Source organism: Actinoplanes sp. NPDC023714 (genome assembly GCF_040639855.1).
In the GTDB taxonomy this organism is placed as follows: domain Bacteria; phylum Actinomycetota; class Actinomycetes; order Mycobacteriales; family Micromonosporaceae; genus Actinoplanes.
Genome location: NZ_JBFAAR010000004.1, coordinates 578,071 through 633,484, shown reverse-complemented (window position 1 = coordinate 633,484; position 55,414 = coordinate 578,071). Strand labels below are relative to the sequence as shown.

The window sequence follows — 55,414 nt, the reverse complement described above, 5'->3', positions numbered from 1 at the left end:
CCGCGGCATTGCGTTCGCCTGGCGGTTGAGGGCTGTTTCCGCAGCCCTCGTCTTCCGCCCATAGCGTTCCGCAGCATGTCGACCGAGCTGGATGTCAGCGTCGTCATCCCGACGTGCAACCGCCCGCAACTCGCCGCCCGAGCCGTCGCCTCGGCGCTGGCCCAGACCCACCACGCGCTCGAGGTGATCGTGGTGGTGGACGGGCCCGACCCGGCCACGTCGTCGGCGCTGGCCGGCATCGGCGATCCCCGGCTGCGGGTCGTGGTGCTCCCCGAGCGGGGCCGCGCGCCGCGCGCCCGCAACGCCGGCGCGCGGGAGGCCCGGGGACGGTACGTCGCGTTCCTCGACGACGACGACGAATGGCTGCCCGAGAAGGTCGCCACCCAGCTGAAGCTCGCCGACGCGTCGGACGCCGCCCTCCCGGTCGTCGCGAGCCGGCTGATCAACCGGACGCCGCGGGCCGACTCGATCATGCCGCGGCGGCTGCCGGCCTCCGGTGAGCCGCTGAGCGAGTACTTCACCGTCCGGCGCGGACTGTTCTACGGCGACGGGTTCATCCAGACCTCCACGATCATGGCGCCGGCCGCGCTGCTGCGGGCCGTGCCGTTCACCGAGGACCTGCGCCGCCAGCAGGAGCTCGACTGGACCCTGCGGGCGGTCCGGCACGAGGGCGTCGAGCTGATCTACGCGTCCGAGCCGCTCGTGCTCTGGCACCAGGACGAGGACCGGCACCGGATCAGCCTCGAGATGCCGTACGACCAGCAGCTCGCCTGGCTCCGCGCGAACCGGGACCTGTTCACGCCCCGCGCCTACGCGGCCTTCACCCTCAGCGTGCTCAGCTCGATGGCGGCGCCGAGCCGGGACGGCCGCCGGTTCCGGGAACTGCTCGCCGAGGCCCGGGACAACGGGACGCCGGGCGCCCTCGACTACCTCACCCACATGCAGATCTGGGCGCTGCCGCCGGCGCTGCGGCACCGGATCCGCGACATGGTCGTGAGCCGGCGTGCGTCCTGACCCCCGGGTTGTCATCTTCCGCAGCGCCCTGATCGCCGGGTCCGAGACGTTCGTCCGCGGGCAGGGTGACGCGCTGACCCGGTGGCGGCCCGTCTACGTCGGCGCCACGGCGGTGCCGTCGCCGCTGTCCCGCCCCGACGACGTCATCACGTTCGGCGACGATCGGCGCGCGTTCCTGCGCCTGCGGCTCACCGGCAGCTCGCCGCGGCTCGACCGGGTGCTCGCCGCGCAACGGCCGGACCTGGTCCACGCCCACTTCGGCGGCGACGGCTGGCTGGTGAGCCGGGCGGCGGCCCGCCTCGGCGTCCCCCTCGTCGTCACGACCCACGGTCACGACGTCACCCGCCAGCCGGCCAGCCCGGGACTGCACGGCCTGCGCTACCGCCGCAACCTGCGCGCCGTCTTCCGCCGCGCCGCCCTGATCATCGCGGTCTCCGAGGTCATCCGCTCCCGCGCGGTGGCCCGGGGCGCGGACCCCTCCCGCGTCCGCGTGCACTACACCGGCGTGCCCGTCCCCCCGGCCCCGCCCGTCGCCGCCAAACGCTGGGACGTGGTCTTCGTCGGCCGCTTCGTCGCCAAGAAGGGCGTCGACGACCTGCTCACCGCGCTGGCCGGCCTGCATTCACCGCGCCCGCGCGCCCTGTTCATCGGCGACGGCCCCCTGGAACCGGCGATGCGGGCCCGCGCCGGGGAACTGCGCCTCGACGCCACGTTCCTGGGCAGCCAGCCGCCCGCCGTCGTGCAGCGCCACCTCACCGAGTCGCGCATGCTGGTCGCCCCGTCGAAGACCGCCCCGGACGGCGACACCGAGGGCCTGCCCACCACGATCCTGGAGGCGGCCGCCCTCGGCCTCCCGGTCGTGGCGACCCGGCACAGCGGCATCCCGGAGGCCGTGGTCGACTCCTCCACCGGCCTGCTGTGCCCCGAATCCGACCCGCCGGCCCTGGCCGCCGCGATCCAGCGCCTCCTGCACGACGCGCCCCTCCGCCACCGGCTGGGAGCACAGGGCCACCGCCACACCCTCGCCGAGTTCAACCTGCACACCCAGACGAAGAAGCTCGAGTCCCTCTACGACGAGGTCGCCCACCGCTGACCGAACCCGAGCCGGCTGCAGCCCATCGCTCCCCCACCCGGCGTGTCGCGACAACACACTGCAGCCGGGCGCGCTTCTGCGGAGCGAGCGCAAAAGTGCGCGCGCGAGTCGCCCGAAATGTACCTTTGGGGCCGGGGCGATCGAATGGAACAGGTCATGCTCGCGCCGGCCGCAGGGCTGACCGAGGCGGAGGCCGAGGCGCGTCGGCGGCGGGGCGAGGGCAACGTCGCGGTCAAGGGCGGGTCGCGGAGCTACGGCGAGATCCTGCGGACCAACGTCTTCTCGTTCTTCAACCTCATCCTGTTCGTGATCGGCGCGGCGCTGCTGACGCTGGAGCGGTACAGCGACGCCCTGATCAGCGTCGGGCTGGGGCTGATCAACGCGGTGATCAGCGCGGCTCAGGAGATCCGGGCGAAGCGCAAGCTGGACCGGCTGCAGCTGCTGGACCGCGCGGGCGTCGTGGTCGTCCGGGACGGGGAGGAGCGGGAGGTCGCGCCCGATCAGGTCGTGCGCGGGGACGTGCTGCGGGTGCGGCCCGGCGATCAGATCGTGGTGGACGGGCCGCTGCTCGACGGCGGGCGGCTGGAGGCGGACGAGTCGCTGCTGACCGGGGAGAGCGATCCGGTCGTCAAGCATCCGGGCGACGAGCTGCGGTCCGGGAGCCTGTGCGTGTCCGGGGACGGGCATCAGCAGGCGCGGGCGGTCGGCGCGCACAGCTACGCGGGCCGGCTCACCGCCGAGGCCCGGCGCTCGACCACGGACAAGACGCCGTTGCAGCGGCGGATCGAGTTCATCGTGCGGCTCGTCATGGCGCTGACGGCGCTGATGAGCGGGGCGATCATCGCGCAGGCCGCGATCGAGGGGTTCAGCGTGCTGCGGGTCGTCCAGATCACCGCGGTGCTGTCCGGCCTCGTACCCTATGGCCTGTTCTTCCTGATCGCGCTCGCCTACACGGCCGGGGCGGTCCGGATCGCCCGGCACGGCGCGCTGGTGCAGCAGGTGAACGCCGTCGAGTCGGTCAGCAACGTGGACGTCGTCTGCACCGACAAGACCGGCACGCTGACCACCGGGCAGCTCACCCTCGAGGAGATCGTCCCGCTGGGCCGGCACGAGTACGCCGCCGCCGCGTCGGCCCTCGGCAGTCTCGCCCACAACGCGACCACCCCGAACCTGACCGCCCTGGCGCTGGTCGCGGCCCTGCCGGGAGAGGCCTGGACGGTACGCGACGAGGTGCCGTTCTCGTCGGCGCTGCGCTGGTCCGGGCTCGTGGCGGACGAGGGGACCTGGGTGCTCGGCGCCCCGGACGCCCTCGCCCACCGGCTGCGCACCCCGCTGCCCCAGGCCGAGATCGCCGAGCGGACCGGGATGGGCCTGCGGGTGCTGCTGCTGGCCCGGGCCCAGGAGGAGCGGCTGCGCCCCGACCTGCCGATGCTCACGCCGGTGGCGCTCGTGGCGCTCGCCGACGAACTCCGCGACGAGGTGGTCGAGACGGTCCGGCGATTCGAGGCGGAGGGCGTCGCGCTGAAGGTGCTGTCCGGCGACGACCCGCGCACCGTCGCCGCGATCGCCCGCCGCGCCGGGATCGAGGCCGGGGAGCCGGTGCCCGGGGCGGCCCTCGACGACCTCGACGACGCCGCCCTGGACGCCGTCGTGGCGCGGACCGCCGTGTTCGGCCGGGTGGCGCCGGAGCACAAGGAGCGGATCGTCCGGTCGCTGCGCCGGCAGGGCCGGTACGTCGCGATGATCGGCGACGGGGTGAACGACGCCCGCGCCCTCAAACAGGCGCACATCGGGGTGGCGATGCGCAGCGGCAGCGCGGTGACCCGGGACGTCGCCGACATCGTGCTGGTCGAGGACTCGTTCGCGGCCCTGCCGCCGGCCCAGCTCGAGGGCCGCCGGATCATCAACGGCATCGGGATCTCGCTCTACGTCTTCCTCGCCCGCGTGGTCAGCCAGGGTCTCGTGATCCTGACCGTCACGATGCTGGGGATCGGATTCCCGTACTCGCCCACGCAGGTCGGCCTGACGATGTTCACGGTCGGCGTGCCCACGGTGTTCCTGACGTTCTGGGCGAAACCGACGCGCCCCGACCCGGACATGCTCCGGAATCTCGTCCGCTTCGTCCTGCCCGCCTCGATCGTCACCGCCACGTTCGGCGCCGTCGTCTACACCGTGCTCTACGAGGTGGTCGTCAAGGGGCTGAGCTCCGGCCACCGGACGCCCCACGAGATCATCGACGACTTCGAGCGCTACACCGGCCTCACCTACGGCATCGACGCCGACTTCACCACGGCCTCGGGCACGATCCTGGCGCAGACCGGCCTCTCCACGTTCTTCTGCTTCGCGTCCTTCGGCCTGATCCTCTTCCTGGCCCCGCGGTCGAAGGTCTTCGCGGCGTGGACGGCGCCGACCGGGGACAAGCGGCCCGCCCTGCTGGTCCTGGGCCTGTGCCTGGTGTTCAGCGCGGTGCTGTGCGTGCCGGTCTTCTGGCAGTACTTCGGCCTGATGGGACCGTCCGTGCCGGTCTTCGTCATCGTGCTGCCGGCGCTGCTGCTCTGGTACGCGACACTCACGGTCGTGCTGAAGTACCAGCTGTTCGACCGCCTGCTGGGGCTTTCCTCAGACTCCCGGCCCCGCTGACGATGGTGCGGGTCATGATCAAGGCCCTCACCGCCGCGACCGCGGCCGTCGCCATCCTGATCCCGGGGGCCGCCGTCGCCGCCACCGGGCCGGCGACCAGAGCCCGCGCCTACACCGCGTCGGCGGAGGAGATCGCCAACCCGGGGCGGGGCTTCTTCACCTACAGCGAGACCCATCTGTACGCCGGCGGCGACGGATACCTGCCGCTGATCAAGGACGACCTCGTCGCCGCCCGGACCGGGGAGGCCCGCACCCTCGTCTTCCGCATCTTCTACCTGGAGAGGTACCGGGGCACCGACACCATCGCGGCGGCCGACCTGAACCTGATCCGCGCCGACTTCGCGACCGCCCGCGCCGCCGGGGTGAAGATGGTGGTCCGGTTCGCCTACACCGCCACGGACGACGCCGACGCGCCGGTGGCCCGGGTGCTGAAGCACATCGGGCAGCTCGGCCCGATCCTCGCCGCGAACGCCGACGTGATCACCGCGGTTCAGGCGGGGCTGATCGGCCGGTGGGGCGAGTGGTACTACACGCAGAACTTCGCCCGGGCCGAGGACCGCCGGAAGGTGCTGAACGCGCTGCTCGCGGCGACCCCGGCGAGCGTACCGGTGCAGGTGCGGACCCCGGGGTACAAGCGGACGCTGGCGCCGTCGAACGCCCGGGTCGGCATCCACAACGACTGCTTCCTGGCCGGCGACGACGACTACGGCACCTACACCGGCGACGACCGGGACTGGCTCGCCCGGCAGGGGGCGGCCACCCTGGTCGGCGGCGAGACCTGCGACGTCTCGGCGCGATCCGGCTGGCCGACCGCGAGGGCCGAGATGGCGGCCTACCACTGGACCTATCTGAACCCCTCGTTCAACACCGACGTGCTCGGCTCCTGGGGCGACGAGGGTCTCGCCGAGGCGGCCCGCGACCTCGGCTACCGCATCCGGCTGACCTCGGCGGTCCTGCCCGCCACAACCAGGCCTTCGGTCCGGGTCACCGCGAAACTCACGCTCATCAACGAGGGGTACGCCGCACCGTACGCGAATCGGCCCGTCCGGCTGACCCTGACCGCCGCCGGTTCGGCCCGCCAGACCGTTACCGTCCCGGCCGACCTGCGCACCTGGGCCCCGGGCCGGCCGGTCACGCTGACCGTGTCGTTCACGGCGCCGAGGCAGGCCGGGGCGTACCGGCTCGCGCTGGCGCTGCCCGACCCGTCGGCCCGGCTCGCCTCCACCCCGGCCTACGCGATCAGGCTCGCCAACACCGGCCTCTGGGACGCGGCCACCGGCGCCAACGCCCTGAACGCGACGCTGACCGTCACCCGGTGAGCCCGGTCAGTGGCGCAGCACCCAGATCGGCAGCGGGTCGCTGATCTCGGCGATCACGTCCCAGCCGGCCTTGCGGTACATCGCCACGTTGCCGGCCGTGCTCGTCTCGAGGATCGCGGGCAGCCCCTCCTCGGCGGCCCGGCGCAGGCCCTCCGCCATCACGGCGTGACCCCACCGGCGGCCGGTCCAGTCCGGGTGGGTGCCGAGGACGCCGAGGTACCAGTAGGGCTCGTCGGGCAGCGCCGCGCGCACCGCGTCGTCGTACGCCCGCATCCGCGCCGCCTCGACCGGCGGCAGCGAGATCTCCACGGCATTGGAGCCGCCGGGCGGCTCCCAGATGGCGACCGACCGGCCGCCGCCCGCCGTCAGGATCGAGTTCCGGTGGACCCGCTTGTCGAAGAGGTGCCCGAAGAACGCGGCGGCGTGCGCCGGGTACGTCGTGTCGTCCGGGAACAGGTGCCGCAGCACCGGGTCGGCGGTGAACGCGGCGACCAGCGTCTCGACGATCCGGTCGCGGTCGTCCGGGGTGGCTACGGAGATCTCGATGTCCAGCACGCTGACACCGTACGTCGCCTCCGGCAACGCCCGTCACCGACCGGGATAGTCTTGCGGGTACTGCCGCGCCGACCCCGGCTGTGGTGGACCGGGATCGGCGCGGCGGCTCCGTCTACTCCGTGGGGATGGTCTCGGCGTTCCGGGCCAGCCACTGGTCGAAGTTCTGCAGCTCCGGGTTGAGCCGGCGGACCTCGCCGAGGTCACGGACGCCGGTGAAGTAGTCCTCGAACTCGGTGTAGTACTGCAGCATGTTGCCCGCCTCGTCGGCGCCCGGGAAGCCGAGTCCGCGGTAGGCGTCGTGGGTCAGCGGGCGATAGACGACCGGCTCGCCCACGGCCCGGCTCAGGCCCGCCGCGATCTCCTCGCCGGTCAGGTGCTCGCCGGCGATGTGCACGGTCCGGCCGGCATAGCCGGCGCCGGCCTTGAAGATCCCGTACGCGGTCTTGCCGATGTCCTCGACCGCGATGCCGGCCAGCCTGCTCTCCCCCATCGGCAGGCTCAGCGTCAGCACGCCCTCGGCGTCCCGGGTGGCGCCCCAGCCGGTCGCGAGGTTCTCCCAGTAGAAGGTGGTCCGCAGGAACGTGGTGGGCACGCCCGCGGCCCGGAACAGCTCGTCCGCCTCGGCCTTCGCGTCGAAGTGCGGGACCTTGTACTTCTCCTGCAGCGTCGGCATCCGGTCGTCGGTCACCGGGATGTGGTCCCGGGTGTCCTCGAGGGTGGACCAGACCACGTGCCGCAGGCCGGCCCGGCGGGCGGCGTTCGCGAGGTTGGTCGCCTCCTCGAGCTCCTTCTCGGCCGACATGTGCGCCCAGAAGTTCGTGACGAGGTACGCGCCGTACGCCCCGGCGAACGCCCGGACCAGGCTCTCCTCGTCGTAGTTGTCGGCCTGCACCACCTCGGCGCCGAGCTTGACCAGCTCCTGCGCGCGGGGCGAGGTGGTATCCCGGGTCAGCGCCCGCACCGCGTAGCCGCCGTCCGGGTCGGCCAGGATCGCCCGGACCAGACCACTGCCCTGCGCACCGGTGGCGCCGACGACCGCGATGACCTTCTTCTCGTCCATGTCCCGCACCCTTCGTGATCGTTCCTGTGGCCGCTGCAACCGGGACATGACATCGATAATTCCCGATGTAATGAGACGCCGGTCACGGTGGCCGGAACCGGCGGACCGACATCGAATCGTCACGAAATGTCTTGCGCGGGACACTCGGGCCCGGCGTTTTCCGCATTCCGGAACAGCGGCGCGGACCGCTCTATAGGTTTGTCGGTGAGTCCGTTTCTGAAGAGGGTGCCGGGAGGACCGATGTGGCAGCCGACGGAACGAACCGGTCCGGTCGTCCTCCTGGTCGAGGACGACGAGGACCTGCGGGAGGTGACCACCCAGATGCTGGAGTTACGCGGCTTCTCGGTGATCTCCGCGCAGGACCCGGTGAGCGCGCTGATGAAGTGCCGGGTGCACGACGGCCCGATCGACGTGCTGCTGACCGACCTCGGCCTGCCCGGCGTGTCCGGCGGTGAGCTGTCGCGCTCGGCCGCGGCGGTGCGGCCCACCATGAAGGTGGTCTACGTGTCCGGGCTCCCGGAGGCGACCGCCGTGAAGAAGGGCCTGATCAAGGCGGGTTCGCCGTTCATCACGAAGCCGTACACCGCGGACATCCTGGCCGCGATGCTGCGCAACGTGCTGGCGCAGGGCTCCGCGACGTCGAATCGATAGCCGATCTGCAACCGCGCGCAACCGAACGGGACTCCAGAGCCCCGCCGCGCCGCCCGATAAGTCTCGCGTAAGGCCGCCAAGCCGGGCGGCCGCCGGAACTTAGGGGTTTGACTGTGGAGTTCTTCAACGTTCTCGTCTCGTACCTGCGCGCCTCCTTCAAGTCCGACGAGGGCGCCACCGCGGTCGAGTACTCGCTCCTCGCGGCCCTCATCGCCGGCGGCCTGATCCTGGCGGTCACCAACCTCCGCAAGGACATCGAGGCCCTGATCACCACCCTGATGGCCGCCATCTGACGAAAGGCGACGGCGAACACCGATGTTCGCGCACGATCGCAGGACGACCCGCCCCGGGCCGGCTCGCCACCGCGGGCGACCGGCCCGGAGGGATCAGGGTGCCGTCGCGATCGAGTTCGCCATCATCCTGCCCGTCCTGCTGCTGGTGCTCTTCGCGATCATCGACATGGGCCGGATGCTCCAGCAGCAGATCCAGATGACCGAGGCGGCCCGGGAAGGCGCCCGCCTCGGCGCGCTGAACGGCACCGCCGCCGACGTGAAGAACAAGGTGCAGAGCATCGTGGGGTCCGGGGTCACGCTGACCTACCCCACCGGTCCGACCCTCTGCACCGCCGGCTCGGTCGCCGGCAGCGACGCCGTGGTGACCGTCAACCGCGCCTTCCAGCCCGTCACCCCGATCACCAGCATGATCAAGCGGTTGAGCGGCAAGACCATCGCCCCGGTCACGCTCAAGGCCACCGGCGTGATGGCCTGCGTGGGATGAATCGTCTGCGGTATCCGAGGCGGTTTCGTGATCTCCCGCGACGAATGACCTCCACCTGAGAAGGTGGAGATATGCGACGGCGCATCCTCATCCTGCTCGCCGCACTGCTGCTGGCCGGAATCAGCGGGACCGCGATCCTGTCGTACGCGCGCTCGGCCGACCGTCGCGCGCTCAGCGGCAACCAGGGGATCTGGGTTCTCGTCGCGAAGCAGCGCATCCCCGTGGACACGCTCGGCTCGGCCATCCGGGAACGGGGCCTCACCGAGCGCATGCTGGTGCCCGCGAAGACCGTGCCGGACGGCGCCCTCACCGTCTGGGACCCCGATCTCGACGAGCTCCGCCTCGCCGCCCCGCTCGAGCCGAGTCAGCTGCTGATGCGCCCGCTGTTCCAGCCGGTGCCGAAGGCCGGTCCGTCGCCGTCGCGCCGGATGACGGTGCCGAAGGGCCGGCTCGCCGTGAGCGTCGCCCTCACCGTCGCGCCGCAGGTCGCCGGCGACGTCGAGCCAGGCGACCGGGTCGCCGTCTACGCCTCCTGCACGCTCGAGATCTCGGGTGGCGAGCTCGACGGCACGCAGGACGAGCTGACCCGCCTGCTGCTGCCGAACGCCCAGGTGATCGCGATCGGCGAGGCGCCGTCCCCGACCACCCCGGCGCCCGCCCCGTCGGTGACCGTCCCGGCCGACGCCGGCGCCTCGGCGGCCGCCTCGCCCTCCCCGTCGCCGAGCAGCAGGTACGACACCGCGCCGGCCTCCGCGTCGCTGCAGCGCTACGTCGCCACGCTGTCGGTCGACGCCGAGGACGCCCAGCGGCTGGTCCACGCCACCCAGCAGTGCCGGCTCTACCTGGCGATCCTGGGGCCGAAGGCGACCCCGACGATCGGCGAGGCGATCAGCTCGCGGGAGCTGTTCCAGTGAGCCTCTACGTCTACGTCGAGCCGGACGCGGACCGCCGCGAGGTCATCGGGCCGCAGTTCCGCGAGGTCGGCTGCACGGTGCTGACCAGCATGGCCGAGCTCGAGGTGCACCTGCCGCGCTACCCGGAGACGATCCTGGTCATCCTCGGCGCGACCGTCGACCTCGGCGAGGCGCTGATGTTCACGGCGTACCAGCGCCTGCAGCGCCCGCTCATCGGCGTGGTGCTGATCCGGCACACGGTGGAGCCGGACATCGTCATGCAGTGCCTGCGCTCCGGGGTCCGCGAGATCGTCGAGGAGCGGGACCAGCAGGGCCTGCGGGACGCCACGGTCCGCTCGATCGACCTGTCCAAGGCGCTGAGCACCACGATGCGCAGCGCGAGCGACGCGGCCCCGTACGCCCGGGTCATCACGGTCTTCGCGGGCAAGGGCGGATGTGGCCGGAGCGTGGTGGCGGTCAACCTGGCCGTGGCCCTCGCGGGCGGCGGGCGCCGCGTACTCATCATGGATCTTGATCTTCAGTTCGGCGACGTCGCGATCATGATGAAGCTGGCCCCGGACCGCAGCATCGCGGACGGGGTCACGATGGCCGGCCGCCTCGACGAGCAGGGCCTGCGCTCGATCGTCACGAGCGCCCGCCCCGGCCTCGACGCGCTGCTCGCGCCGGCCAGTCCCGCCGAGGGCGAGCAGGTGCGCCGCGAGCTCATCGTCGAGCTGCTGGACGTGGCCCGGCCGCTCTACGACTTCATCGTGGTCGACACCCCGGCCGTCGTGACCGACCAGGTGCTGGCCGCCCTCGACATGTCCGACTGGTACGTCCCGATCGTCACGCCCGAGCTGCCGACCCTCAAGTCGGTCCGGCTCACCGGCGAGATGTTCGACCTGCTGAACTACCCGAAGGACCGCCGGCTGCTGGTCTTCAACCGGGCCAACACGCTCGTCGGCCTCACCCCGGCCGACGTCGAGGAGGCGGTCGGCATGGGGTTCGCGGTGCAGGTGCCGTCCAGCCGGGACGTGCCGCTCTCGGTCAACCAGGGCGAGCCGCTCACCGCGACCGACGCGGTGCACCCGGTCAGCCGGGCCATCCGGGAGCTCGCCGACCGGATCGCCGGCGTGGAGACCGCGCCGGCCCGGCAGCGCCGATTCTTCGGCAGGAGGAAGGCAGGCCGATGAGTCTCTCCGCACGCCTCGCCGCCGCACAGGGCCGGGCCACCGCACCGAGCAGGGACGCGCCCGCCGGGACGGCCGAGGCCCGGGCGCCGCGCCCCACCGACCAGGTGAACGAGGTCCGGCTGCGGTTGCAGCGCAGGCTCGCCGACGAGCTCGGGCCCACCCTCTACGGCAGCGACGGGGGCGACGACCTGGACGCCCGGGTGCGCGAGGCCCTCAACGACATGCTGGCCCGCGAGGAGACCCCACTCTCCGGCAACGACCGGGCCCGGATCATCCGCGAGGTGGTCGACGAGGTCCTCGGGCACGGGCCGATCGAGTCGCTGCTGCGCGACCAGTCGGTCACCGAGGTCATGGTGAACGGCCCGCAGCTGATCTACGTGGAGCGGTTCGGCCGGCTCGAGCGCGCCCCGGCCGAGTTCGACGACGAGGGCCACCTGCGCCGGATCATCGACCGGATCTGCTCCCGGGTCGGCCGGCGGGTCGACGAGGCGAGCCCGATGGTCGACGCCCGCCTGCCCGACGGCAGCCGGGTCAACGCCATCGTGCCGCCGATCGCCCTGGACGGCTCGTCGCTGACCATCCGCAAGTTCTCCGCGGTGCCGCTGACCGTGGGCGACCTGCTGCAGTACGGCACGCTGACCCGGCAGGCCGCCGAGTTCCTGGACGCCGCCGTGCGCGGGCGCCGCAACATCGTGGTGAGCGGCGGCACCGGCTCCGGCAAGACCACGATCCTCAACATCCTCTCCGGCTTCGTGCCGTCCGACGAGCGCATCGTCACCATCGAGGACGCCGCCGAGCTGCAGCTCGACCAGGAGCACGTGGTGCGCCTGGAGTCCCGCCCGCCGAACTCCGAGGGCCGCGGCACGATCACCACCCGCGACCTGGTCCGCAACGCGCTGCGGATGCGCCCCGACCGGATCGTGGTCGGCGAGGTCCGGGACAGCGCCGCCCTCGACATGCTCCAGGCCATGAACACCGGCCACGACGGCTCGCTCACGACGCTGCACGCCAACACGCCGCGGGACGCGCTCTCCCGCCTCGAGACCATGGTGCTGATGGCCGGCATGGAGCTGCCGAGCCGCGCGATCCGCGACCAGATCGCGTCCGCGGTCGACATGATTTTGCAGGTCAGCCGGTTCAAGGACGGCACCCGCAAGATCACTCACATCACCGAGGTGGTGGGCATGGAGGGCGAGGTGGTCACCCTTCAGGACATTTTTCTGTACGACCCCAACGCCGGCGCCGACACGCCGGGGAGCACCGGCGGCCTGCGGCCCACGGGCGTCCGGCCGCACTTCACCGACACGCTCGCCATGTACGGCGTGACGCTGCCGCCCACCATGTTCGCGGGTCGCCGGCGGTGAACCCGATCGTCGTCGGGATCCTGGGCGCGGTCACCGCCGCGTTCGTGGTGGCGTACCTGCTCATCGACGTCTTCTTCGGCCGCACGCCGATGCAGCGGCGCCTCGCCGCGCTGAAGACCTTCACGGTGCACCGCGAGCAGGAGCAGGTCCCGCTGCTGCGCCGGACGCTCACGGCGGCCGGGAAGTACCTGCTGCGCTACCCGGCGATGACCCGGTTCGCCGAGCGGGACGCCCCGCTGCTGGACCGGATCGGCGGCGCGCTCAAGCCCACCGAGTGGATGGCGATCCGGCTCGCGGCCGGCGCGCTCCTCGGCGTCCTCGCCCTCGTCCTGACCGGGTCGACGCTGGTCCTGCTGATCGCCGTGGCGCTCGGCTTCTTCGGCGCGAACGGCGCGCTGCTCTTCTGGATCAAGCGGCGCGAGAAGACGTTCGCCGACGAGCTGCCCGGCGCGCTGAGCCTCATGATCAGCTCGCTGCGCTCCGGTTTCACCCTGCACCAGTCGGTCGAGGCGGCGGTCCGCGACGACGAGGGGCCGGTCGCCGTCGAGCTGCGCCGGGCCCTCGCCGAGACCCGGATCAGCGGCGAGTTCGAGGACGCCCTCGAACGCATCGGCGAGCGGATGAACAGCTCCGAGATGGTCTGGCTGGTCATGGCGCTGCGCCTGCAGAAGGAGGTGGGCGGCAGCCTCGTCGACGTCATGCAGACCACCTCCGACACCATGCGCGAACGGGCGTACCTGCAGCGCCACGTGCGGGCGCTCTCCGGCGAGGGGCGGGTGTCGGCGTACGTGCTGACCGCCATGCCGGTCGTCTCCGCGGCCGCCATCTACTTCACCGAGCCGGACTACCTGAAGCCGCTGGTCACCGAGACAGCCGGGATCGTCATGCTGGGCGTCGCCGTGACCGGCGTGGTGCTCGGCGCGCTCTGGCTCCGCGTGGTCGTCCGGGTGGAGGTCTGAGCCGTGGCCGCCCTGATCATCGCGCTGGCGGCCCTGCTCGCCGCGATCGCGCTGGCCGCCACCGCGGTGCTGCTGCCGGCGCCGCGCCGCGAGCGGATGATGCGGGTCCTCGCCGCGTACGGCGGCGGGCGCACGCAGGAGAAGGACGAGCAGGAGGTACGGACCGAGTCGGCGGCCGGCCGGATCCTGTTCCGGATCGGCTCGCTGCTCGGCCCGCCCGGCGACCGGGACCGCCTGACCCGGGGCCTGGACCGGGCCGGCAACCCGCCGGACTGGCCGATCGCCAAGGTGATCCGGATGCGGCCGCTCACCGCCGCCGGCCTCACCTGGTTCCTGTGGGCGCTCGGCGACACCTGGAAGGGCGACCCGGGCGCGATCGCCGGCGCGATCGCCGGGTTCGTCCTCGGCTGCCTGCTGCCGCAGATCCTGGTGGACAACGCCGGGGTGAAGCGGCAGGAGGTGATGCAGCGCAACCTGCCGGACGTGATGGACGCCCTGGTCATCGGCGTCGAGGCGGGCCTCGGCCTGGACTCGGCGATGGATCAGGTGGCGCGCACCATGCGCGGGCCGATGGCCGACGAGATGCGCCGGGTGCTCCAGGAGATGCGGCTCGGCGTCTCCCGGGCCGAGGCGCTGCGCTCGCTCTCCGGCCGGACCACGGTACGGGACCTGAAACGCCTCGTGACCGCCCTGGTGCAGGCCGGTGACCTGGGCATCTCGGTCGCGCCGATCCTCCGCGAGCACGCCGCGGACCAGCGGGTACGCCGCCGTCAGCGGGCCGAGGAGCAGGCGCAGAAGATCCCGGTGAAGCTGCTGTTCCCGGTGCTGTTCTGCATGTTCCCGGCGATCTTCGTGATCATCATCGGGCCGGCCGTGCTGGAGCTGGCCGGCGCCTTCGGCTGAGGTTCTTCCTCAACACCGCCACGGCCCGGCCGATAGCCGGGGCATGCCGCTGATGCTGGACCGCGAACAGGCGCGTCTTGCTGCCCTCCACGAATACGGGCTGCTCGACAACCCCGCCGACGAGGAGCTCACCGCCGTCGTACGGATCGCCGCGACCATCGCCGACGTGCCGACCGCGACCCTCAACCTGATCGATGAGACACGCCAGTGCCAGCTCACCACCGTCGGCTTCGACGGCTGTGACAGCCTGCGCTCCGACTCGATGTGCGCGATCACGTTCCGGGACGGCCGGATGGTGCACGTCCCGGACGCGAGCCTGGACCCGGTCTACGCCGGCAACCCGTGGGTCGACGGGCGGATGGCCGACGTCCGGTTCTACGCCTCCACGCCGCTGGTCACCCCGTCCGGGTACGCGCTCGGCACGCTCTGCGTCTTCGACACCGTCGCCAAGGAGCTCGACGACCGGCAGCTCCGCCGGCTCGAGGACCTCGCCCGGGTGCTGATCGGCCTCTTCGAGCGCCGCCGGCAGGCCCGGCTCGCCGCCGAGCTGTCCGCCGAGGCCGAGCGCAGCCGCAAGTTCATCCACACCCTGATGGACACCATCGACGTCGGCATCGTCGCGTCGAACGCCGACGGGAAGATGACCGTGCTGAACCGGGCCGCCCGCCGCTGGGGTGGCGCGGCCGACGACCTCGACACGCCGCCGTGGCTGCTCGCCGACCGCATCGAGGTGCTCGACATGGACGGCGTCACGCCGATGGCGCTCGGCGCGCAGCCGCTGCAGCGGGCGCTGACCGAGGACGTCGTCACCAACGCCGAGCTGCTCCTGCGCACGGCCGACGGCGAGCTGATCACGCTGGTCGCCAACGGCCGCAGCATGATCAGCGACGGCGGCGAGCGGATCGGCGCCGTCGTGGCGCTGACCGACGTGACCGACGACCGGGCCTACCGCCGGCTGCTGGAGGCGGCGCACGCCGAGCTCCAGCGCTCCAACGACGAGCTGGAGGCGTTCGCCGCGGCGGTCAGCCACGACCTGGTCCGGCCGCTGGCCAGCGCCATCGGATACCTCGAACTGCTCGGCGAGTACTCCGGGGACCGGCTGGACGCCCGCGGCGCCAAGTGGCTCACCGGCGCCGCCGACTCGCTGACCCGGATGCAGCAGCTGACCCGGGCGCTGCTCACCTACGCGCACGCCGGCCAGGCGCCCTGCTCCCGGTCGGCCGTGCGGCTCTCCGAGGTGGCCGGGGTGATCGCCGACGACCTGCGCAGCCTGATCGACACGCAGAGCGCCGCCGTGATGCTGCGCGGTGACCTGACCCTCACGGCCGACCCGACCCTGCTCCGCCAGCTGCTGCAGAACCTGGTCGACAACGCGATCAAGTACCGCCACCCGGACCGGCTCCCCCGCGTCGAGATCTCCGGCGCCGAGACCGCGGACGGCTGGGAGATCACCGTCTCGGACAACGGCATCGGCATCCCGGCCGAGCAGCGCGACCGCGTCTTCGACATGTTCGCGCAGGTGGACCCGGCCTCGCGCAAGGGGCACGGCGTCGGGCTCGCCACCTGCCTGCGCATCGTCGAACGCCACGGCGGCGCCATCCGGATCGCCGAGTCCCCGGCCGGCGGCACGACGATGACCCTGCACCTGCCCCGGGCGGCCTGACCCGTCACATCGCGGCGTGGCCGTGCCGCCAGTAGCCGATGAAGTCGACGTTCTGCTTCGGGATCCGGCGCTCACCCACCAGGTGGCGGCGGGCGCCGGTCGCGAGCGCGGACTCGCCGACCAGGTAGGCGTAGACCGGCCCGGACGGCAGCTCGGCCGCCCGCAGCGTCTCCAGGGCCAGCGCCCCCGGCACCCCGGCCGCGCCGTCCCGCGCCACCCAGACGAGGGAGACGCCGGGCGGCGTACGGAAGTCCTGCTTGTCCTCGCCGGACGGCAGCTCCACGACGGCGATGCCGCGAGCGTCCTCCGGCAGCGACTCGCAGATGCCGGCCACCGCGGGCAGGCCGGTCTCGTCGGCGACCATCAGCGTCCACTCGTGATCGCCGCGAGGGTTGTAGCCGCACCCCTGATCGAGCAGCCCGACCTGCTCGCCCGGCGTGGCGTTGAGCGCGAACGTGCTGGCCGGCCCGCCGTGCCCGGCGGCGTCGGCGTGCACCACGAAGTCGACGTCGAGGGCGCCCGGCCGGTGCGCGCGGACCGTGTAGTTGCGGACGAACGGGCGCTTCGGCTTCGCGGTGGCGAGGTACTGCGCGTACCAGAGGCCGGACGTGCGGGTCGGCAGCTTCAGGGTGTCCTGTCCGGGCCGGGCCAGGAAGAGCCGGAACCACTGGTCGTAGCCGAGCGGCGTGAACCTCTCCAGCCCTTCGCCGCCGAAGGTCACCCGCACCACGTTCGGCGAGATCCGTTCCGAGCCGGTCACCTCGACCATCACCACATGCGGGTCGACCGGCTTACGGATCTTGTAGTTGGACATCGAGCGGCCTCCACGGTCCGGCGGGAGGAGTAAGGGTAGCCTAACCTCGCCGTGGAGATCCATCGTGTCCGGCGGAGAATGGCAGGATGGCCCTCGTAGCGCGCGGCTTCCTCGCCGTACTCATGGTCCTGATCTTGATCGTGCTCTTGATCTGGTCCCTGCAGCGGCGGCTGATCTATTTCCCGGACCGGTCCACGCCCGCGCTCGCGTCCGGCGCAAGCGCCGTGACGCTCCGGACCGACGATGGGCTGCGGCTGAGTGCATGGCTGATTCCGCCCATGGGTACGGAGGACCGCCGGCTCTCCGTCCTGGTGGCCCATGGCAACGCGGGCGACCGGGAGGGCCGGATGCCGCTCGGCCGCGCGCTGGCGTCGCTCGGGCTCACCGTGCTGCTGCTGGACTACCGCGGCTACGGCGGGAACCCGGGCGGCCCGAGCGAGCGGGGCCTGGCCCTCGACGCGGACGCGGCGCGGGACCATCTCGACACGCTCGGGCAGCCCGTCGTGTACTTCGGCGAGAGCCTCGGAGCCGCCGTCGTGACCGCCCTCGCCGTGCGCCGCCCGCCGGCCGCGCTGGTGCTGCGGTCGCCGTTCCGCTCGCTCGCCGCGGCCGGGAAGGTCCACTATCCGCTGCTGCCGGTCGGCCCGCTGCTGCGCGACCGCTATCCGGTCGAGACGCAGATCGCCCAGGTCAGGGTGCCGACGCTGATCGTCTGGGGCACGGCCGACACGGTGGTGCCGGGCGAGCAGAGCGCCGCGGTGGCCGCGGCGGCCGGCGGTCCGGTGCGCACCCTGGCGATCGCCGGCGCCGGCCACAACGACCGGGCCATGCTCGACGGCCCCGAACTGATCGCCGCGGTCCGCGCCCTCCTCGACGACCTCCCTTGACCGGCGGGTCCGCGCCCTGCTCCACGAGCTCCCCTGACCGGCGGGTCCGCGCCCTGCTCGACGAGCTCCCCTGACCGGCGGGTCCGCGCCCTGCTCGACGAGCTGCCCTGACCGGGCTGTACACCAGTGCTGTCCGGCCGCCCGAATTGCCGCTCTCCGGTACAGCCGGCTGCAGCGCATCGCTCCCGAGCCACCTCGCGAGGGCCGGCTGCAGCGCGTTGTCGCGACACGCCGCACGCGACAGCAACGTGCTGCAGCCCGGCGGGCCGGCGGGTTCGCACGTGACGGGAGCGGGTCCGGCGCCCCCACGCCGGACCCGCTCCGCGCTGCCCGTCCCCTACGTGCGATAGCGCTGGAGGAACCGGGCTTCGGCGAGCGCCAGACGGGCGATCTCGCCGGGATCGACGCTTTCGTTCGGGGCGTGGATGAGCGCCAGCGGCTCCTCCACACCCATCAGGATGATCTCCGCGTCCGGATAGGTGGCGGCGAACACGTTGCACAGCGGGATCGAGCCGCCCTGTCCGAGAGTGGTCATCTCCCGGCCGAACGCTTCCAGCATCGCCGCGGAGAGTGCCCGGTATGCCGGACCGCCGGTGCGAGCCTCGAAAGGCTGACCGATCGCCTCGGTCTCGACCCTCACCCGGACCCCCCACGGCGCGGCCGCCTGCAGGTGCGCGATCAGCGCGTCCTGCGCCTTCACGGCGTCCGTGCCGGGCGGCACCCGCAGGTTGAGCCGGGCCCGGGCGCGCGGCTGGATCGCCGCGGCCGAGCCGACCACCGGCGGGCAGTCGATGCCGAGCACGGTGATCGCCGGGCGGGCCCAGAGCATGTCGGATACCGTGCCGTCACCGAGCAGCCCGGCCCCGTCGACCAGGCTCGCGTCGGAGCGGAACTGGTCCGGCGGGTACGGCGCCCCGTGCCACGTCTGATCGTGCTCGAGACCGGTGATCGTGGTGTTGCCGGCCGCGTCCCGCAGCGTGGAGAGCACCTGGATGAGCGCCGCGAGGCCGTCCGGGGCGGGGCCGCCGAACATGCCCGAGTGCAGTTCGCCGGTGAGCGCCTCGGCCGTCACCACGACGTTCACCATGCCGCGCAGCGTGATCGTCGCGGCCGGCACCCCGACCGCGGCGTTGCCGGTGTCGCAGACCAGGATGGCGTCGGCCCTCAGCAGCTCCGGGTTCTTCTCGACGAAGTCCTCGAGCCCCCCGGTGCCCTGCTCCTCGGACCCCTCGACGATCAGCTTCAGGTTGACCGCCAGGTCGTCACCGAGGGCCCGCAGTGCCGTGAGGTGCATGACGATGTTGCCCTTGCAGTCGGCGGCGCCCCGGCCGTACCACCGCCCGTTCACCTCGGTGAGCTGGAACGGCGGGGTGTGCCAGGCCTTGTCGTCGAGCGGCGGCTGCACGTCGTAGTGGGCGTAGAGCAGCACGGTCGGCGCGTCCGGGCCGGCGGTGAGCCGCTCACCGTAGACCGCCTTGCTGCCGTCGATCGTCTCGTGCAGGCCGATGTTCGTGAAGCCGACCTGGGCGAAGCGGTCGACCACCCAGTTCGCCGCCTTGAGGCACTCCTCCGGCGGGTACTGCCGCGGGTCGGCGACCGACGGGATCGCCACCAGCTCGGAGAGGTCGGCGTGCGCCTGGTTCATCAACCCCTGCACCCGCTCCACCAGGCTCACGACGCCACCTCCGCGGTCTTGAGATCGTCGACGACCTGCTGGAACCGGTCGATGTACTGCGGGCAGTAGATCTCGATGATCAGCAGCTGGCCCTTGACCACCCGGTTGTCCACGATGACCGGGCGGATGCCGGGACCGGCGGCGCCGTTGGTGAGCTGGCCGTAGAGCACGCCCCGGCGCAGCGCGCTGTCCGGGTCGAGGCAGACCGCGCCGCCGTCGTCGCCGAGCGTCCGGACGATCTGGTCGGTGGTCGGCACCCGGGCGCCGGCGGTGGCGAGGGCGGTCTGCAGCTTCTCGGCCTTCTCGACGGCCTCCTGCGACTCCTTCTTCGCGTGGTAGCTGAAGATCGCGACGCCGCCGAGGAGCAGCACGAGCAGCCCGGCACAGACGTACAGAACGGTGTGGTTCTTCATGCCACGACCTCCTCGGCATCGCTGGGCTCGGTGCGCCAGGACGGCTTGCGGAAGCGCAGGAACAGGTACGGGACGAGCAGGCCGAGCCCGAGCGCGCCGCCGGCGACGACCGCGAGGTAGACGCCCACGCTGCCGGAGCCGAACTGGGACGGCGGGATGAACCCGATGAGCAGGGCCGCGAGGGACGCCGCGAAGCCGACGCCGCAGAGCCCGGTGAGCATCGGGGCGCGGTAGCCGCGCGGGTGGTCGGGGTGCTTGCGGCGCAGCCGCACGGCGGCCACGAACATCAGCAGGTACATGATCAGGTAGACCTGGGTGGTGATCACCGAGAAGATCCAGTACGCGCTGGAGACGTCCGGGATGAACGCGTAGGCCAGGGCGATGACGGTGGTGACCAGACCCTGGGTGACCAGGATGTTCTGCTGCACGCCGTGCTTGTTGAGCTTCTGCAGGAACGGCGGGAGGTAGCCCTCCTGGCGGGAGATCAGCAGCAGGCCCTTGGACGGGCCGGCCAGCCAGGTGAGCATGCCGCCGAGCGACGCCGCGACCAGCATGATGCCGAGGATCGGGGTGAGCCACTGCGAGCCGAACGCGGCGAACACCGCGTCGAACGCCTGCATCACGCCGGCGGTGAGCGAGAGCTGCTCGGCCGGCACCACCCAGCTGATCGCCAGGGCGGGCAGGATGAAGATCAGCAGCACCAGGCCCATCGCCAGGAACATGGCCCGCGGGAACTCGCTGCCCGGCTTGCGCAGCGAGCCGACGTGCACGGCGTTCATCTCCATGCCGGAGTACGACAGGAAGTTGTTGACGATCAGCACGAGGCTGGACAGGCCCGCCCAGGCCGGCAGCAGGTTGCTCGCGGTCATCGGGGCGGCCGACTCGTTGCCCTGGCCGAGGAACGCGACGCCGAGGATCACCAGCAGGGTGCCCGGGATCAGCGTGCCGATGATGAGCCCGCCGCTGGCGAGGCCGGCCACGCCGCTGGTGCCGCGGGACGACACCCAGACGCCGGTCCAGTAGCAGACCATGATCACGATGGCGGTCCAGACGCCGCTGGACGCCAGCTCGGGGTTGATCACGTACGCCAAAGTGCTCGCCACGAAGCCGAGCAGGCTCGGGTAGTAGAAGATCGTCATCGCGAACTGGCACCAGACCGCGAAGAACCCGGCAGGCTTCGAGATGCCCTCGCTCACCCACTTGAAGACACCGCCCTCCCAGCCGGACGCCAGCTCCGCCGAGACGAGCGCGGTCGGCAGCAGGAAGACGATGGCCGGGACGATGTAGAGGAAGATGCTGGCCAGCCCGTAGACCGCCATGGTCGGGGCCGGCCGGAGGCTGGCCACCGAGCTCGTGGTCATCAGCGCGAGCGCCACCCACGAGATGTATGCCACCGTCCTGGTGGACTTGGCTCTGCTCGCCGCCGCAGGAGCCGGGGTCGAAGACGCCGGTCGTTTAGCGGGCACGTCCATTGCGCTCACGCTGCCCTCCGTTCACACGGTTCGAGATCGTGTCCCGGCGGCATCATCGGCTGATCTGAATGTCGTTCGCCTCATCCGCTGCGAGCGGTTCGGTCCGATGATTCGGCCGCCGTACCACGCGCCGAACCCGGCGGCGGCCAGTCCGAGCAGCTCCAGGAGCAGCAGCCCGAATCCGGCGAGACGGTCGTGGCTGCGTACGCGCATGAGGGTGAGCACGGCGAACCAGATCAGCACGCCGACGTCGAGCAGCAGGCTCAGGAAGGCGGCCCGGGCCTCGTCCGGGCCGCGGGCGGCGAACGCGTCGAACCCGCTCGCCAGCACGGCGAGCATGCCCCCGGCCAGGCCGGCGACCAGGTTCCAGAAGGCGAGCGTGCCGACCATGGCGGGTGCCCCGAGCAGGCTCGCGAGGTCGAAGAGCAGCGCCATCACGAAGAGGCCCAGCGGGAACATCAGCAGCAACGGCTGGACCGGGTGACCTCCGAGGCGGAGTCGGCTCTGCACGTCCTCCAGCCTCGGCGTCCCGGGACGATCAGGCCTCACCCCGGGCGGGTGATAGGCGGTCGCCAACGGGTGAAACCGCTGCTCCCACGAGCATCCCGACGGCCACGGCGATCAACAGCCCCACCATGTCGGCGAGGCCGCCGACCCCGGTGATCGGGTTGCCGCCGATCCAGCTCTCCAGCCCGCGCAGCCCGTGCGAGCCGGGGGTCAGCACGTAGAACGCGCCGAGATAGAGCACGTAGGCCGGCGGGAACGCGGGCCTACGCCCGAGGCGCAGGGCCGCCACGGTCATCACGACGGCGCCCGCGAACGTGCCGAACGGGTCGCCGAACGCCCGGACCGCCACCTCGGTGACCGCCGCGGTGAGCAGGATCAGCGCCAGCGCCCAGGGGAAGTCCCGGGGCGCCATCGAGAACGTCAGCATCACCCCGGCGGCGAAGAGCACCCAGCCGCCCCAGACCAGGGCCGGGCCGAGGTTGCCGTCCACCGGCACGTCGAACAGCGCGCTCGCCGGCACCCGCAGCAGCACCGTCGCCACCAGCGCGCCGAACGCGAGCACCAGCAGCACGGCGAGGCTGTAGATCAGGCGGGCCGCCCCGGCCGTCATCCGGTTCGACGCCAGCTCCAGCGCGGCCGCCGTGATCGCGTCACCGGGGATGAAGTAGAAGAGCGCCGGGACGATCAGCTGGATCGGCCCGCCGTCGATCAGCCCCCGCTCGGACAGCGTCACCACGATCGCGGTGACCAGCACCGACGCCACGAACGGCGAGACCAGCACGAGCCGGCGCCGGCCGGCCGAGACGACCACGATCAGCCCCGCGAGCAGGCCGGTCAGCGCCGATACGCCGACCTGCTGCCAGGTCGCCTGCACCGAGATGCCGAAGCCGACCGTGAACGCGATCAGGCCGAGCACCTGGGCCGGCCGGCGCCAGCGCGGCGGCATCGCGCGGATCTCGGCGAGCCGGGCCGCGGCCCGGTCGGCCGGCAGTCCGGCGTGGATCGCGGCGATCAGCCTCTTGCGCTCGGAGACCTCGTCGAGCGGGGGCACGCCCGGCTCCCGGGCGAATGACAGGGTGCGGTCGCCGACGGTGAGCAGCGCCGCGTCGGCCAGGAAGACCACCTCGACGTCGTGGCCGTAGCGGGCGGCCACGTCGCGTACCGTCGCCTCGCAGGTCATCGTGCCCTCGAAGCTGGTCGCCAGCAGCCACTCGGTGAGCGGCCCGAGCAGGGCCAGGAGCTCCTTCTCGGTGGTCACCGCAGCCTCCGGACGGTGCGGGCCAGCCCGCGGTAGAGCGGATGCCCGCAGAGCACGCCGAGGGCGACCGCGAGCATCGAGCCGACCGCGCCGACCAGGTCCTCGGAGCCGCGCACCGAGTCCTGCCCGAGGTACTCGGTCATCCCGATCAGGGTGAGCGCACCCGGCACCAGCAGCCAGAACCCGGGCAGGAACGAGACGAGCGCCGGCGGGCCGGAGGGCAAGCGCTCCACGACGTACGCCACGACGGTGAGCGCCACCGCGCCGACGAAGCCGCTCAGGTAGCCGCCGAGCGCCAGGTTGCCGAGGTATTGACCCGTCCAGCCGGCGTAGAGCACCACGCAGAGCCAGCCGAACGTGCGCGGCGGCCCGGCCAGCATCAGGAAGTTGCCGAGCCCGACGACGAGCGGCCCGATCCACGGTCCCCACCAGCCGAGGGCGCTCGCCGGCACGTCCGCCGCGGCGGTCGGTGGCGGCACCCCGACCAGCTGGGACGCGCCGAGGATGCCGAACGCGAGCAGGAGCAGCTGCATGATGCCCGCCACGAGCCGGCTGGCCCCGGTGATCATCTCGTACGCGGAGAGCTCCACCACCGCCATGGTCAGCATCGCGCCGGGCAGGAACGTGACGAGCGGGGCCACCATGGCGCGCAGGTCGGCGTGGATCCAGCCGGAGTCGGCGATCAGGAAGGTGAGCGAGGCGACGGTGAGGGCGGCGACCACCGGCATCACCATCTGCGCGGCCGGCCAGCGGACGCCGGCCAGCTTGAAGACGCCGACCAGCACCCCGAAGAGCGCCGAGAGGATCAGGTCGTTCCAGGTCGGCAGCAGGATCAGGCAGATGCCGGTGGTGAGCACGGCGTGGCCGGTCACCCGGACCGCCGGGCCGAAGCGGGGCGGCGCCTTGACCAGGTCGAGGATCCGGCGGCTGCCCTCGGCCGGCGCGACCTCGCCGTGCTCGGCGGCCCACAGGATCCGGTAGAGCTCGGCCGTCTGGTCCAGCCGCAGGCCGCCGTAGAGCTGCTTGGTCGGCTCCTGGGTGGCCGGCCGGCCCGGCTCCAGCGACACCACCATCAGGGTCGGGAAGACGCTGATCCGGGCCTGCGGAGCGCCGTACGCCGCACCGACCTGCTGCAGGCGGTCCTGGATCTGGGTGACCGCCTCGCCGGCGGCGGTGAGCGCGCTGCCCAGGTAGAGCAGGAACTCGAGCAGCTCCTTCTCCGAGGTCGTCGGCTTCGTCATCGTCACCTCCGCGAATGCACGGTAGGCGGATCACTGCCGGATGAAATCACCCGGCGCGAAGGATGCTCATGGTCACCGGCGGCGGCGACGCTGAGGCACATGTCCACGACCGGAACGGACCGCGCGGCGGGGCTCGGGGTGCTTCTGGCGGCCTGCGTCTCCGCACTCGTGGTCAACGCGAACACGTCCGCCGTCACCATCCTGCTGCCCGCGATCAGCGACGACCTCAGTGTTCCGGTCGACACCCTGCAGTGGGCGGTCACCGGCTACATGCTGGTGGGCGCCGCGGTGATCGTCACGTCCGGCGCCCTCGGCGACGTCTTCGGCCGCCGCCGGATCTTCCTGGGCGGCCTGGTCCTCTTCGTGGCGTCCTGCGCGCTGATCGCTCTCGCCGACGGCGCGGCCGGGGTGATCGGCGGCCGGATGATCCAGGGCGCGGCCGGCTCCACGATCCTCGCCTGCGGGATGAGCCTGCTCTCGGTCGCCTCCTCGGGCGCCGCGCAGATGAAGGCGATCACCCTCTGGGGCGCCGCGTCGGCGATCGGCGCGGCGGCCGGCCCGCTGATCGGCGGCGCGCTCGTCGACGCGACCGGCTGGCAGGGGCTGTTCTGGCTGGACGCGGTGATCGCGGCGGTCTGCATCCCGCTCACGCTCATGACGGTCAAGGAGTCCCGCGACCCGAACCGGCCGCGGTCGATCGACTGGCTCGGCACCGTGCTGGTCGCCGTCTTCCTGGTCCCGCTCGTGCTCGCGCTGAGCGAGAGCGGCGACTGGGGCTGGCTCTCCGTGCCGACCATCTCCTGCCTCGTCGTCGCGGCGGCCGGCGGGTACGCCTTCGTGGTCGCCGAGCGCCGCGCCGCCGCGCCCCTGGTCGACCTCCAGCTGCTGCGCAACCGGGTGCTGGTCGGCTCGACCATCGCGATCCTGCTGGTGGCGGGCGTCCTGAACGCGCTGATGTACCTGTTCAGCCTCTACTTCCAGGACCCGTCCACCTTCGGCATGTCGCCGCTCGACGCGGGCGTCGCGACGCTGCCGGCCGCCGCCGCGATGATCGCCGTGACGCCGCTGATCACCCCGTTCGCCATGAGGATCGGACCGGCCCGGGCGGTGGCCCTCGGCTTCGCCCTGGCCGCCGCCGGAGCCGCCGCGATGATCTTCGTGACGTCCTCCTGGTCGTACGCGGCCTTCGTGCTGCCGATGATCGCGATCGCGGTCGGGCTCGGCTTCGCGAACGGCCCGGCGTCCTCGGCGTCCACCTCGGCGGTCCCGGCCGACCAGGTCGGCCAGGCGTCCGGCATCTCGAACATGGCCCGGTACGTCGGCGGCTCGCTCGCCGTCGCGGCGGCCGCCACCGTCTCCACCGGCGTGACGGCCGGGCAGACCGCGGACGGCGCCTCCCCGGCGGACGCCCTCGCCGCCGGCATGGCCGGGGCGTCGGTGCTGCTGGCCGTGCTGTCGGCGGCCGGGGTAGCGCTGATCGTGCTGATGAAGCGGCACCACGAGGGCAAGCCGTCCGCCGTGCACCTCGCGGCGGCCGCGGCCGGAACCAGCCACACCATCCCCACCCGACCGACGGAGGCGGCATCCCGATGACCTTCACGACCAAGGACTTCCAGCGCCGGATGGAGAGGGCGCTCACCCAGGCGGCCGACGCCGGGCTCACCGGCGTGCTGGTCACCCCGGGGCCCGACCTCGTCTACTTCCTCGGATACCAGCCGACCGCGATCACCGAGCGGATCACCATGCTGGTCCTGGACGCCGACCACGACCCGCACCTGATCGTCCCGCTGCTGGAGCGGCCGGACGCCGAGGCCGCCCCCGGCGCGTCCGCCGTGACGATCACCGACTGGGCGGACGGCACCGATCCGTACGCCGCCACGGCCCGGCTGCTCGACCCGCAGGGCCGCTACGCGCTCTCCGACTCGGCCTGGGCCATGCACCTGCTCGGCCTGCAGAACGCGCTCCGGGAGACCCGCTACACGTCGATCACCGGTTCGCTGCCGATGCTCCGGGCGGTCAAGGACGCCGACGAGGTGGAGCGCCTGGCCGCGGCGGGGGCCGCGGCCTATGAGCAGATCATCGGGGTACGGTTCGCCGGCCGCACCGAGACCGAGATCGGCACCGAGCTGGCCCGGCTGCTCCGCGAGCACGGCCACTCCCAGGTCGACTTCACCGTCGTCGGGTCCGGCCCGAACGGCGCGAACCCGCACCACGAGATGGGCGACCGGGTGATCGCCGAGGGCGACATGGTGGTGCTCGACTTCGGCGGGCTCAAGGACGGGTACGGGTCGGACACCACCCGGACCGTGCACGTGGGCGAGCCGACGGCCAAGGAGCGCGAGGTCTTCGAGATCGTGAAGCGGGCGCAGCAGGCCGGGTTCGAGGCGGTCCGGCCCGGGGTGGCCTGCCAGGAGATCGACCGGGCCGCCCGCCGGGTGATCGAGGAGGCCGGGTACGGGAAGGACTTCATCCACCGGACCGGGCACGGGATCGGGCTCACCACGCACGAGCCGCCGTACATGGTCGAGGGCGAGCAGCGGCCGCTCGTGCCGGGCATGTGCTTCTCGATCGAGCCGGGGATCTACCTGCCCGGCCGGTTCGGGGTGCGGATCGAGGACATCGTGACGGTGACCGAGAACGCCGGCCGCCGGCTCAACAACACGAGCCACGAGCTGCGGATCGTCGCATGAGGAGGGCGCTCGCGCTGGTTCTCGCGGCCGGGCTCGCGCTCGGCGGGGCGGGATGCGGTGGCGAGGGCGGGGACGGCGGGGTGGCGCTGCCGTCGGCGCTGCCCTCGCTCGACCGGCCGGACCGGACCGCCACCACCCGCCCGGAGGCGACACGGACCGAGGAGACCCGAACCGAGGAGACACAGACCGAGGAGACGCCGGCCGAGGAGACCGAGGAGCCGGAGCGGACCACCGAGCCCACCCGGACGCGGGAGACGGCCGATCCGGAGCCGACCACCGAACCGGCCCGCACCACCGATCCGCCGCGGCAGGAGGAGCCTGAGCCGGAGGAGACGCGGCAGGAGGAGACGGAGCCGGAGGAGACGGGACAGGCGGCGCCGCCGGCGGCGACCCGTACCCCAGAGGAGACCGCGACCGGGACGCCCGCCGCGACCACCACCGCGCCGGCCTCCGCGGAGGCCGTGCCCGTCGCGGAGAACGACGACAGCGGAGGCTTCCTGCCGTGGCTGCTGCTCTTCCTGGCGATCGGCGCGGTCATCGCGATCGTCCTGATCAACCGGTCGCGGCGGGAGTCGCAGTGGGACGGCGAGGGCGGTGCGCTGGCCGCCGAGACACGCAGCGTGGTCGGAGTGCGACTACCGCCCGTGCTGACCGCGACGACGGCGGGTGAGCGAGGGCTGGCCTGGCCGCCGGTCCGCGACGACCTGCGTGATCTCTCGGCGCGGTGGGGCCTGCTGTCGCAGAACGCGCCGGACGGCTCGCGGCACGCGAGCGCGAGCCAGATCGCCGTGCTGCTGCGGGATCTCGTTCCCGCGATCGACGCCGAGAACGAGGCGCTCGCGACCGGCCGGGACTGGCGGATGCTCCGCCCGCAAGTGGAACAGATTCTCGACGCATTGACGGCCGTCATGCAGCCGCAGACGGCGGACCCGCGGCGGACCCCTCCCCCACCACCCGCCGAACCGTATTACGCTTGACCGGAATTGATCACCGTAAATGATCTTGTGTCGCTTTGCTGACGGCAGTGGAGCCTGCACGATGCGACGATGACGCACTGTGCCGTTGGCGTGACGGCCGGGCCCCTCGCCGGTTCATTGCAGTCGCGCCCCGAAATGAACGGGGTGAAGAGATGAATTCCACGGAGCCGCCCGCTATAGCCGAGCCACATCTGGTCCGGCCGCGCCTGCACCGCCTGCTCGACGAGGGGGTGCAGCGCGCCGTCACGACCGTCCAGGCCGGACCGGGCTGGGGCAAGACCACCCTGGCGGCCGGGTGGGCCGGCAGCCGGTCCCAGCCGGTCGCCTGGCTCACCCTCCAGCGCCGGCATGCGACGGTCCCGGCCTTCTGCGCGGACGTCGCGGCGGCGCTGCACGGCGCGTTCCCGCCGGCCGCGGCGCCGGGCCGGTCCCGGCAGGTGCGCGCCCCGCGGATCGATCCCGGCCCCGTCACCGACGAGGCCGGCCTGCGCAGGCTCGCCGCCGGCCTGGGCCGCCCGGTGCCGCTGATCCTGGACGACCTCCAGGCCGTCCAGGGGTCGCCGGCGCTGCGGGTGCTGGCCGGGCTGATCCGCCGGCAGCCGCCCTCGCTCCGGCTCGTCCTGATCGGCCGGACCGAGCCCGGCCTGCCGCTGCAGGTTCCGCGGTCGTCCGGCGCGCTCTTCCCGATCAGCACGGCCGACCTGCGCTTCGACGAGCGGGAGGCGGCCGCGCTGATCGCCCGGCTCCGCCCCGAGGTGAAGTTCTCGGACGGCCCCTCCGACCCCGCCTCGACGATCATGAAGCTGGCCGAGGGGTGGCCGCTCGGCATCCGGCTCGCCGCCGCGTCGACCGGGACCGACCCGGGCGAGGTGATCGGCGACTACCTGTCCCGGGAGGTGATCGCCGGGCAGAGCGCCGCGATCCGCCGGTTCCTGCTCCGGACCAGCATCGTCGACGAGGTCTCCCCCGAGCTCGCCGACGCGCTGACCGGCACCCCCGGCAGCCGCCGCATCCTCACCGCGCTGGAGCGCGCCACCGGGCTGGTCAGCGGGTACCGGTACCACGGTCAGCTCCGCGCCGAGCTGCGCCGCGGCCTCGACCGGGAGGCGCCGGACGAGGTGGCCGATCTGCACCGCCGGGCCGCCCGCTGGTACGCCGAGGCCCGGATGATGCCGCAGGCGATCCGGCACGCCGCCGACGCCGGCGACTGGGACTACCTGAGCCGGCTCGCCGTCGGCCTGGCTCCCGGCCTGAGCGTCTCCCCGTACCGGCTGGACTTCCTCCGCGCGCTCCACCGGATCCCGGCCAGGCTGCTGCCGACCACGCCCGAGTTCCTGGTCTGCGCGGCCATGCTCGCGGTCGACACCGGGGACTTCCGCGCCATGCCCGGCCTGATCGCCCGGGCCCGGGCCATGCTGGCCGGACGACCACCGGCCGACCGGCTCGCCGCCGACACCGTCCTGGACATCCTCGAGGCGAGCGTGGTGCTGCGGATGTCCGGCGACATCCCGGCCATGCTCGCCGCCTCCGAGGGCATCGTCGACCGGATGCGCGACGCCGACCCCCGGGTCCTGCCGATCGCCCCGCACGTGCGCGTCGTTGCGACGATCATGCGAGGACTCGCGCTGATCTGGATGATCCGCATCGACGAGGCCCGGCAGTGCCTCGGCGACGGGCTGGCCGAGGCCCGGGCCATGGGCATGCCGCTCACGGCGGTCAGCGCGATGGGACATCTGGCGCTGCTGGCCTACTTCGACGGCACCCTGGGCGAGGCCGAACGGCAGGCGTGCGCGGCGTACGAGCAGGCGGAGAAGCTGGGCGCCACCGGGATGGTGCAGGCGACCGCGTCGTACCTGGCCCTCGCCCTGGTCGAGGTCGAGCGCGACCGGCTCGCCGAGGCCCAGGCCATGCTCCGCAACGCCCAGCACGCCTCGGCCGACCCGCCGGAGGCCCCGCTCTTCGTGGTGGCCGCGCTGGTCCGGGCCCACCTGGCTCTGGCCGGCGGCGACCACGGGGCCGCCGCGGCGGTGCTCCGGCAGGCCCGGGAGGAACGCGGGCCGGCCCTGCGGGCGCCCCTGCTGGAACGCTGGATGGACCTGGTCGAGTACGAGATCGACCTCGCCGCCGGGCGACCCGGCCGGGTCGTCGAGCTGCTGGGCCGGGTGGCGCACCCGTCCCCGGCCGAGATGATGGTGCTGGGCCGCGCCCTGCTCGCGACCGGCGATCGGGCCGGCGGAGAGGAGCTGCTGCGCCGGGTCACGGCCGCCGCCGACCCGCTCTCCGCCTGCTCGGCGTGGATCGTCATCGCGCTGGAGGCCGGCGCCCGGGGCGACACGGCCCGCGGCGCGGCGGCCGCGGCCCGGGCCGTCGCGCTCGCCGAGCCGGAGGGCATCCGGCGGCCGTTCCGGGTGCTCGGGGCCGAGCACCTGCTCCGCGCGGACGTGGTGCTCGACCCGCTGAGCGAGCGGGAGCTGGAGGTGCTGCGGTATCTGCCGTCGGTGCTCACCGCCAACGAGATCGCCGAGGAGCTGGGCATCTCGGTCAACACGATCAAGGCGCATCTGCGGTCGATCTACCGGAAGCTGGGCGCGGCCCGGCGGCGCGAGGCGGTGGACCGGGCCGCCCAGGCGGGTCTCCTCTAGCCGGGCTTCCACGCTCGCCACAGCTCGGCGTAGCGCCCTCCGGCCCCGAGCAGCTCGTCGTGGCCGCCCTCCTCGACCACCCGGCCCTCGTCCATCACCAGGATGCGGTCGGCCGTGGCGGCCTGGGTCAGGCGGTGGGCGACGATCAGTGTGGTCCGGCCCTCGGTCGCCGCGACGGCGGCCCTCTCCAGGTCGCGGGCGCCGGAGCTGCCGGCCTCGGCGGTCGCCTCGTCGAGGATCGCCACGTCCGGGTCGGCGAGGATGAGCCGGGCCAGGGCCAGCTGCTGGGCCTGCGCCGCGGTGAGCCGGTGGCCGCCCTCGCCCACGTGGGTGGCGAGGCCGTCCGGGAGGGTCGGCATCCAGCTCTCCGCGCCGGCGCGTTTCAGGGCCTCGGTCAGCTCGGCGTCGGTGGCGTCCGGGTCCGCCAGGCGGAGGTCGTCGGCGAGCGGGCCGGCGAAGACGTGGACCTCCTGGCTGACCAGGGCGATCCGCCGGCGGGTCGCGTGCTCGCCCAGGTCCTCGAGGTCCACGCCGCCGAGCGTCACCGTGCCGTCCGAGGGGCGGATGATGCCCGCCGCGATCGCCGCCAGGGTGGTCTTGCCGGCCCCGCTGGCGCCGACCAGCGCGACCCGCCGGCCGGGTTCGACCCGGAGGGTCACGTCGGTCAGCACGGTGGGGCCGTCGTCGTAGCGATGCTCTTTCACGCGGACGGTGAGCGCCGCCTCTTTGGGCGACATTTCCGATTTTTCGTTATTTTGTGGCAGGTTGGCCACTCCCACCAGGCGCGCCAGGCTCGCCCCGGCCTGCAGCACCACGTCCGCCTCCATGAGCAGCAGGCCGATCGGGTTGAACAGCCGGTGGAAGTAGAGCGCCGCCGACGTGGCCGCGCCGACCGTCGCCATGTCCGCGCGAACCAGCAGGAACCCGGCCACCAGCACGGCCGACAGCCCGATCAGCTCGGCCGTGTTGATCCGGGAGCTGAATCGCGTGTAGATGGTGAACACGTCCAGGGCCAGGTCGCGGGTGACCCGCGAGCGCCGGTCGATCAGCGCGATCTGCTCCCGCTCCCGGCGGTACGCCCGTACCGTCGCGGCGCCCTGCAGCGCCCCTGCCATCGCCTGCGCCCGCTCCGACGAGGCGACCCGTTCCTTCGTGTAGAACGGCATCGACCTCGGCAGGTACCAGCGGAGCGCGAGGGCGTAGCCGGGCGCCGCCGCGAGACCGGCCAGGCCGAGCCGCCAGTCCAGGGCGAACAGGCCCGCCGCGGTCAGCACGATGGAGAGCAGCGCGCCGACGAACAGCGGCCCGCCTCCGGTGATCGCGTTGGCGACCACCGCGACGTCGTCGCCGGTCCGGGCCACCAGATCGCCGGTGCCGGTACGCTCCAGCGTCGCCGACGGCAGGTGCAGCGCCCGGTCGACGACCCGCTCCCGCAGCCGGGCCAGCACGGTCTCGCCGAGCCGGGCGAAGACCGCCGCGCCCGCCGCGGTCAGCACGCCGCCGACCACGGCCGCCGCCGCGATCACGGCGGCCCAGGAGAGCACCCGGTCGGCGCCGGCGCCGGCCATCACGTCGTCCACGAGCCGGCCCAGCACCCAGGGCGCGACCAGGCCGGTCGCCGACGCGGCCACCAGCAGCACCGCGGCGCCGGCGGTGTGCCCGGGCAGCCGGGCGAACTCGGCCCGGGTCGCGGCCCAGGTCTCGCCGGGAGTGGCGGTGGGCAGCAGAACACGGCTCATCGGAGCACCATCTCCCGGTAGCGCGGCCGGCTCGCGACGAGCTCGTCGTGGGTTCCCTCGGCGACCACCGTGCCGCCGTCCACGACGGCCACCCGGTGCGCGGCCCGCAGCAGCGCCGGGCTGCTGGTGATCACGAGGGTGCCGCGGTCGTCGCGGCCCCGGGCCGCGGCGAGACGGTCCGCGATGAGGGCCTCGGTGACCGCGTCCACGGCCGTGGTCGGATCGTGCAGGACCAGCACCGGCGGGTCGGCGGCGAGCGCGCGGGCCAGGGCCACCCGCTGGCGCTGCCCGCCGGACAGGTTGGCGCCGCGCTCCACCAGGTCGTGGTCGAGGCCACCGGTCAGGACGTCCTCGGCGGCCGCCGCGTGCACGGCCGCGAGCAACTCGGGTTCGGGCCGGTCGCCGAGGTTGGCGCGCAGCGAGCCCTCGAAGAGCGTGACGTGGTGGTGCTCGACCAGCACGACACCGCGGACCCCGGCGATGTCCAGGGTCTCGGCGGCCGCCCCGTCGACGGCGACGGTGCCGCGGTAGTCCTCGCGTGCCACGTTGCCGGCCAGCAGGGCGAGCAGCGACTCGGCGTCCCGCGCGTCGTAGGCGAGCAGTCCCAGCACCTCCCCGGCACCCACTCGTAGTCCGAGATCGTTCAAACCTTCGTACGAAATGCCGGAGAGAACGAGCCGCTCCGAAGCCGGCGGCGGAACGCTCGCGTCGCCCGGCCGGATGGCCGGCGGCGCCTCGAGAACCCTGGTCACCCGGGCGGCCGACGCCCGCGCCGTCGCGAAGAGCTGCACGCACCAGCCGAGCGTCTGCACCGGCTCCGCGATGAACTGGGCCAGACCCACCACCGCGACGAGCTCACCGATCGTGATCTCCCCGCGCAGCGCGAGCCAGCCGGCCACCCCGGTGATCGCCGCGAGGAGCAGGCCGTTCACCGCCGTGGTGAGCCCCAGGTGCACACCCTTCGTGTTCGCGGTCCGCAGCGTCTGTGACAGCGTGTGACCACTGGCCTTCGCGTAGCGCTCGGCCGCGTGATGCTGCGCCCCGATCCCGCGCAACACCCGCAGCCCCGTCACCAGATCGACAGCCGTCGCCGTCGTCGCCGCGAGAGCCGCCTGCTGAGCGTCACTCCGGCGGGTCAGCAGCGGCGCGAGGCGCTGCAGACCGAGCAGAGCCATGGGTACGAGGACCAGCACGCCGACGCCGAGCGGGACGTTCACCACGACCAGGGCGATCGCCGACACGAGGAGGGCCGTGCACGCCGCCATGGTCAACCCGACCGCCCGGACCGCCTCGACCGCCTGCTCGGTGTCCCCGGCGGCGACGCTGAGCAGCTCACCGTCCCGGAGCCCGGACCGCTGACCGCGCGGATCCAGCGCCTTCTCGGCGATCTCCACCCGCAGCAGATGAGCCTCCCGCTCGGCGGCCCCGTAGCCCAGCCGCGAGCCGAACCGCCACGCACACGCCAGCACGGCGAACAGCGCCGCCAGCCCGGCCAGCGAGATCAGCAGAGCGGGCACATCCCCGGTCGCCACCGCCCGATCGATCACGATGCCGATCGCCACCGGCACCAGCGCCTCGGTCGCCTGATGAAGGCAGAGCAGCGCCACACCGGCGGAGAGGCGGGCGCGGTGGCGCTTCACCGCGCGCATCAACAAGCTGTCCGTCATAGTTAGGCCACCCTAACGAACCGGGGTGTCCACAGGCCGCGAGCTTTGACACTCCCCACACCTCCGGCTCCGCCACCCTGGCCGGATGCTTCCCCCTCCGCAGGTCCCTTTCCGCGGCTCCGTCGCCGTCGAGGCCGGGCTCCTCACCCGAGGCCGGCTGCGCGGCCGCGACTGGCGCCGCCTCCTGCCCGACGTCTACATCCACCACGACACGCCGGTCGACCATCGGATCTGGTGCGCCGCGGTCGCCCTGATCCTGCCACCCGGCGCCGCCATCGGCGGGCTCAGCGCCGCGTACCTCTGGGGCGCCGGACTGTCGCGCACCCGGGCGCAGGTCTCCATCGTGACGCCGCGGGATCAGCGGATTCGCCCCCATCAGCGGATCGCACCGCACTACACGATCTTGGGGCCGGACGACCTGACACTCCTGGACTCCCTGCCCGTGACGACCGCCGAGCGAACCGCCTTCGACCTCGGACGGCGACTGCGCCGCGCGGACGCGCTCGCCTCCGTCGACGCCCTGCTCCGAACCGGTCATGTGGACCTCGGACGGGTCGCCGCCCTCGCCCGCGAACGCAGCCGCTGGCCTCGGACAGCGCAACTCTCCGAGGTGCTGCGACTCGCCGACCCGCGGTCCGAGTCGCCGATGGAGACCCGCATGCGCCTGCTGTTCCACGATGCCGGCCTGCCGCCACCGCGACCACAGCTCGAGGTGCGCGACCGGGACGGCCGCCTGGTCGGCCGGGTCGACCTGGGATGGGAGACGTCGAGGGTGGCCGCCGAGTACGAGGGGGACCACCACCGCGGCGTCGATCAGTGCCGCCAGGACGTGGCCCGGGTCAGCGCCCTGCAACTGGCCGGCTGGACGGTGCTCCGCTTCACCGCCGACGACATCCTGCGCCGCCCACGCCGATCGACGGCCCTCGTGGCCACAGCCCTCGCCCGCAGCCGATGACCCCCACCGCCCGCCGAGGCGGGATTGACGCCCGATTTGTCGCCCCTTCGTGCAGCCACGCGCAGTGGCTGCACGGGAAGGCGGGGTTCACGCCCGATTTGTCGCTCTCCTGCACAGCCACGCTCGGTGGCTGCACGGGAGGGCTGGGTTCGCGCCCGATTTGTCGCCCTCTCGTGCAGCCGCACCCCAGCTGCACAGGAGGGCTCGGTCAGCGCCCGATTTGTCGCCCTCCTGCACAGCCACGCCCGGTGGCTGCACGGGAGGGCCGGGTTCGCGCCCGAATTGTCGCCCTCCCGTACAGCCGGCAGCCGCAGCCGGCCGCAGGTCAGGCGGCGACGGGACGGGGCGACCGCAACCCCGTGATCCCGGCGATCACCAGCAACAACCCGATGAAGACCACCGTCGTGGCGCCGATCAGCAGGAACGCCGTCAACCCCAGACTCGGCCACACCAGGATCGCCACGCCCGCGAGCAGCGCCACGATCCCGAGCGCGATCCGCCAACCGCCGCCGTCACGACCGGAACCGATCGCCACGAAGATCTCCGCGAGGCCGTCGAGCATCCAGCCGATCGCGACGACGACCAGCAGGAGCGCAAGCGAGCCGGTGATGTTGCGGAGGCAGAGGATGCCGACGATCGCGACCAGGACGCTGAAGATGATCCCGAGCACGCGATACATGACCGGGTGGTTCGGCGCATAGAAGAGCAGGAGCACCGTACGCGTGACGCCCATCAGCAGCAGGTTCAGTCCGAACAGGAACCCGACGACTTTGAGCGTGGCGGAGGGCCAGGCCAGCGCGACGATGCCGAGGATCACGGCGAGGACGCCGAGGACGAGCCGCGCCCAGGCCCACGAACGGGAGTGGTCCATCACCGCACCTCCCGGCCGTGCACGGCGAGGCTGTAGATGACCAGCACGCAGGTGGCGATGATGATCGTGCACCAGACCGGGTAGGCCGGCAGGAAGAGCAGGTTGCCGAGGGCGCTCACGCTCGCCACGATGATGCCGATCACCCGCGCCCAGGTCTTGCCGAAGAAGACGCCGAAGCCGGCCGCGATCGTGATCAGGCCGAGGGTCAGGTGGGTCCAGCCCCAGACCGTGTAGTCGACGGGGACCGCGAGGCCGTCGCTGGTGGTCAGGAAGTATTCGTCACGGCCGATCGCGACGAGCCCCTCGATGGCCTGGAACCCACCGAGGATCAGCAGCATCATGCCGCTGAAGACGACCAGGCCGGGCCAGAGGGTGGGTTCGGCCTCGGGGTATGTCCGGGTGCCCGACATCCGGTGCTCCTTTCGGTTCAGATATCGCTCCGCGGGACGGGTGCCCGCGGCAGATCACTGATGGCCGCGGCCAGGTACGGCCCGACCAGCTCGGCGCGTTGGGACCGGTCCGCGGTCACCTCGAGGAGCGCGCCGTCCGGCAGCCGCAGCCGGACCGCGATGGCGCGCGTGCCGGACGTGCGCCGGGACTCCGACCGGGGAACCACGTAGACGCCGGTCGCGGTGACCTCCGCGGCGAGCCGCAGGGTCCGGTCGAGGACCAGGCCCCGGCGGATCGTCAGCACGTCGCCGGTCCAGCGCGCCTGCATCGGACGCGACCAGTTGCGGCGCAGCCACCGCCAGCCGGCCGGCGGCGGCCCGCAGGCGCGGACCCGGCAGCGGAAGGAGACGAAGGCGAGCCGGGCCCGCCGCTCCCGGCCGATCGCGGCCGCCAGCAGGATCAGGATCAGGAAGATGACGGCGAACATCACGCTTGAGATGGTCACCGGGGTTCGGCGCCGGGCGCGTCATCCACGGTGGGTGAATGCCATGCCCGGGGCCGCCAGGCATCGACCACCTTGGCCACCGCGGTGACCAGGAAGAGCGATCCGGTGAGGGCTTCCAGCACGGCGATGCTCTGTGCCGGGTTGCCGGCCGGCACCAGGTCGCCGTACCCCGTCGTGGTCATCGTGACGAAGCTGAAGAACAGCGAATCCGCGAGCGTCGGGTCCCCGTTGTCGCCGAAGAGCGGGCCTGGTTGGAGGGCGGCCAGACATTGGTACGCGAACCCGAACGACATCCCGATCAGCAGGTAGGCCGCCAGCGCCCCGAGCAGGGTCTGCCGGTCCACCCCCTTCAGGCGGCCGAGATGCCGGACGATGGGGATCGGCGCCAGCAGGTAGAGCGCGCTCGCCGCCGAGAACGTCCAGCCGATCAGCGGCGACTCCTGGGCGAGGACGTTGAACCCCGCCGCCACCAGGGCGAGCAGGAACACGACCGAGGCGATGAACCGGACGCCCGGCCGGGCCCCGGCGACCCGCAGCACGTGCCAGACCGTGAAGGTCTGCACGAACAGCAGCAACGCCACCATCGTGCGGCTCTCGGCGGACAGCGCCAGCACGTACGTCACCACGATCATGACGAGCACGACGCCGTAGCCGCCCCGGGGAGGCCGGGACCTCAGGAAGTGGGGACGAGGCTTCAACGGACGATGCCCGGTGGCGCTCCCGGGTCCTCGTCGGCGGGCAGCCGGCGCACCTCGATGAGCCGCAACCCCAGCCCATGGATGCGGGAGATCAGGCCCACCACCGCCGACTGATCCGGCAGCGAGCCGTGTAGCACCGTCTCGGGCGGCTCCACGCTCACCGTGAGGTCCTGTAACTCCTTGAGAACCTCGGCGGGGATGACCCCGGAGACCCGTACCTGATATGTCGCATCGGGCATGGAACTGCCCCTCCTCCCGCCGGACCTATCCGGTGAACTTGCCGCTCTTCCTGCGTTCGGCCTCCATCAGGGCGATCTCCGTCGTGCCGGGCACCACGATCTCCGGGTCCGGGGTGAAGTCCAGGACCCGATCGCGTCCCTTGTAGTCGATCGCGTTGAGGATGACCTTCATGGTGTTGAGCCGGGCCCGCACCTTGTCGTTCGAGCGGACGATCAGCCACGGTGCGGGCCGGGTGTCGGTCCGCTGGAGCATCTCGTACTTGTAGTCGGTGAAGTCGTCCCAGCGATCCTGCGCCTGGAGGTCGATCTCGCTGAGCTTCCACTGCCGCAGCGGATCGGTACGCCGGCGCTCGAAGCGGCTGGCCTGCTCCTCCCTGGTGACGCTGAAGTACAGCTTCACCAGGATCGTGCCCTGCCGGACCAGGTCCTTCTCGAACCCGGTCACGCCGCGCAGGAAGTCGTGGTGCTCCTTCGGCGAGCAGAAGCCGAAGACCCGCTCGACCATCGCGCGGTTGTACCAGCTCCGGTCGAACAGGACCATCTCGCCGCCGGCCGGGAACTGCGCCACGTAGCGCTGGAAGTACCACTGCGAGCGCTGTTCCTCGGTCGGCCGGCCGAGCGCGACGACCCGGTAGTGCTTCTCGTTCATGAATCGGGTGACCCGGCGGATGCAGCCGCCCTTGCCGGCCGCGTCCCGCCCCTCGAAGAGCACGATCATGCGGAGCTTCTCGGCCTCGAGATGCGCCTGCAACTTCAGCAGCTCGACCTGCCAGGGACGCAGTCCCCGCTCTGCCTTCTGCCCCATCCGCCACTCCTCACCTCGACACCGTGCCCAGCCTCGCCCGGAACGCGTTATCCCGCGTCACCCTGCAAGGATGAGGCCGTGTCGCCGCGGACCCGGGCGTGCAGCAGACCCAGCCGGAACAGGCGCTCCAGCCGCCGGACCGTGAACGGGTGGGACTGCGGCAGCTGCGCCAGCTCCACCCAGAAACCGCGCAGGCGCTGCCCCTGCCTGACCAGTTCCTCGATGTCGGTGGTGTGCTCGGTGTGCCGGCCGGAGGCGAGGATGACCAGGCCGGTCGCGCCGGACGGGCAGAGGTGCGCGCCGTGCCTGTCGCAGGAGTACTCCCGCAGCCGGGACAGCGCCGGGCCGAGCAGGGGAATGCGTTCCGAGTACGCGACCGAGAGCTGGTACCAGAGCGAGACGTGGTGCAGCTTCACGTGCCCCATCTCGTGGCCGAGGATGAACCGCAGCCCCTCCCGGTTGCTCTGGTAGAGGTTCACGAACAGCTCGTTGGCGAGCACGATGTAGTCGTGGCCGGTGGCCTGGGCCGCGAACGCGTTGAGCGTGCCGTTGCCGTTGGCCAGGAAGATGTTGGGGCGCCGCGGCAGGCCGAGCTTGTGCGCGAACTCGTCGGCGGTGCGGTAGAGGTCGCCGTACTGCTTCGGGGACAGCTCGACGGCCGTGCCCCGGATCGAGGCCCGCTGCGTCTCCCGGATGATGATCAGCCCGGGTACGAGGAGGAGCAGCCCGATGAAGGCGGATCGCACCGCCGTCGCCCACCCGCTGTCCACGAACCGCTCGGGCAGGAACGGCAGCGTGATCGCGGCCTGCACGATCAGCCAGATGATGATCAGGTTGAGGACGACCATGAACACGTAGAAGGGCACCTCGGCGGGATGCCGCAGGCTGGTGCCGGAATGCGATTTCGCCACGGTGACTCTCCGTCCGGGGATGGCGGGTTCGGCGACGACGATCCACCGGAACCCGTGACCACGCCTCATCCCGCCGGAATGAGGCCGGGACGCACCGGAAACACGACGCTGGCGTCATGGTGGAATCCCGATCCCGGCGCTGGCTGGCGCGTCTGTCGTTCCTCACGGCCGCTGCGGCGGTCCTGCTCGTGCTCGCGGCCGCGGGCCTGCGTGCGAGCCTGCTCCTGGTGCTGACCGCGGCGGTGGGCACGGCCGCCGGTCTGGCGGCGGCCTGGTGGTTCCTGACACACCGAGGGGTACGCCGCTGGGCGGCCGGCGCCGTGGTGGTGCTCGCCCCGCTGGTCGTCGCGGTCCTGTTCGCCCGGGCCGGCCTGATCTGGGTGATGGTCCTCTTCGGACTGCTGTGGGCGCTCGCGATGGCGGCCGGCCGGCGGGCGCTCGCCGTGCCGGAGACGGCGGAGAGGGTGTACGAGACCAGCGCGCCGGAACACCCGTACCTGATCATGAATCCTCGATCGGGTGGCGGGAAGGTCGAGCGCTTCCGGCTGGCCGAGCGCGCCCGGGAGCTCGGCGCGAGCGTCTTCCTCATCGAGGGCGCCGCGGTGGACGTCGCCGCGGTCGCCCGGCAGGCCGTCCGGGACGGCGCCGACCTGCTCGGCGTGGCCGGCGGCGACGGCACCCAGGCGCTGGTGGCCGGGATCGCGGCGGAGCACGGCGTGCCGTTCCTGGTCGTCTCGGCGGGCACCCGCAACCACTTCGCGCTCGACCTCGGCCTGGACCGGGAGGATCCGTCGAAGTGCCTGGACGCGCTCACCGACGGCGTCGAGATGGAGATCGATCTCGGTCTCATCGGCGACCGGACGTTCGTGAACAACGCGTCCTTCGGGGCCTACGCCGCGATCGTGCAGAGCCCGGCCTACCGGGACGACAAGATCGGTACGACGCTGGAGATGCTCCCGGCCGTGCTGGCCGAGTCGGAGTCGCCGGGCGGTCTCCGGCTGATCATGAACGGCGCCACGGTCACCGGCCCGCAGGCCGTGCTGGTCAGCAACAACCCGTACGCCGCCGACGACATCGCCGGCCTGGGCCGCCGGTACCGGCTGGACGGCGGCGTGCTCGGCGTCCTCGCGGTGACGGTGCGCGGCGCCGCCGACGCGGCGGCCCTGATCAGCGGCCGGGGACGCGCGAAGTCGCTCACCGTCGCCGACAGCCCCGCCGTGACGATCGACGCCGACGGGCCCTCGGTGCCGGTCGGGATCGACGGCGAGGCGGTCTCCATGCCGACGCCGGTGCGCTGCGAGATCCGGCCGGCGGCGCTGCGGGTCCGGGTGCCGCGCAACCGTCCCGGCGTGCCCGGCCCGCGCCCGGAGATGGACTGGGCACGGCTGCGGCGGCTGGCCCTGTCGACCGGCCGCCGCAGCGGTCCGGCGGAGCATTAGCTCCGCCCGTGGAGGGTCAGCGCCGCCGGCGGGTCACCCGCCGTGCGGTGCGCCGGCTGGTGCGCCGGGCCACTCTGCGTGATGCGAACATGCGATCACCTCCTCTGGGCAGAACATCTAGGCCGTCTCGAGGTCGTGCAGCTCCTTGGCCTCCTCGGCGCTGATCAGGCCGATCCCGACCAGGTCGAGCGGGCTGATGAAGCCGTCGGCGAGCCGGAATCCGCCGGCCCGGGCGATCGCGTCGCGCAGCGGCACCGCCCAGTGGTGCTCGATCAGGATCAGCGCGGCCGCGGTGTCCGGCGGGATGTCCGCGAGGACGTCCCACGTTCCCGGCTCGTCGAGGACCGAGACGCCGTCCTCGGCCGCCGCGGCGCCGATCTGGGCGCCCGCGGCCGCGCCGGCCTCACCGTCGAACCCGAGGCCGATCAGCGCGCCGACCTTGCTGCCGAACTCGATCGCCTCGGCCTCGGTCAGGTTGCTCAGGTGTTCCGCCTCCAGCTCACCGTCGGCGTCCTTGTAGACCGCGAGCGCGTCGATCACCCGTACGGTGTCGCTCGCCCGCAGCCGTTCCAGTTCGGCGATGATCTCGCCGTGGAAGTTCGGGTGTCGAAAGCCCAGCACCAGAAGCTGGACGGGACCGATGGACATGTTCGCTCCTTGTGAAGTAGGCCGTCGGTCCGATCGTGCTGCCGGCCACGCGGACAGTCCTCATCCGGCGCGGGTGAGGAACCGCCGGGCCGGGGGCGCGACGATCGCGGTATGACACGAAACCCCGGGCTCATCACCGCGATCCTGGCCGCGGCGGTCCTCGGCGCCGGCGGATGCGCCAGTGCCGAAGCGAACGCTCCGGCGGTGTGCGAGAGCTTCGCGACCGTGCAGAACACGGTGAACCAGATCCGCAACGTCAACGTCTCGGAAAACGGCGTCGCGGCGGCCCGCCCGTACGTCGCCGAGCTCCTCAATCAGCTGAACCAGCTGGTCCTCGACGCGCAGGCGCAGTTCAAGCCGCAGGCCGACCAGTTGCGTACGGCCGTCGACCAGCTCTCCGCGAGCGTCGAGGGCGCGCGGGCCGATCCGGGCGCCGCCACGTTCGCGGTCGTCCGCAGTTCGATCACCGCGGTCGGGGACAGCGCCCGGGCCCTGCGCGACGCGATATCCGGGACCTGCTGATGGAGGTCGAGGAGAGCACCGCCACCGGCTGGGTCGCGCTCGTGCTGTTCGGCGGCCTCGCGCTGGTGCTGCTCGGCAGCGTGCACCTCTTCGTCGGCTCGCTCGCCCTCTGGGAACCGGAGATCCTGGCCGGCACCCGCTCCGATCAGCTGCTGCCGATCTCGCTGACCGCCCTGGGCTGGCTGCACATGGCGATCGGCGCGCTCGCTGTGATCACCGGCGTCGCGCTGTTCCGCGGCCCGGTCTGGGCCCGGATCGTCGCGATCGTGCTGGCCTCGCTCTCCGCGATCGTCGACTTCCTCTTCCTGCACGTGCACCCGATCTGGTCGGGTATCGCGCTCGTGCTGGCCGCCCTGGTGATCTGGGCGGTGGCGAGGCACGGCGCCGAGGTGGCGGACGCGCAAGGGAGGTGAGACGCCTCGACGCGTTTCAACAACGCCACCGTACGCTCGGATTCACCTGGGCGGTGATCCAGAAGTACCTCGATGATCGGGGTCCCCGCGAGGCGGCCCTGATCACCTATTACGGATTCCTCAGCCTGTTCCCGCTGCTGCTGCTCGGCGTCGCGATCGTGACCCAGGTGCTGGCCCGCCGGCCGGACCTGCGCGAGGAGGTCGTCACCGCGATGGTGCCGCCGACCCTGCAGGACACCATCGAATCCGGCATAGCCACCATGTCGGGGTCGGCCACCGCGCTGCTCGTCGGCGTCATCGGCCTGATCTTCTCGGCGACCGGGGTCGTCTTCTCCGCCTACGAGACCCTGAACCACCTGGCCGGCGTGCCCTTCGCCGACCGGCCGATGGTCGGCCGCTACCTCCGTGTCCTCGGTGGACTGCTGGTGATCCTGGCCGGCTCGCTCACCATCGGGGCGCTGACCGTGGCGATGGCGGCGCTGCCCGGCGCCCTCCAGTACGGCGCGGTGCTCGGCTCGGCCCTCGTCACGTTCCTGGTGCTCATGCTCGTGGCCTGGCTGCTGCTGGCCCGCCGCACCCGGGCGTCGGAGCTCTGGCTCGCGGCCGCGATCGGCGCGGTGGCGGTCACCGCCGTGCTCAACCTCGGCGCCGCGGTGCTGCCCGAGCTGGTCCGCCGGGCCGGCCGGGTCTACGGCGCGTTCGCCACGGTGGCCGGCGCGTTCACGCTGTTCTACCTGCTCAGCAACGCGCTGGTGCTGGCCGCCGAGATCGCCGTGGTCCGGCACGCGCGGCTCTGGCCGAGGGCGCTCGACCAGAGCCGCCCGGCCCCCGCCGACCTGCGCGCCCGGGCACGACTGGCCCGCGAGCAGGAGCGGGCGCCGGGCGACCGGATCACCTACACCCACGAGCCCGGAGAACCAGAGGATCAGCCGGAGGCGAGGCCCGGCTGAGGGACCGGCGGCGCCGGTGCGACCGCCGGGCCACCGCGCGGCAGGAACGACGCCGCCACCAGCCCGATCACCCCGGCCGCCGCGACCGAGCCCATCGCCCAGAGGTACGCACGACCCGGCGCCGCCCCACCCACGCCGGCGACCAGGATCGTCCCGGTCAGAGCGGCGCCGAGCGACGACCCCAGGTTGGACACGCTGCGCGACAGCCCGGAGATCTCCCCTTGGAGGTCTTCCGGGAACGCCGACTGCACCACGTTCACCGACGGTGTCAGCATCGCCCCGAGCCCGAGGCCGATCACGAACAGGCCGGGCACCATCGTCCACACGCTCCCGGTCGTGCCGCCCGCCGCCAGCAGCACGGCGATGCCGGCGATCGTCGTCACGAAGCCCGCCATGATCAGCGTCCGCTGCGGCCGGCGGGAGGCCATCCGTTCGGCGGAGAGCGACGAGATCAGCACGCCGACCGTCGTGGCGGTGAAGACCCCGCCCGTCTCGATGGCGTTGTACCCGCGCACCACCTGGAGATACGTCGAGATCACGAACGACGAGCCCATCACCATGAGCCACTGCATGTTCTGGGTGACCAGGCCCAGGTTGGAGACCCGGTTGTGGAACAGCGACGTGGAGAGCAGCGGTTCCCGGCCGGCCCGCTCCTTGGCCCGTACCGCGACGAAGAACCAGGTGAGCACGAGCGCGCCGGCCACGATCAGCCCGAGCATGGCCCACAGGTTCTGGTCGGCGAGCAGGATGCCGTTGACGATCAGGATGAGGCCGAGCGCGGAGAGGACGGCGCCGCCCACGTCGAACGGCATGGACCGGTCGGCCGGCAGCGGATCCCGCACGGCACGGCGGCTGAGCAGCACGATCAGCAGGCAGATGACGCTCTGCAGGATGAACGCGGCCCGCCAGTGGATCGCCGACGCCACGAATCCGCCGATCAGCGGCCCGGTCACCGCGCCGACCCCGCCCATCGCACTGATCAGGCCGAACGCCCGGGCCCGCGCCGCGACGCCGGTGAAGAGCAGCGTCGTGAGGATGTAGACCGGCGGGATGAGCAGCGCGGTGCCCACCCCCTCGAAGATCGAGTATCCGATGATCAGCAGGGGCAGGTTCTGGGCGAACGAGCTGAGCAGCGCGCCCGTGCCGAAGAGCAGCAGCCCCGCGATGAGGCACCACTTGCGGCCGAGCAGGTCGGTCAGCTTGCCGCCCGGGATCATCAGGGCCGCCATCACCAGCAGGAAGAGCGTGATCGCCAGCTGCACGCCCTGGACCGTGGTGTTCAGGTCCTCGCTGATGTCGGTGATCATCACGTTCATGTTCGAGCCGGCGAAGCTGCAGATGAACTGCGCCAGCGCGAACGCGATCAGCGCCTGACGCAGTTGTGCCGGAAACCTGGCCATTCATCCTCCAAAGCGGTCTCTGCTCCACCGCGGGCCGACCTCGTCCCAGGCGCGCTGCCAGGCCCGCGACCGATGCCGGTCCAGCAGGGCACGGCCGATCTTCCAGATCCCGGACAGCGCCGCGGCGAGACAGAGGATCACCGCGACGGCGGCCATCGCGGCCTGGGCGGCCGGATCCCGGTCGACCGGCGGTCCGCGCAGCTGCCCGCGGTCGTCCACCCAGATCCGGACGGTGTCGCCGAGCCGGGTCTCCGGCTCGACCGGCACGGCGCCGCTGCCGGGTGTGCCGTCCGGCGCGGTCCAGCGGGCCTGCGCGGTGCGCGGGGTGTACGTGGCGGGCGCGTCCCGGGCCTCGGCCGGCTCGCCGACGATCTGGGCCGCCACCGCGAAGACGTGGTCCTGTTCCCACTCCTCGGCCCGCAGGTCGGAGTGGTAGCTGGACCGGCCCGCCCACCAGCCGAGCCCGGGAGCACCGGCCAGGAAGGCCATCACCAGCGTGAATATCAGCAGGCTTTCGATCCGGTCCGATCGCCGGCGCAGCGGGTTGCCCATGACTGCGAGCATCGTCAGCGGCCCGCACCCCGTCGCCATTCGCCACGGGTGATTCGCCGGCGCCCGCGACCGGCGACGCTACGACCATGGCACTCGGGCTACGCCTCACCCACGACAACGCGGAGGCCACGGCTTCCGGCATCTACGGTCTGATCGTCGGCGCGGCCGTCCTGGTCGCCTCGCATCCGAAGTCGGCGGTGGCGGGCGTCGTCGCCGAGGTGGTCACGCTGACCATCTACTGGCTCGCCGAGCGGTACTCCCGGATCGTGGCCGAGCGCATCCACGAGGGACACCGGCCGACCTGGCACACCGTCCGCAGGCAGCTCACCACCGGCTGGGAGATGATCACCGCGACGGCCCTCCCGCTGCTCGTCCTGGTCGGCGCCCGGCTGGCCGGCGCGAAGCTCGGCACCGCCGAGATCCTCTCGCTGATGTGCACCACGGTCCTGCTCTGCCTGAGCGGCTGGCGGATGGGCGCGAACGGCCGCCTCACCCCGCTCGAGCGGGCCGTCTCCACGCTGGTGGCGGGCATGTTCGGAGTGGCGCTGGTGGCTCTCAAGACCTCACTGCACTGACGGCACGGTCACGACGCGTCCGGTGTGCCAGCGCCCTTCGCGCAGGTAGCGCTCGCGCACCACCACCTCGCCCCGGTGCACGCTGACGAGGCTCCACGAGCAGGGGATGTCGCGCCGGGTCCGGCGGCTCACCGAGGTGCCCGCCACCACGAAGACCGGGCCGCCCGGCACCGGCACCCGCACGTCCGGCACGTGGGTGTGGCCGGCCAGGACCAGGTCGACGCGGGCCGCCCGGATGGCGTCGAGCAGCCGGTCGCGCCCGAGGATCCGGGCCGTGCCGGTCGCGAGCGGCGGATGGTGCAGCGCCAGCAGCCGCAGGTCGCCGTCGGGAGCGCCGCCCAGCACGCGGATCACCCGGGCCGCCTGCCGTGCGCTCACCCGCCCGTTCTTCCAGCGCCACCGCGGCATCGACTGCAGACCCAGGGCGGTGAGGCCCAAGACCTTGCGGTCCGGGTCCAGGTCCGGGTCCATCCAGGTGCGATAGCGATCGTACGGGCGGAGCACCCGTCGCCAGCTCGTCAGCGGGAGGTCGTGGTTGCCGGTCACCGTGAGCAGCGGGACCGGCAGCTCCGCGAGCAGGGCGCGCGCCCGGCGGAACTCGCCGGTCCGGGCCCGCATCGTGCTGTCCCCGGTCACCACGGTGAGGTCCGGCCGGGCCCGCGCCACGTCCTCGGCGATGCTCTCCACCGCCCGCCGGTCGTGCGCGCCGAGATGGAGGTCGGAGAGATGCGCCACGACGACCGGTCCCGCAGCGGTCACGACGACATCCCCCGGGTCGGCAGGAATGAAGCGACCGGCGGGAATGGTGCGGCCGGCGGGAATGGTGCGGCCGGCCCAGCCGGGTGGCGCCCTGACCGGGCCGGCCGGGCGGGCGCGGCGACGGCGCCCGCCGGAGGGAGGGTCTCGGTCACCGGACCGGGTCGCGTTCGATCGGGCAGGCCAGGCACCGCGGCCCGCCCCGGCCCCGGCCGAGCTCGCCACCGGGAGTGGTGATCACCTCGATGCCCTGCCGGCGCAGCAGGGCGTTGGTCGTGACGTTGCGCTCGTACCCGACGATCACACCGGGCTCGACCGCCAGGTAGTTGTTGCCGTCGTCCCACTGGTCGCGCTGGGCCGCCCGGATGTCCTCGTCGGTCTCCAGGATCTGGATCTTGTCGACGCCGAGGGCCTCGGCCATCGCGGCGAACAGGTCGTCGTTGCCGGTCACCCGCATGCTGTCCGGGTCGTCACCGGGCACCACGGTCCACGACCGCAGCGAGCCCCGCACGTCCGGGTAGAGCACCACGGAGTCCCGCCCGGTCATCGTGAGCACCGTGTCGAGGTGGCTGGTCGCGGGCGAGTGCGGCAGCTCGACGACGATCACCCTGGTCGCGGCGCCGGCCCGGAACAGGCTGCGCGCCAGGTTCTCCACGCCCATGGCGGTGGACCGCGCGCCCACCCCGGCCAGCACCGCGCCCCGGCCGAGCACGTGGACGTCGGCGCCCTCGAGGGTGGCCGGCCGGTGCTGGGCGTCGCCGCCGTACCAGACGGTGAAGTCGGCGAGCGCGAACATCGGGTGGAACCGGTAGACGGCGGCGCTGTGCACCGACTCCCGGAACCGGCCCGGCATCGCCATCGGGTTGATGCTCACGCCGCCGTAGATCCAGACCGCGTTGTCCCGCTGGAAGAGGTATCCGGGCAGCGGGGCGAGCACGAAGTCGTCGGCGTGCAGCAGTTCCCAGCGCAGGCTGTTCACGGTGAAGCCGGCCAGCTCGTTCTTGAGCACCCCGCCGATCAGGTAGTCGGCGAGCCGGTCGCTCTCGGCCTGCTCGGCGAGCCGGCGCAGCGGCTCCACCAGGCTCGGGCCGACGGTGTCCTCGGTGACGATCCGGTTCAGCACCCAGGTCCGGGCGTGCGGGATGTCGAGCACGTCGGCGAGCAGCCGGGCCAGGTAGTGCACCTTCACCCCGCGCTCGCGCAGGACCTCGGCGAACGCGTCGTGCTCCTCGCGCGCCCGGCGAGCCCAGGGGATGTCGTCGAACTGGAGGTCACGGACGTTGTCCCGGGTCAGCCGGCTCAGCTCGATGCCCGGCCGGTGCAGGATCACCTGGCGCAGGCGGCCGGTCTCGGAGGCGACGTGGAAGCCCATGAGGTGAACCTCCCGATCAGGGCACGGCCGGCTCGAAGTGGCCGAGCTCGTCCTCGCCCTTCTGGATCACGCCGTAGCTCGACTCGGGCACCGGCTGCCACGCGCCCTCCAGCTCGCCGAGCGGCTCGGAGACGACCAGGCGGGTCTCCTCGGAGAGCCGGGCCAGCTGCTTGTTGTCCGGGTAGAGCTTCTGCAGCGCGCTGGTGGCGGTGCTGTAGAAGAGCGACCGGCTGTGCCCCTCGCTGGAGTAGCGGAAGCACCAGACGCGGTCGCCGTCGGTGGTCGCCACGGTCATCTGCAGCGGGTGCGGCACCCCGTGGGCCCGGCCGACCGACTCGACCAGCCCGGCCATCCGCTCCACCGCGGTGACCGGCCGGTCCCGCAGCCCGAACGTGAGGGCCAGGTAGAACATCACCTCGGAGTCGGTGGAGCCGGCCAGGAACGGGTAGAGCTCGGGGTCGACGGCGAGGATCAGGTCCCGCTTCAGCCTGGCGAAGTCGTGGATCGCGCCGTTGTGCTGCCACAGCCAGTTCTCGTAGCGGAACGGGTGGCAGTTGGTCTGCTGCACGGCGGTGCCGGTGCTGGCCCTGATGTGCGCGAGGAAGAGCGGCGAGACGGTCGAGCGGGCGAGCTCGCGCAGGTTCGCGTCGCTCCACGCCGGTCCGATGCCCCGCAGCAGCGCCGGCTCGGCCGGGCCGTCGACCGGGTACCAGCCGACGCCGAACCCGTCCCCGTTGGTGGTCTCCACCCCGAGCCGGGAGTGCCTGCTCTGGTCGATCAGCGAATGTTCTCTGTTGTAGAGCAGTTCCTCGAGACGGATGGGCGTTCCGGAATAGGCCAGCCAGCGGCACATGACGGATCCTCTCGCGACAGGGGTTTTCAGCGTCGCGTCGGCCGCCCGCGCCGGGCTCACCCCGGAAGGATGAGGTCGCGTTCGGCCGGCCGGCAGCCGGTCTCCTCGAGCCAGCGGCAGAGCAGCCTATGCACCGCGTCGGCGCCGACGAGCTCGGCCGGCGTGCGCCAGCCGCGGGGGTGGATCAGCACCGGCCGGTTCTGCCAGCCGCCGAGGCCGCCGTGGCAGCCGATCAGGTCCTCGAACGCGGCGACCTCCTGAGCGTCCGGGTCCCAGAGGCTGCCGATCACCAGGTCGCCGGTGTTCGCGAGGCCGTCGTGCCGGCGCAGGTCGTCGGCGGCGCGCGGGCCGTGCCCGAGCAGCGGATCGAGGCCCTCGACCCGGCCGCCGGTCAGGTAGCGCCGGCCGGCCCGGCCCAGCACCACCGGACCGTGCTCCCCGGAGCGGACCAGCACCCAGCCGACGCCGGGGTGCTCGACGAGCCCGGGCAGCAGCTTCGGGTGCCGCTCCTCGATCTCCTCGAGCGTCACCCGCCCCGGCAGCCGGGCCAGGTAGACGAGCGACAGGTTGCCGGAGGACGCGACCACGACCTCGGGGACCGCCGGGTCGTGGTCGAGCTGCTGCGGCGGTGCTCCGTCCGTACGCGAAAGGCTCGCTCTCAAAGCGTGTGCCCGGCCCTCCTGCTCGTCCTCGCGGGTGGCCACCACCTCGCCCGCGGTGGTGAGCCGCCCGATCAGCTCCGGGAGCGCCAGGCCGAACCGCTGCTCGAAGGTGGCGCCCTGGCTCTGCCCGTGATCGGAGAGGACGACGAAGTGGTACGGCCGGGGCGCCGCGGCCGCGACCTGCTCCAGGGTGGCGAGCACCCCGTCGATGCCCTCCAGCGAGGCGAGCGACTCCGGGCGGGCCGGTCCGGCGTGGTGCGCGATCTCGTCGTAGTCCACGAAGTCGCAGTAGATCGTGGGCGCGCCGCGCATCATGTGCTCGGCCACGACGGCGAGGTTGAGGTGCCGCAGCAGCACGTTGGTGGCGCCGCGCAGCAGCACGTAGGAGCCGCGCCGGCGCATCCGCGGCTGCACGTCCCGCAGGCGCTGGCGGCGGGCCTGGTAGAGCTCCTTGACGATCTCGCCGATCGTCAGGACCAGGGAGCGGGTCAGACCGTAGGGGTCGATCAGGTACGCGCTGAGGTAGCGGGACGGGCCCTTCCCGCCGACCGTGCTCATCGTCAGCAGCGAGGTGCCGGCGTCACCGGAGAAGACGTTGCTGACGCTCACCCCGCCGCCGGCCAGCAGACCCCGCCCGTCGGAGCAGCGGGACTCGACCAGGGCGCTGTCCTTCGGGCGGTTCGTCACGACGAGGCGGGCCGGCTCCTTCTCGTACCATCGGAAGGCCGGCACCTGGTCGCTCGCGCCGTGCAGGAGCCCCGCCTGGCTGGCCGGCGTCGTCGCCGGCAGCTGCGCGTGCCACTCGGTCAGCGTGTGACTCCCCGACCGCAGCCACCGGCCGAGCGTCGGCAGGTTCCCGGCCTCGACCGCCCACCGGGCCAGCGGCGCCGACAGCCCGTCGATCTGGATCATGACGACGCCCGGCGTCTCGATCGGCGCGACGCCGCGCCGGAAACGCCTGTTCACCCGCAGCAGGTGCTGGGTGACCGCGCCGCTGTCGCCGGCGGTGACCGCCCAGAGCCCGATCGTCATCAGCGCCGCGGTGATCCAGGACGCCCAGAAGGCCGGCCAGAAGTCGTCGACGGCGACGCCCGGCGCGAGCCGGAGCGCCGCGTAGACCAGCAGCGACTGCGCGACCAGCCAGCCGATCACCACGCCGGCCCAGCCGAGCTTCGCGAACAGCCGGACCAGGAGGGGGCGCAGCAGTGCGCCGAGCGCGGCCAGCACGATCGCGGCGCCGAGCACCGCCCAGCCGTTCTCCGCGCTGACGCCGGGCAGCACCCCGATGGCGATCGCCAGCGCGCACGTGCCGAGGCAGATGAGGACCAGGATGGAGAGCATGGGCTCAGTGTCGGCACGCTTCTCGCGCCGGACGCCATCCGCGGTGGATGATGCTGGGCCCGCCGCCGGTCGCCGACCATGACGGGGTGACCGAGCCCGATCGCAGTTTCACGCCGGGGAGCGTGCTCAACGCGGTGCCCCGATGGTTGCGCCCGCGCGCGGCGCTGATCCTCGGCAACCGGGCCGGCGACTTCTTGCTGCGCACCGCGGGCGAGCTGTTCCGGGTGCAGATCTTCGACCGCTCGATGACCCTCGCGGCCCAGGCCTTCACCTCGATCTTCCCGGTCCTCATCATGCTGGGAGCGTTCTTCGGCCACCGGGCCCGGGACGAGCTGCACGAGGTGCTGAACGTGCCGGCCAGCAGCGTCCGGCTGCTCGACGACGCGCTCAGCGGCAGCCGCAGCGGCGCGTTCGGGGTGATCGGCAGCCTTATCGTGATCATCTCGGCGACCGGGCTGGCCCGGGCGCTGACCCGGTCCTACCGGGCGATCTGGCCGGAGAGCGGCCGCCGGGCCGGCCCGAAGGCAACCGGCTGGCAGATCCTCACGGTGCTGATGCTGGTGGTCTTCCTGATCCTGGTCCGGCTGCTCGGCTGGCTCGCCGGGATGCTGCCGGCGCCGAACGTCACCGGCGTGGTGGTGACGTTCGTGAGCGACTTCGGGCTGGCCGTCCTGCTGCCGCGGGTGCTGCTCGGCCCGGGCCTGTCCCGCGCCCGGCTGCTCGCCACCGGGCTGGTCTTCGGCACCGCGATGGTCGGGGTACGGGCGGTCGGATCGATCTATCTGCCCCGGGCGCTGCAGGCCAGCGCCGATCGGTACGGGACGATCGGGCTGGCCTTCACCTTCATCGGCTGGTTCTACGTGATCTCGTTCTGCCTGCTCCTCTGCGCGGTGATCGGTTACGTGCTGACCTCGCTGAAGAAGCCCTAGCCGGCCTCGCTAAAGAAGCCCTAGCTGGCGGGACAGCACGACCGCCTCGCGGCGCCGGCCCGCGCCCAGCTTGCGATAGATCGAGCGCATGTGCGCCTTGACCGTGTTCACCGAGATCCCCAGGTTCTCGGCGATCTCCCCGGCGGTCAGCACGGTCGGCAGGTATTGCAGGACCTCCACCTCCCGCTCGCTCAGCGGACCGGCCGCCGGCGTCGCGCCGGTCACCGGGATCTCACCGGTGATCTCGGCGAGCACCGACGTGTCGCGGACCGGGCCGCGCGCCTCGGTGAGCCACTGCTGCCGCTCGGCCAGCACCAGCATGCGTGGCGCGCCGAACCGGCGGAACGGCTGGCGCAGCAGCTCCGGCTCGGCCTCGGCCAGGGCGCGGGAGAGCGCCTCGCCGGCCCGGCCGCCGTGCCCGCGCGCGTCGGCGGCGAGCGCCGTGACGATCCAGGCCGCGACCGCGGCCACCCGGTCCGAGCCCTCCCGGACCCGGGCCAGCAGTTGCTCGGCCGCGGCGTCGTCGCCCCGGTCGAGGTGGGCGCGGGCCAGGTTGACCTGCTCGGCCGGGAGCAGGGCCGGCACCGGTGGGCGGTGGGCGTACCGGGCCACCACCGGGGACGGGTCGCCGAGCGCGAGGTCGGCCTCGGCCGTCATGAGGGCGATCAGCCGGTCCAGCAGCGGCGCGTCGAAGTGCGGGCCGGCGTCGCCGCGGGCCCGGTGCAGCACCTGCCGGGCGGCCAGCGGCTCGCGGCGGTCGAGCAGCAGCCGGGCCCGGACCAGTGCCACCACCACGGCGGGCGCGGCTTCCGGGTCGTCGCCGATCGCGTGCAGTCCCTCGCGCAGCGACTCCTCGGCCTCGGCCTCGCGGCCGCGCTCGGCCTCGATGAGGGCCCGGGTCAGGTACGCCACGGCGGAGGCCGGGCGGGTCCGCGCGTCGATCCGGCGGGCCAGGTCGATCGCGGCGGTGGCGTGCTCCTCCGCGGTGGTGAGGGCGCCCTGGAGGAAGACCAGCAGGGACAGCTGCGCCAGCGCGTTGGTCTCGACGAGCGGAACCCCGGCGGCGCGGGCCGCCGACGCGGCGGCCCAGAGGAACCGCTCGGCGTGGTCGAGCCGGCCGGTCCACAGCAGACCGGCGCCCTTGTGGTTGAGCGTCATGGCGCGGTACTGCAGCCGGGCCGGAACCTGGTCCCAGCGCAGCGTCGTGAGGTCTTCGAGCAGCTGCGAGGAGACCGCCACGAGCCTCGGCATGTCGCCCTGCCAGCGGATCACCACGCCGGTCTCCAGCACACCGAGGGCCAGGTCGAGGACCGCGCGGTACTGCGGGCCCCGGCCGGCGAGCAGCATCCGGGCCCGGGCGATGCGCTGCGCCACCGCGGCGACGTCGCCCTCCGCGAAGCTGCGCAGGGCCGAGCAGAACGCGAGCTCGGGGTTCTCCAGGAGGCGGTCGGCCGGGATCCGCCGCAGCACCTCGAGGAACTCCTGCCGGTCGGCCGAGGCGAAGAGCTGGAGCCCGCGGTCGACCACGAGGCGGGCCACGAGACCCCAGTCGCCGCCGGCCGCGGCGTGGGTGATCGCGGTGAGGCCGTTGCCGGTCGCGGCGTGCCACTGCGCGGCCAGCAGGTGCAGCGCGTGCACCCGCTCCGGGTCCACGGTGGCGAGCTGGTGACGCAGGGCGGCCCGGAACATGCCGTGATAGCGGTACCACCGGCCCATCCCGATCCGCTCGACGAACAGGTGCGACTGCGCCAGCCGTTCCAGGGTGCGCTGGCCGTACCGCTGGCCGGTGAGCGCCTCGGCCAGCTCGCCGCAGATCCGGTCGGGCAGGCTGGTGCGCAGCAGGAAGTCCCGGTCCTGCGGCGACAGGCCGGCCAGCACCTCGCGGACCAGGTAGTCCTCGATCGCGGCGCCGGTCGTGCCGGGCGGCTCGTCCAGCCCGAGCCGCAGGCCGGTGCCCCAGCCCTCGGCGCGCCGGACCCGGGCCGCGACCTCCTCGGCCGGCGGCCGGCGGCCCTGGATGGCGATCAGGTCGGCGGCCTCCTCGACCCGGAAGGCGAGCGCCTCGGACCCGATCTCGGTGAGCTCCCCGGCCGCGCGCAGGCGGTGCAGAGGCACGCCCGGCTCGGTCCGGCTGATCAGCACGAACCGCAGCCGGTCCGGCATGGCCGCGACGATGCCGGCGAGGCCGTCCAGCACCCGCGGATCGGTCACCCGGTGCAGGTCGTCGAAGACCAGCACGGTCACCGAGGAGAGCCCGGCCAGGGCGGCGAGCAGCCGGCGGCGGAAGGCCGGGTCGTCGCGCTCCACCTCGGGCAGCCCGTCCGCGCCGGTGGCCCGCAGCGCCGCCACCAGGTCGGACCAGAACACCGCGACGTCGTTGTGCCGGCTCTCGCAGGTGAGCCAGGCGACCGGCCCGGAGACCGCGCGGGTGCTCGCCCACGAGGCGGCCAGGGCGGTCTTGCCCCAGCCCGGTCCGGCGCAGATCACGGTGACGGCCCGGCGGACGCCCGCGTCCATCGTGTCGGCCAGGCGCGGACGCCAGAGGACGCCCTGCGGCGGACGCGGCCGCGCCGGGCTCACCGGCCGGGCCGCGGTGCGGGCCGCCGGGATCGGTATGGATATGGAGTACGCGTTCCGCGCCAGGTCCGGCATGTAAGACCATCACCCCCACGGCACGGTGCGCCTCCGGCCCCGTCTTCGCGGAACGGGCGCCGCTGCCCCATGCCTAGTTCGTCACCATGACGTCGGCCGGCCGCCGACAGTTCCGTTGCCGTCCTTCGTGGACTGCCCGTCGCCGGAAGCCACGTTCGAACCGTTCGATCACGGAGGGTGAAGCACCTGCGACAACTGCTCACCGCCACCGAAGCACAGGCGGTGTAGGAGCAGCAACCCCTCGTATCGAGCCTTTTCGTCAACTTCTGGTTTTCACCCGGGCCGCATGAGGCGGACACCGCCGGAGAACCGGTCTCCTGGAAGGACCGAGAGAGGGGATCGACGATGTCGAGTTACGCCACCGAACGGCCCGCACACACCGGCCCGGCCCCGGAGACCACCGGCTGGATCGGCATGGTGGTCTTCGCCGGGATCATGATGCTGGTGCTGGGCGGTTTCCAGATCATCACCGGCATCACCGCCCTGAACCGCGACGAGGTCTTCGTCGTCAGCCCGGGCGGCACCGCGCTGAGCCTCGATTACAGCGTGTGGGGCTGGGGACATCTCATCCTCGGCGCCATCACCACCCTGACCGGCGTCGGTGTCCTGCTCGGACAGACCTGGGCCCGGGTCACCGGCATCGTCATCGCCGGGATGGCCGCGATGCTGCACTTCTCCTTCCTGGCCGCGTCCCCGCTGTGGGTCTCGATCCTCATCGGCATGGACATCCTCGTCATCTACGCGCTCGCGGCGCACGGTGGCGACGTGCGCCGCAAGCATTAGGACCCGCTTCAGATCAGTTTCAGTGCCCGGGCCCGGCGCACCGCCTCGTTGCGCCGGGACGCCGACAGCTTGCGAAGGATGCTCCGGACGTGGGTCTTCACGGTGTTCACCGAGACGTAGAGCGACG

Annotated in this window: 53 protein-coding genes (1 of these 53 cut by a window edge); 26 read left to right on the top strand and 27 right to left on the bottom strand. The window is 72.6% G+C overall.

Going from position 1 to position 55,414, the window contains the following annotated elements; genetic code table 11:
* Nucleotides 1-75 precede the first annotated feature (75 nt).
* The 4 genes from AB0G10_RS22155 (at nucleotide 76) to AB0G10_RS22140 (ending at nucleotide 6,066) form a co-directional block, all read left to right on the top strand.
* Nucleotides 76-1,014, top strand: coding sequence for a glycosyltransferase family 2 protein (locus tag AB0G10_RS22155; protein WP_360924593.1), 939 nt, complete (start codon nucleotides 76-78; stop codon nucleotides 1,012-1,014).
* Nucleotides 1,004-2,107 (top strand): glycosyltransferase, encoded by a 1,104-nt coding sequence (locus AB0G10_RS22150; RefSeq protein WP_360924590.1) that lies wholly within the window; start codon nucleotides 1,004-1,006, stop codon nucleotides 2,105-2,107. Before AB0G10_RS22155 ends, AB0G10_RS22150 begins: the two co-directional genes overlap by 11 nt.
* A gap of 144 nt (nucleotides 2,108-2,251) precedes the next feature.
* On the top strand, nucleotides 2,252-4,747 hold the full coding sequence (locus tag AB0G10_RS22145) for an HAD-IC family P-type ATPase (protein ID WP_360924587.1): 2,496 nt from the start codon (nucleotides 2,252-2,254) through the stop codon (nucleotides 4,745-4,747).
* Between the two features lie 14 nt (nucleotides 4,748-4,761).
* Nucleotides 4,762-6,066 carry a DUF4832 domain-containing protein gene (locus AB0G10_RS22140; RefSeq protein WP_360924584.1) on the top strand — a complete coding sequence of 435 codons (1,305 nt, stop codon included), beginning with the start codon at nucleotides 4,762-4,764 and terminating at the stop codon, nucleotides 6,064-6,066.
* A 6-nt stretch (nucleotides 6,067-6,072) separates the two neighbouring features.
* On the opposite strand, the gene AB0G10_RS22135 is transcribed toward AB0G10_RS22140, so the two are convergent.
* Both AB0G10_RS22135 and AB0G10_RS22130 read right to left on the bottom strand, forming a co-directional pair.
* Nucleotides 6,073-6,621 (bottom strand): GNAT family N-acetyltransferase, encoded by a 549-nt coding sequence (locus tag AB0G10_RS22135; RefSeq protein WP_360924581.1) that lies wholly within the window; start codon nucleotides 6,619-6,621, stop codon nucleotides 6,073-6,075.
* Nucleotides 6,622-6,733: 112 nt separating this feature from the next.
* The gene (locus tag AB0G10_RS22130; protein ID WP_360924578.1) at nucleotides 6,734-7,681 is read right to left on the bottom strand and encodes an NmrA/HSCARG family protein; all 948 of its coding nucleotides are present in this window, start codon (nucleotides 7,679-7,681) and stop codon (nucleotides 6,734-6,736) included.
* A gap of 240 nt (nucleotides 7,682-7,921) precedes the next feature.
* On the opposite strand from AB0G10_RS22130, the gene AB0G10_RS22125 reads away from it, so the two are divergent.
* From AB0G10_RS22125 to AB0G10_RS22085, 9 genes are all read left to right on the top strand, one after another.
* Complete coding sequence (locus AB0G10_RS22125; RefSeq protein ID WP_360924575.1) at nucleotides 7,922-8,332, top strand: response regulator; 411 nt, start codon at nucleotides 7,922-7,924, stop codon at nucleotides 8,330-8,332.
* 113 nt (nucleotides 8,333-8,445) lie between these two features.
* The gene (locus tag AB0G10_RS22120; RefSeq protein ID WP_360924572.1) at nucleotides 8,446-8,625 is read left to right on the top strand and encodes a Flp family type IVb pilin; all 180 of its coding nucleotides are present in this window, start codon (nucleotides 8,446-8,448) and stop codon (nucleotides 8,623-8,625) included.
* Nucleotides 8,626-8,647: 22 nt separating this feature from the next.
* Nucleotides 8,648-9,109 (top strand): TadE/TadG family type IV pilus assembly protein, encoded by a 462-nt coding sequence (locus AB0G10_RS22115; protein WP_360924569.1) that lies wholly within the window; start codon nucleotides 8,648-8,650, stop codon nucleotides 9,107-9,109.
* A gap of 71 nt (nucleotides 9,110-9,180) precedes the next feature.
* Entirely contained in the window at nucleotides 9,181-10,023 is an 843-nt protein-coding gene (locus AB0G10_RS22110) for an RcpC/CpaB family pilus assembly protein (protein ID WP_360924566.1), read from the top strand.
* On the top strand, nucleotides 10,020-11,195 hold the full coding sequence (locus AB0G10_RS22105; protein WP_360924564.1) for a P-loop NTPase: 1,176 nt from the start codon (nucleotides 10,020-10,022) through the stop codon (nucleotides 11,193-11,195). The genes AB0G10_RS22110 and AB0G10_RS22105 overlap by 4 nt, the downstream gene beginning before the upstream one ends.
* Complete coding sequence (locus tag AB0G10_RS22100; RefSeq protein WP_360924561.1) at nucleotides 11,192-12,559, top strand: CpaF family protein; 1,368 nt, start codon at nucleotides 11,192-11,194, stop codon at nucleotides 12,557-12,559. Before AB0G10_RS22105 ends, AB0G10_RS22100 begins: the two co-directional genes overlap by 4 nt.
* A complete protein-coding gene (locus tag AB0G10_RS22095; protein WP_360924558.1) occupies nucleotides 12,556-13,518 on the top strand; it encodes a type II secretion system F family protein in 963 nt (320 codons plus the stop codon). Before AB0G10_RS22100 ends, AB0G10_RS22095 begins: the two co-directional genes overlap by 4 nt.
* Nucleotides 13,519-13,521: 3 nt before the next feature.
* Nucleotides 13,522-14,421, top strand: a complete 900-nt coding sequence (locus tag AB0G10_RS22090) for a type II secretion system F family protein (RefSeq protein ID WP_360924555.1) — start codon at nucleotides 13,522-13,524, stop codon at nucleotides 14,419-14,421.
* Nucleotides 14,422-14,464: 43 nt separating this feature from the next.
* Entirely contained in the window at nucleotides 14,465-16,084 is a 1,620-nt protein-coding gene (locus AB0G10_RS22085; protein WP_360924552.1) for an ATP-binding protein, read from the top strand.
* 4 nt (nucleotides 16,085-16,088) lie between these two features.
* Here AB0G10_RS22085 and AB0G10_RS22080 read toward each other — a convergent pair whose 3' ends face one another.
* Nucleotides 16,089-16,898: a siderophore-interacting protein gene (locus AB0G10_RS22080; protein WP_360924549.1), complete on the bottom strand. Its 810-nt coding sequence runs from the start codon at nucleotides 16,896-16,898 to the stop codon at nucleotides 16,089-16,091.
* Nucleotides 16,899-16,984: 86 nt separating this feature from the next.
* Here AB0G10_RS22080 and AB0G10_RS22075 point away from each other — a divergent pair, with 86 nt between their 5' ends.
* Entirely contained in the window at nucleotides 16,985-17,785 is an 801-nt protein-coding gene (locus AB0G10_RS22075; protein WP_360924546.1) for an alpha/beta fold hydrolase, read from the top strand.
* Nucleotides 17,786-18,122: 337 nt separating this feature from the next.
* Here the strand turns inward: AB0G10_RS22075 and AB0G10_RS22070 are convergent, their stop codons facing one another.
* The 6 genes from AB0G10_RS22070 to AB0G10_RS22045 form a co-directional block, all read right to left on the bottom strand.
* Complete coding sequence (locus tag AB0G10_RS22070; RefSeq protein WP_360924543.1) at nucleotides 18,123-19,460, bottom strand: dipeptidase; 1,338 nt, start codon at nucleotides 19,458-19,460, stop codon at nucleotides 18,123-18,125.
* Nucleotides 19,457-19,873 carry a hypothetical protein gene (locus AB0G10_RS22065; RefSeq protein ID WP_360924540.1) on the bottom strand — a complete coding sequence of 139 codons (417 nt, stop codon included), beginning with the start codon at nucleotides 19,871-19,873 and terminating at the stop codon, nucleotides 19,457-19,459. The genes AB0G10_RS22070 and AB0G10_RS22065 overlap by 4 nt, the downstream gene beginning before the upstream one ends.
* Nucleotides 19,870-21,267, bottom strand: a complete 1,398-nt coding sequence (locus tag AB0G10_RS22060; RefSeq protein ID WP_360924537.1) for an APC family permease — start codon at nucleotides 21,265-21,267, stop codon at nucleotides 19,870-19,872. The genes AB0G10_RS22065 and AB0G10_RS22060 overlap by 4 nt, the downstream gene beginning before the upstream one ends.
* Before the next feature lie 99 nt (nucleotides 21,268-21,366).
* The gene (locus AB0G10_RS22055) at nucleotides 21,367-21,855 is read right to left on the bottom strand and encodes a DUF2231 domain-containing protein (protein WP_360924534.1); all 489 of its coding nucleotides are present in this window, start codon (nucleotides 21,853-21,855) and stop codon (nucleotides 21,367-21,369) included.
* 28 nt (nucleotides 21,856-21,883) lie between these two features.
* Nucleotides 21,884-23,110 carry a threonine/serine exporter family protein gene (locus tag AB0G10_RS22050; protein WP_360924531.1) on the bottom strand — a complete coding sequence of 409 codons (1,227 nt, stop codon included), beginning with the start codon at nucleotides 23,108-23,110 and terminating at the stop codon, nucleotides 21,884-21,886.
* Nucleotides 23,107-24,351, bottom strand: coding sequence for a threonine/serine exporter family protein (locus AB0G10_RS22045; RefSeq protein WP_360924528.1), 1,245 nt, complete (start codon nucleotides 24,349-24,351; stop codon nucleotides 23,107-23,109). Before AB0G10_RS22045 ends, AB0G10_RS22050 begins: the two co-directional genes overlap by 4 nt.
* Nucleotides 24,352-24,450: 99 nt before the next feature.
* Between AB0G10_RS22045 and AB0G10_RS22040 the strand changes: the two genes are divergently transcribed.
* The 4 genes from AB0G10_RS22040 (at nucleotide 24,451) to AB0G10_RS22025 (ending at nucleotide 30,660) form a co-directional block, all read left to right on the top strand.
* The gene (locus tag AB0G10_RS22040; RefSeq protein ID WP_360924525.1) at nucleotides 24,451-25,944 is read left to right on the top strand and encodes an MFS transporter; all 1,494 of its coding nucleotides are present in this window, start codon (nucleotides 24,451-24,453) and stop codon (nucleotides 25,942-25,944) included.
* A complete protein-coding gene (locus AB0G10_RS22035) occupies nucleotides 25,941-27,041 on the top strand; it encodes an aminopeptidase P family protein (RefSeq protein ID WP_360924522.1) in 1,101 nt (366 codons plus the stop codon). Before AB0G10_RS22040 ends, AB0G10_RS22035 begins: the two co-directional genes overlap by 4 nt.
* Nucleotides 27,038-28,018 (top strand): hypothetical protein, encoded by a 981-nt coding sequence (locus AB0G10_RS22030; protein ID WP_360924519.1) that lies wholly within the window; start codon nucleotides 27,038-27,040, stop codon nucleotides 28,016-28,018. The genes AB0G10_RS22035 and AB0G10_RS22030 overlap by 4 nt, the downstream gene beginning before the upstream one ends.
* A gap of 152 nt (nucleotides 28,019-28,170) precedes the next feature.
* Entirely contained in the window at nucleotides 28,171-30,660 is a 2,490-nt protein-coding gene (locus AB0G10_RS22025) for a LuxR C-terminal-related transcriptional regulator (RefSeq protein ID WP_360924516.1), read from the top strand.
* On the opposite strand, the gene AB0G10_RS22020 is transcribed toward AB0G10_RS22025, so the two are convergent.
* A complete protein-coding gene (locus AB0G10_RS22020) occupies nucleotides 30,657-32,399 on the bottom strand; it encodes an ABC transporter ATP-binding protein (RefSeq protein ID WP_360924513.1) in 1,743 nt (580 codons plus the stop codon). The two genes, AB0G10_RS22025 and AB0G10_RS22020, sit on opposite strands and share 4 nt — an antisense overlap.
* On the bottom strand, nucleotides 32,396-34,066 hold the full coding sequence (locus AB0G10_RS22015; RefSeq protein ID WP_360924510.1) for an ABC transporter ATP-binding protein: 1,671 nt from the start codon (nucleotides 34,064-34,066) through the stop codon (nucleotides 32,396-32,398). Before AB0G10_RS22015 ends, AB0G10_RS22020 begins: the two co-directional genes overlap by 4 nt.
* 85 nt (nucleotides 34,067-34,151) lie before the next feature.
* On the opposite strand from AB0G10_RS22015, the gene AB0G10_RS22010 reads away from it, so the two are divergent.
* On the top strand, nucleotides 34,152-35,021 hold the full coding sequence (locus AB0G10_RS22010) for a DUF559 domain-containing protein (RefSeq protein WP_360924507.1): 870 nt from the start codon (nucleotides 34,152-34,154) through the stop codon (nucleotides 35,019-35,021).
* A gap of 325 nt (nucleotides 35,022-35,346) precedes the next feature.
* On the opposite strand, the gene AB0G10_RS22005 is transcribed toward AB0G10_RS22010, so the two are convergent.
* The 7 genes from AB0G10_RS22005 to AB0G10_RS21975 are packed head-to-tail and all read right to left on the bottom strand — an operon-like array spanning nucleotide 35,347 to nucleotide 39,440.
* Entirely contained in the window at nucleotides 35,347-35,892 is a 546-nt protein-coding gene (locus AB0G10_RS22005; protein WP_360924504.1) for a DUF308 domain-containing protein, read from the bottom strand.
* A complete protein-coding gene (locus AB0G10_RS22000; RefSeq protein WP_360924501.1) occupies nucleotides 35,892-36,302 on the bottom strand; it encodes a hypothetical protein in 411 nt (136 codons plus the stop codon). The genes AB0G10_RS22005 and AB0G10_RS22000 overlap by 1 nt, the downstream gene beginning before the upstream one ends.
* A gap of 17 nt (nucleotides 36,303-36,319) precedes the next feature.
* On the bottom strand, nucleotides 36,320-36,769 hold the full coding sequence (locus AB0G10_RS21995; RefSeq protein WP_360925015.1) for a hypothetical protein: 450 nt from the start codon (nucleotides 36,767-36,769) through the stop codon (nucleotides 36,320-36,322).
* A gap of 14 nt (nucleotides 36,770-36,783) precedes the next feature.
* Nucleotides 36,784-37,485 (bottom strand): ion channel, encoded by a 702-nt coding sequence (locus AB0G10_RS21990; RefSeq protein WP_360924499.1) that lies wholly within the window; start codon nucleotides 37,483-37,485, stop codon nucleotides 36,784-36,786.
* On the bottom strand, nucleotides 37,482-37,724 hold the full coding sequence (locus tag AB0G10_RS21985; RefSeq protein ID WP_360924496.1) for a hypothetical protein: 243 nt from the start codon (nucleotides 37,722-37,724) through the stop codon (nucleotides 37,482-37,484). The genes AB0G10_RS21990 and AB0G10_RS21985 overlap by 4 nt, the downstream gene beginning before the upstream one ends.
* A 25-nt stretch (nucleotides 37,725-37,749) precedes the next feature.
* A complete protein-coding gene (gene ppk2 / locus AB0G10_RS21980; RefSeq protein ID WP_360924493.1) occupies nucleotides 37,750-38,529 on the bottom strand; it encodes a polyphosphate kinase 2 in 780 nt (259 codons plus the stop codon).
* Between the two features lie 47 nt (nucleotides 38,530-38,576).
* Nucleotides 38,577-39,440, bottom strand: a complete 864-nt coding sequence (locus AB0G10_RS21975) for a M48 family metallopeptidase (protein ID WP_360924490.1) — start codon at nucleotides 39,438-39,440, stop codon at nucleotides 38,577-38,579.
* Nucleotides 39,441-39,556: 116 nt separating this feature from the next.
* On the opposite strand from AB0G10_RS21975, the gene AB0G10_RS21970 reads away from it, so the two are divergent.
* Nucleotides 39,557-40,879: a diacylglycerol kinase family protein gene (locus AB0G10_RS21970; RefSeq protein ID WP_360924487.1), complete on the top strand. Its 1,323-nt coding sequence runs from the start codon at nucleotides 39,557-39,559 to the stop codon at nucleotides 40,877-40,879.
* Nucleotides 40,880-40,996: 117 nt separating this feature from the next.
* On the opposite strand, the gene AB0G10_RS21965 is transcribed toward AB0G10_RS21970, so the two are convergent.
* Entirely contained in the window at nucleotides 40,997-41,527 is a 531-nt protein-coding gene (locus AB0G10_RS21965) for a hypothetical protein (RefSeq protein WP_360924484.1), read from the bottom strand.
* A 111-nt stretch (nucleotides 41,528-41,638) separates the two neighbouring features.
* Between AB0G10_RS21965 and AB0G10_RS21960 the strand changes: the two genes are divergently transcribed.
* The 3 genes from AB0G10_RS21960 to AB0G10_RS21950 are packed head-to-tail and all read left to right on the top strand — an operon-like array spanning nucleotide 41,639 to nucleotide 43,412.
* Nucleotides 41,639-42,049 carry a hypothetical protein gene (locus AB0G10_RS21960; RefSeq protein WP_360924481.1) on the top strand — a complete coding sequence of 137 codons (411 nt, stop codon included), beginning with the start codon at nucleotides 41,639-41,641 and terminating at the stop codon, nucleotides 42,047-42,049.
* On the top strand, nucleotides 42,049-42,462 hold the full coding sequence (locus AB0G10_RS21955; RefSeq protein ID WP_360924478.1) for a hypothetical protein: 414 nt from the start codon (nucleotides 42,049-42,051) through the stop codon (nucleotides 42,460-42,462). The genes AB0G10_RS21960 and AB0G10_RS21955 overlap by 1 nt, the downstream gene beginning before the upstream one ends.
* The gene (locus AB0G10_RS21950) at nucleotides 42,459-43,412 is read left to right on the top strand and encodes a YihY/virulence factor BrkB family protein (RefSeq protein WP_360924475.1); all 954 of its coding nucleotides are present in this window, start codon (nucleotides 42,459-42,461) and stop codon (nucleotides 43,410-43,412) included. Before AB0G10_RS21955 ends, AB0G10_RS21950 begins: the two co-directional genes overlap by 4 nt.
* Here AB0G10_RS21950 and AB0G10_RS21945 read toward each other — a convergent pair.
* The gene (locus tag AB0G10_RS21945; RefSeq protein WP_360924472.1) at nucleotides 43,388-44,812 is read right to left on the bottom strand and encodes an MFS transporter; all 1,425 of its coding nucleotides are present in this window, start codon (nucleotides 44,810-44,812) and stop codon (nucleotides 43,388-43,390) included. The two genes, AB0G10_RS21950 and AB0G10_RS21945, sit on opposite strands and share 25 nt — an antisense overlap.
* Nucleotides 44,813-45,364 (bottom strand): hypothetical protein, encoded by a 552-nt coding sequence (locus AB0G10_RS21940; protein WP_360924469.1) that lies wholly within the window; start codon nucleotides 45,362-45,364, stop codon nucleotides 44,813-44,815.
* Nucleotides 45,365-45,450: 86 nt separating this feature from the next.
* Here AB0G10_RS21940 and AB0G10_RS21935 point away from each other — a divergent pair, with 86 nt between their 5' ends.
* Entirely contained in the window at nucleotides 45,451-45,939 is a 489-nt protein-coding gene (locus tag AB0G10_RS21935) for a hypothetical protein (protein WP_360924466.1), read from the top strand.
* Here AB0G10_RS21935 and AB0G10_RS21930 read toward each other — a convergent pair.
* From AB0G10_RS21930 to AB0G10_RS21915, 4 genes are all read right to left on the bottom strand, one after another.
* Complete coding sequence (locus AB0G10_RS21930; RefSeq protein WP_360924463.1) at nucleotides 45,928-46,698, bottom strand: metallophosphoesterase; 771 nt, start codon at nucleotides 46,696-46,698, stop codon at nucleotides 45,928-45,930. The two genes, AB0G10_RS21935 and AB0G10_RS21930, sit on opposite strands and share 12 nt — an antisense overlap.
* 148 nt (nucleotides 46,699-46,846) lie before the next feature.
* Entirely contained in the window at nucleotides 46,847-48,067 is a 1,221-nt protein-coding gene (locus AB0G10_RS21925; protein ID WP_360924460.1) for an arginine deiminase, read from the bottom strand.
* A 16-nt stretch (nucleotides 48,068-48,083) separates the two neighbouring features.
* Nucleotides 48,084-48,920: a class II glutamine amidotransferase gene (locus AB0G10_RS21920; RefSeq protein ID WP_360924457.1), complete on the bottom strand. Its 837-nt coding sequence runs from the start codon at nucleotides 48,918-48,920 to the stop codon at nucleotides 48,084-48,086.
* Nucleotides 48,921-48,976: 56 nt separating this feature from the next.
* Nucleotides 48,977-50,923, bottom strand: coding sequence for a phage holin family protein (locus tag AB0G10_RS21915; protein WP_360924454.1), 1,947 nt, complete (start codon nucleotides 50,921-50,923; stop codon nucleotides 48,977-48,979).
* An 86-nt stretch (nucleotides 50,924-51,009) separates the two neighbouring features.
* On the opposite strand from AB0G10_RS21915, the gene AB0G10_RS21910 reads away from it, so the two are divergent.
* The gene (locus AB0G10_RS21910; protein ID WP_360924451.1) at nucleotides 51,010-51,852 is read left to right on the top strand and encodes a YhjD/YihY/BrkB family envelope integrity protein; all 843 of its coding nucleotides are present in this window, start codon (nucleotides 51,010-51,012) and stop codon (nucleotides 51,850-51,852) included.
* A 9-nt stretch (nucleotides 51,853-51,861) separates the two neighbouring features.
* Here the strand turns inward: AB0G10_RS21910 and AB0G10_RS21905 are convergent, their stop codons facing one another.
* A complete protein-coding gene (locus tag AB0G10_RS21905) occupies nucleotides 51,862-54,504 on the bottom strand; it encodes a LuxR C-terminal-related transcriptional regulator (RefSeq protein ID WP_360924448.1) in 2,643 nt (880 codons plus the stop codon).
* A 345-nt stretch (nucleotides 54,505-54,849) separates the two neighbouring features.
* On the opposite strand from AB0G10_RS21905, the gene AB0G10_RS21900 reads away from it, so the two are divergent.
* The gene (locus tag AB0G10_RS21900) at nucleotides 54,850-55,287 is read left to right on the top strand and encodes a hypothetical protein (RefSeq protein ID WP_360924445.1); all 438 of its coding nucleotides are present in this window, start codon (nucleotides 54,850-54,852) and stop codon (nucleotides 55,285-55,287) included.
* A gap of 8 nt (nucleotides 55,288-55,295) precedes the next feature.
* On the opposite strand, the gene AB0G10_RS21895 is transcribed toward AB0G10_RS21900, so the two are convergent.
* A protein-coding gene (locus tag AB0G10_RS21895) for a LuxR C-terminal-related transcriptional regulator (RefSeq protein ID WP_360924442.1) crosses the window boundary here: on the bottom strand, nucleotides 55,296-55,414 show its final stretch. The gene runs 2,554 nt beyond the window's last position; only the last 119 of its 2,673 coding nucleotides appear in the window; its start codon lies off the right edge, out of view; it ends in the stop codon at nucleotides 55,296-55,298.

What these genes read in the sequence shown, in the direction of transcription:
- AB0G10_RS22155 (WP_360924593.1), top strand. Translation starts at nt 76, where the DNA reads ATGTCGACCGAGCTGGATGTCAGCGTCGTCATCCCGACGTGCAACCGC.
- AB0G10_RS22145 (WP_360924587.1), top strand. Translation starts at nt 2,252, where the DNA reads ATGGAACAGGTCATGCTCGCGCCGGCCGCAGGGCTGACCGAGGCGGAG.
- AB0G10_RS22140 (WP_360924584.1), top strand. Translation starts at nt 4,762, where the DNA reads ATGATCAAGGCCCTCACCGCCGCGACCGCGGCCGTCGCCATCCTGATC.
- AB0G10_RS22130 (WP_360924578.1), bottom strand. Translation starts at nt 7,681, where the DNA reads ATGGACGAGAAGAAGGTCATCGCGGTCGTCGGCGCCACCGGTGCGCAG.
- AB0G10_RS22125 (WP_360924575.1), top strand. Translation starts at nt 7,922, where the DNA reads ATGTGGCAGCCGACGGAACGAACCGGTCCGGTCGTCCTCCTGGTCGAG.
- AB0G10_RS22115 (WP_360924569.1), top strand. Translation starts at nt 8,648, where the DNA reads ATGTTCGCGCACGATCGCAGGACGACCCGCCCCGGGCCGGCTCGCCAC.
- AB0G10_RS22110 (WP_360924566.1), top strand. Translation starts at nt 9,181, where the DNA reads ATGCGACGGCGCATCCTCATCCTGCTCGCCGCACTGCTGCTGGCCGGA.
- AB0G10_RS22100 (WP_360924561.1), top strand. Translation starts at nt 11,192, where the DNA reads ATGAGTCTCTCCGCACGCCTCGCCGCCGCACAGGGCCGGGCCACCGCA.
- AB0G10_RS22085 (WP_360924552.1), top strand. Translation starts at nt 14,465, where the DNA reads ATGCCGCTGATGCTGGACCGCGAACAGGCGCGTCTTGCTGCCCTCCAC.
- AB0G10_RS22080 (WP_360924549.1), bottom strand. Translation starts at nt 16,898, where the DNA reads ATGTCCAACTACAAGATCCGTAAGCCGGTCGACCCGCATGTGGTGATG.
- AB0G10_RS22075 (WP_360924546.1), top strand. Translation starts at nt 16,985, where the DNA reads ATGGCCCTCGTAGCGCGCGGCTTCCTCGCCGTACTCATGGTCCTGATC.
- AB0G10_RS22065 (WP_360924540.1), bottom strand. Translation starts at nt 19,873, where the DNA reads ATGAAGAACCACACCGTTCTGTACGTCTGTGCCGGGCTGCTCGTGCTG.
- AB0G10_RS22045 (WP_360924528.1), bottom strand. Translation starts at nt 24,351, where the DNA reads ATGACGAAGCCGACGACCTCGGAGAAGGAGCTGCTCGAGTTCCTGCTC.
- AB0G10_RS22040 (WP_360924525.1), top strand. Translation starts at nt 24,451, where the DNA reads ATGTCCACGACCGGAACGGACCGCGCGGCGGGGCTCGGGGTGCTTCTG.
- AB0G10_RS22035 (WP_360924522.1), top strand. Translation starts at nt 25,941, where the DNA reads ATGACCTTCACGACCAAGGACTTCCAGCGCCGGATGGAGAGGGCGCTC.
- AB0G10_RS22030 (WP_360924519.1), top strand. Translation starts at nt 27,038, where the DNA reads ATGAGGAGGGCGCTCGCGCTGGTTCTCGCGGCCGGGCTCGCGCTCGGC.
- AB0G10_RS22025 (WP_360924516.1), top strand. Translation starts at nt 28,171, where the DNA reads ATGAATTCCACGGAGCCGCCCGCTATAGCCGAGCCACATCTGGTCCGG.
- AB0G10_RS22020 (WP_360924513.1), bottom strand. Translation starts at nt 32,399, where the DNA reads ATGAGCCGTGTTCTGCTGCCCACCGCCACTCCCGGCGAGACCTGGGCC.
- AB0G10_RS22015 (WP_360924510.1), bottom strand. Translation starts at nt 34,066, where the DNA reads ATGACGGACAGCTTGTTGATGCGCGCGGTGAAGCGCCACCGCGCCCGC.
- AB0G10_RS22010 (WP_360924507.1), top strand. Translation starts at nt 34,152, where the DNA reads ATGCTTCCCCCTCCGCAGGTCCCTTTCCGCGGCTCCGTCGCCGTCGAG.
- AB0G10_RS22005 (WP_360924504.1), bottom strand. Translation starts at nt 35,892, where the DNA reads ATGGACCACTCCCGTTCGTGGGCCTGGGCGCGGCTCGTCCTCGGCGTC.
- AB0G10_RS22000 (WP_360924501.1), bottom strand. Translation starts at nt 36,302, where the DNA reads ATGTCGGGCACCCGGACATACCCCGAGGCCGAACCCACCCTCTGGCCC.
- AB0G10_RS21995 (WP_360925015.1), bottom strand. Translation starts at nt 36,769, where the DNA reads ATGTTCGCCGTCATCTTCCTGATCCTGATCCTGCTGGCGGCCGCGATC.
- AB0G10_RS21985 (WP_360924496.1), bottom strand. Translation starts at nt 37,724, where the DNA reads ATGCCCGATGCGACATATCAGGTACGGGTCTCCGGGGTCATCCCCGCC.
- ppk2 (WP_360924493.1), bottom strand. Translation starts at nt 38,529, where the DNA reads ATGGGGCAGAAGGCAGAGCGGGGACTGCGTCCCTGGCAGGTCGAGCTG.
- AB0G10_RS21970 (WP_360924487.1), top strand. Translation starts at nt 39,557, where the DNA reads ATGGTGGAATCCCGATCCCGGCGCTGGCTGGCGCGTCTGTCGTTCCTC.
- AB0G10_RS21965 (WP_360924484.1), bottom strand. Translation starts at nt 41,527, where the DNA reads ATGTCCATCGGTCCCGTCCAGCTTCTGGTGCTGGGCTTTCGACACCCG.
- AB0G10_RS21960 (WP_360924481.1), top strand. Translation starts at nt 41,639, where the DNA reads ATGACACGAAACCCCGGGCTCATCACCGCGATCCTGGCCGCGGCGGTC.
- AB0G10_RS21955 (WP_360924478.1), top strand. Translation starts at nt 42,049, where the DNA reads ATGGAGGTCGAGGAGAGCACCGCCACCGGCTGGGTCGCGCTCGTGCTG.
- AB0G10_RS21945 (WP_360924472.1), bottom strand. Translation starts at nt 44,812, where the DNA reads ATGGCCAGGTTTCCGGCACAACTGCGTCAGGCGCTGATCGCGTTCGCG.
- AB0G10_RS21940 (WP_360924469.1), bottom strand. Translation starts at nt 45,364, where the DNA reads ATGGGCAACCCGCTGCGCCGGCGATCGGACCGGATCGAAAGCCTGCTG.
- AB0G10_RS21935 (WP_360924466.1), top strand. Translation starts at nt 45,451, where the DNA reads ATGGCACTCGGGCTACGCCTCACCCACGACAACGCGGAGGCCACGGCT.
- AB0G10_RS21925 (WP_360924460.1), bottom strand. Translation starts at nt 48,067, where the DNA reads ATGGGCTTCCACGTCGCCTCCGAGACCGGCCGCCTGCGCCAGGTGATC.
- AB0G10_RS21920 (WP_360924457.1), bottom strand. Translation starts at nt 48,920, where the DNA reads ATGTGCCGCTGGCTGGCCTATTCCGGAACGCCCATCCGTCTCGAGGAA.
- AB0G10_RS21915 (WP_360924454.1), bottom strand. Translation starts at nt 50,923, where the DNA reads ATGCTCTCCATCCTGGTCCTCATCTGCCTCGGCACGTGCGCGCTGGCG.
- AB0G10_RS21905 (WP_360924448.1), bottom strand. Translation starts at nt 54,504, where the DNA reads ATGCCGGACCTGGCGCGGAACGCGTACTCCATATCCATACCGATCCCG.
- AB0G10_RS21900 (WP_360924445.1), top strand. Translation starts at nt 54,850, where the DNA reads ATGTCGAGTTACGCCACCGAACGGCCCGCACACACCGGCCCGGCCCCG.